The organism is Bacillus sp. JCM 19034, assembly GCF_001310635.1.
Classification (GTDB): Bacteria; Bacillota; Bacilli; order Bacillales; family Bacillaceae_D; genus Halalkalibacter.
In genome coordinates, this window is sequence record NZ_BAXR01000003.1 from 346,030 (window position 1) to 386,937 (window position 40,908).

At 36.9% G+C, this 40,908-nt stretch carries 39 protein-coding genes and 8 pseudogenes (1 of these 47 only partly in view); all 47 read left to right on the plus strand.

Going from position 1 to position 40,908, the window contains the following annotated elements; genetic code table 11:
- Positions 1–884 (plus strand): annotated as a pseudogene (gene fliF, locus JCM19034_RS07965) (flagellar basal-body MS-ring/collar protein FliF) (it extends 702 nt beyond the left edge of the window).
- A gap of 11 nt (positions 885–895) precedes the next feature.
- The gene (fliG, locus tag JCM19034_RS07970) at positions 896–1,909 is read left to right on the plus strand and encodes a flagellar motor switch protein FliG (RefSeq protein ID WP_062048709.1); all 1,014 of its coding nucleotides are present in this window, start codon (positions 896–898) and stop codon (positions 1,907–1,909) included.
- Entirely contained in the window at positions 1,902–2,336 is a 435-nt protein-coding gene (locus JCM19034_RS07975) for a hypothetical protein (protein WP_062048712.1), read from the plus strand. Before fliG ends, JCM19034_RS07975 begins: the two co-directional genes overlap by 8 nt.
- A gap of 8 nt (positions 2,337–2,344) precedes the next feature.
- Positions 2,345–2,686: a FliH/SctL family protein gene (locus JCM19034_RS07980; protein WP_269431677.1), complete on the plus strand. Its 342-nt coding sequence runs from the start codon at positions 2,345–2,347 to the stop codon at positions 2,684–2,686.
- Positions 2,683–4,004: pseudogene (gene fliI, locus JCM19034_RS07985) on the plus strand (flagellar protein export ATPase FliI). The gene JCM19034_RS07980 and the pseudogene fliI overlap by 4 nt, the downstream one beginning before the upstream one ends.
- Before the next feature lie 79 nt (positions 4,005–4,083).
- Positions 4,084–4,437 carry a flagellar export protein FliJ gene (gene fliJ / locus JCM19034_RS20915; RefSeq protein WP_231686874.1) on the plus strand — a complete coding sequence of 118 codons (354 nt, stop codon included), beginning with the start codon at positions 4,084–4,086 and terminating at the stop codon, positions 4,435–4,437.
- A 14-nt stretch (positions 4,438–4,451) separates the two neighbouring features.
- Positions 4,452–5,024: a MotE family protein gene (locus JCM19034_RS07995; protein ID WP_062048718.1), complete on the plus strand. Its 573-nt coding sequence runs from the start codon at positions 4,452–4,454 to the stop codon at positions 5,022–5,024.
- Positions 5,025–5,064: 40 nt separating this feature from the next.
- Positions 5,065–6,492, plus strand: a complete 1,428-nt coding sequence (locus JCM19034_RS08000) for a flagellar hook-length control protein FliK (RefSeq protein WP_231686875.1) — start codon at positions 5,065–5,067, stop codon at positions 6,490–6,492.
- Positions 6,493–6,504: 12 nt separating this feature from the next.
- Entirely contained in the window at positions 6,505–6,966 is a 462-nt protein-coding gene (flgD, locus tag JCM19034_RS08005; protein WP_062048721.1) for a flagellar hook assembly protein FlgD, read from the plus strand.
- A gap of 15 nt (positions 6,967–6,981) precedes the next feature.
- A complete protein-coding gene (locus tag JCM19034_RS08010; RefSeq protein ID WP_062048723.1) occupies positions 6,982–7,365 on the plus strand; it encodes a TIGR02530 family flagellar biosynthesis protein in 384 nt (127 codons plus the stop codon).
- 74 nt (positions 7,366–7,439) lie between these two features.
- On the plus strand, positions 7,440–8,237 hold the full coding sequence (gene flgG / locus JCM19034_RS08015) for a flagellar basal body rod protein FlgG (RefSeq protein ID WP_062048725.1): 798 nt from the start codon (positions 7,440–7,442) through the stop codon (positions 8,235–8,237).
- A gap of 72 nt (positions 8,238–8,309) precedes the next feature.
- Positions 8,310–8,522, plus strand: coding sequence for a flagellar FlbD family protein (locus tag JCM19034_RS08020; protein ID WP_062048727.1), 213 nt, complete (start codon positions 8,310–8,312; stop codon positions 8,520–8,522).
- The gene (fliL, locus tag JCM19034_RS08025) at positions 8,523–8,954 is read left to right on the plus strand and encodes a flagellar basal body-associated protein FliL (protein WP_062048729.1); all 432 of its coding nucleotides are present in this window, start codon (positions 8,523–8,525) and stop codon (positions 8,952–8,954) included.
- Between the two features lie 44 nt (positions 8,955–8,998).
- Complete coding sequence (gene fliM / locus JCM19034_RS08030; protein ID WP_062048731.1) at positions 8,999–9,991, plus strand: flagellar motor switch protein FliM; 993 nt, start codon at positions 8,999–9,001, stop codon at positions 9,989–9,991.
- Positions 9,984–11,198, plus strand: coding sequence for a flagellar motor switch phosphatase FliY (fliY, locus tag JCM19034_RS08035; RefSeq protein WP_062048733.1), 1,215 nt, complete (start codon positions 9,984–9,986; stop codon positions 11,196–11,198). Before fliM ends, fliY begins: the two co-directional genes overlap by 8 nt.
- A 13-nt stretch (positions 11,199–11,211) precedes the next feature.
- On the plus strand, positions 11,212–11,574 hold the full coding sequence (locus tag JCM19034_RS08040) for a response regulator (RefSeq protein WP_062048735.1): 363 nt from the start codon (positions 11,212–11,214) through the stop codon (positions 11,572–11,574).
- 22 nt (positions 11,575–11,596) lie between these two features.
- On the plus strand, positions 11,597–12,268 hold the full coding sequence (locus JCM19034_RS08045; RefSeq protein ID WP_062048737.1) for a flagellar biosynthetic protein FliO: 672 nt from the start codon (positions 11,597–11,599) through the stop codon (positions 12,266–12,268).
- The gene (gene fliP / locus JCM19034_RS08050; protein WP_370621847.1) at positions 12,265–12,972 is read left to right on the plus strand and encodes a flagellar type III secretion system pore protein FliP; all 708 of its coding nucleotides are present in this window, start codon (positions 12,265–12,267) and stop codon (positions 12,970–12,972) included. The genes JCM19034_RS08045 and fliP overlap by 4 nt, the downstream gene beginning before the upstream one ends.
- Before the next feature lie 14 nt (positions 12,973–12,986).
- On the plus strand, positions 12,987–13,256 hold the full coding sequence (gene fliQ, locus JCM19034_RS08055; protein ID WP_062048739.1) for a flagellar biosynthesis protein FliQ: 270 nt from the start codon (positions 12,987–12,989) through the stop codon (positions 13,254–13,256).
- Positions 13,256–14,032, plus strand: coding sequence for a flagellar biosynthetic protein FliR (gene fliR, locus JCM19034_RS08060; RefSeq protein WP_062048741.1), 777 nt, complete (start codon positions 13,256–13,258; stop codon positions 14,030–14,032). The genes fliQ and fliR overlap by 1 nt, the downstream gene beginning before the upstream one ends.
- A gap of 1 nt (position 14,033) precedes the next feature.
- Entirely contained in the window at positions 14,034–15,119 is a 1,086-nt protein-coding gene (gene flhB, locus JCM19034_RS08065) for a flagellar biosynthesis protein FlhB (RefSeq protein ID WP_062048742.1), read from the plus strand.
- Between the two features lie 33 nt (positions 15,120–15,152).
- Positions 15,153–17,189, plus strand: a complete 2,037-nt coding sequence (gene flhA / locus JCM19034_RS08070) for a flagellar biosynthesis protein FlhA (protein ID WP_062048744.1) — start codon at positions 15,153–15,155, stop codon at positions 17,187–17,189.
- On the plus strand, positions 17,186–18,313 hold the full coding sequence (gene flhF, locus JCM19034_RS08075; protein ID WP_062048746.1) for a flagellar biosynthesis protein FlhF: 1,128 nt from the start codon (positions 17,186–17,188) through the stop codon (positions 18,311–18,313). Before flhA ends, flhF begins: the two co-directional genes overlap by 4 nt.
- The gene (locus JCM19034_RS21660) at positions 18,306–18,461 is read left to right on the plus strand and encodes a P-loop NTPase (protein WP_156323915.1); all 156 of its coding nucleotides are present in this window, start codon (positions 18,306–18,308) and stop codon (positions 18,459–18,461) included. Before flhF ends, JCM19034_RS21660 begins: the two co-directional genes overlap by 8 nt.
- A 184-nt stretch (positions 18,462–18,645) precedes the next feature.
- Positions 18,646–19,158 (plus strand): P-loop NTPase, encoded by a 513-nt coding sequence (locus tag JCM19034_RS21665; protein WP_156323916.1) that lies wholly within the window; start codon positions 18,646–18,648, stop codon positions 19,156–19,158.
- A gap of 21 nt (positions 19,159–19,179) precedes the next feature.
- Positions 19,180–20,232, plus strand: a complete 1,053-nt coding sequence (locus tag JCM19034_RS08085; RefSeq protein WP_197276361.1) for a chemotaxis response regulator protein-glutamate methylesterase — start codon at positions 19,180–19,182, stop codon at positions 20,230–20,232.
- Between the two features lie 10 nt (positions 20,233–20,242).
- Complete coding sequence (locus JCM19034_RS08090; RefSeq protein ID WP_062048748.1) at positions 20,243–20,881, plus strand: chemotaxis protein CheC; 639 nt, start codon at positions 20,243–20,245, stop codon at positions 20,879–20,881.
- Positions 20,874–21,360: pseudogene (locus tag JCM19034_RS08095) on the plus strand (chemotaxis protein CheD). The gene JCM19034_RS08090 and the pseudogene JCM19034_RS08095 overlap by 8 nt, the downstream one beginning before the upstream one ends.
- Positions 21,361–21,378: 18 nt before the next feature.
- On the plus strand, positions 21,379–22,161 hold the full coding sequence (locus JCM19034_RS08100) for a FliA/WhiG family RNA polymerase sigma factor (RefSeq protein ID WP_062048750.1): 783 nt from the start codon (positions 21,379–21,381) through the stop codon (positions 22,159–22,161).
- Positions 22,155–23,537, plus strand: a complete 1,383-nt coding sequence (locus JCM19034_RS08105) for a DUF342 domain-containing protein (RefSeq protein WP_231686876.1) — start codon at positions 22,155–22,157, stop codon at positions 23,535–23,537. The genes JCM19034_RS08100 and JCM19034_RS08105 overlap by 7 nt, the downstream gene beginning before the upstream one ends.
- A 33-nt stretch (positions 23,538–23,570) precedes the next feature.
- Positions 23,571–23,801 (plus strand): hypothetical protein, encoded by a 231-nt coding sequence (locus JCM19034_RS08110; RefSeq protein WP_231686867.1) that lies wholly within the window; start codon positions 23,571–23,573, stop codon positions 23,799–23,801.
- A 90-nt stretch (positions 23,802–23,891) separates the two neighbouring features.
- Positions 23,892–24,356, plus strand: a complete 465-nt coding sequence (locus JCM19034_RS08115; protein WP_062048755.1) for a hypothetical protein — start codon at positions 23,892–23,894, stop codon at positions 24,354–24,356.
- 158 nt (positions 24,357–24,514) lie between these two features.
- Positions 24,515–25,249, plus strand: a complete 735-nt coding sequence (gene rpsB / locus JCM19034_RS08120; protein WP_062048757.1) for a 30S ribosomal protein S2 — start codon at positions 24,515–24,517, stop codon at positions 25,247–25,249.
- A 164-nt stretch (positions 25,250–25,413) separates the two neighbouring features.
- Positions 25,414–26,295 (plus strand): translation elongation factor Ts, encoded by an 882-nt coding sequence (gene tsf, locus JCM19034_RS08125; protein WP_062048759.1) that lies wholly within the window; start codon positions 25,414–25,416, stop codon positions 26,293–26,295.
- Positions 26,296–26,369: 74 nt separating this feature from the next.
- A pseudogene (pyrH, locus tag JCM19034_RS08130) lies at positions 26,370–27,088 on the plus strand (UMP kinase).
- Positions 27,088–27,646 (plus strand): annotated as a pseudogene (gene frr, locus JCM19034_RS08135) (ribosome recycling factor). The pseudogenes pyrH and frr overlap by 1 nt, the downstream one beginning before the upstream one ends.
- Before the next feature lie 143 nt (positions 27,647–27,789).
- A complete protein-coding gene (locus JCM19034_RS08140) occupies positions 27,790–28,554 on the plus strand; it encodes an isoprenyl transferase (RefSeq protein WP_062048761.1) in 765 nt (254 codons plus the stop codon).
- A gap of 14 nt (positions 28,555–28,568) precedes the next feature.
- Positions 28,569–29,366 (plus strand): phosphatidate cytidylyltransferase, encoded by a 798-nt coding sequence (locus JCM19034_RS08145; protein ID WP_062048763.1) that lies wholly within the window; start codon positions 28,569–28,571, stop codon positions 29,364–29,366.
- Positions 29,367–29,417: 51 nt separating this feature from the next.
- Positions 29,418–30,566 (plus strand): 1-deoxy-D-xylulose-5-phosphate reductoisomerase, encoded by a 1,149-nt coding sequence (locus tag JCM19034_RS08150; RefSeq protein ID WP_062048765.1) that lies wholly within the window; start codon positions 29,418–29,420, stop codon positions 30,564–30,566.
- Positions 30,567–30,594: 28 nt separating this feature from the next.
- Positions 30,595–31,851: an RIP metalloprotease RseP gene (gene rseP / locus JCM19034_RS08155; protein WP_062048810.1), complete on the plus strand. Its 1,257-nt coding sequence runs from the start codon at positions 30,595–30,597 to the stop codon at positions 31,849–31,851.
- 139 nt (positions 31,852–31,990) lie between these two features.
- A pseudogene (locus tag JCM19034_RS08160) lies at positions 31,991–33,699 on the plus strand (proline--tRNA ligase).
- A gap of 133 nt (positions 33,700–33,832) precedes the next feature.
- A pseudogene (locus JCM19034_RS08165) lies at positions 33,833–38,133 on the plus strand (PolC-type DNA polymerase III).
- Between the two features lie 266 nt (positions 38,134–38,399).
- Positions 38,400–38,870, plus strand: a complete 471-nt coding sequence (rimP, locus tag JCM19034_RS08170) for a ribosome maturation factor RimP (protein WP_062048767.1) — start codon at positions 38,400–38,402, stop codon at positions 38,868–38,870.
- A gap of 32 nt (positions 38,871–38,902) precedes the next feature.
- A complete protein-coding gene (nusA, locus tag JCM19034_RS08175) occupies positions 38,903–40,015 on the plus strand; it encodes a transcription termination factor NusA (protein WP_062048769.1) in 1,113 nt (370 codons plus the stop codon).
- Between the two features lie 18 nt (positions 40,016–40,033).
- Positions 40,034–40,305: pseudogene (gene rnpM / locus JCM19034_RS08180) on the plus strand (RNase P modulator RnpM).
- Positions 40,305–40,604, plus strand: coding sequence for a YlxQ family RNA-binding protein (locus JCM19034_RS08185; protein ID WP_062048771.1), 300 nt, complete (start codon positions 40,305–40,307; stop codon positions 40,602–40,604). The pseudogene rnpM and the gene JCM19034_RS08185 overlap by 1 nt, the downstream one beginning before the upstream one ends.
- Before the next feature lie 16 nt (positions 40,605–40,620).
- A partial coding sequence (locus JCM19034_RS08190; RefSeq protein WP_197276362.1) for a translation initiation factor IF-2 N-terminal domain-containing protein occupies positions 40,621–40,908 on the plus strand: 288 nt, incomplete at its 3' end.

Consider the following 40,908-nt stretch of genomic DNA (forward strand, 5'->3'; position numbering starts at 1 on the left):
CTGCTTTTGAACAGCAACGTGCGATTCAAAATGAAATCGAGCACGATTTAACACGAAACCTTCAACAAATGTTAGGAACGATAGTTGGTCAAGACAGCGTCATAGTATCCGTAACAACAGATATTGATTTTACACAAGAAAACCGTACGGAAGAATTAGTTGAACCTGTGAATATTGATAATATTGAGGGAATTGCAGTAAGTATTGAACGTATTGAGGAAACGTACAGTGGTGAAGGTATTGAAGAAGGTGGGATTGAAGGTACAGGAGATGGGATTATCAACTATCCCGGTCCATTAGGACAAGGCCCAGTTGATTTTGAACGTACCGAAGAACGAATTAATAACGAAGTAAACAGGATTAATCGTGATATCGTTGAAAGTCCATATAAAATTAGAGATCTTGGAATACAGGTAATGGTCGAACCTCCAGAAGGTTTTGATACACTACCACAAGATCAATTAAATGATATTCAGCAAATTTTAGGCACGATTGTTAGAACAAGTATTTCAAGTGTATATGCTGAAGAATTAACCCAGGAAGAAATAAGTGAGAAAATAGTTGTTAGTTCGCACCCATTTAACGGTAGAACTATCACAGAATTTGAACCTACAATGGGGATTCCAACATGGGTTTATGTAATTGGTGGCATATTAGTAGCACTGATTTTATTGCTGCTCTTTATCTTAATGAGAAATAGAAGAAAGAGAGCGGAAGAGGTACAAGGTGAAGTATCAGATGAGAGACGGCCTTATGATTTGCCTGATTTGCCAGATGAAGATTCATCAGAATCTGCTGCAAAAAAGAAACAACTTGAAAAGTTAGCAAAAGAAAAGCCAGAAGATTTTTCTAAGTTACTAAGAACTTGGTTATCTGAAGATTAGGAGGAGAGAAAATGGCTGTAACAAAAAGAGGAATTACTGGGAAACAAAAGGCTGCCATTCTTCTGATTTCTCTCGGACCAGATGTATCTGCTCAAGTTTATAAACATCTTTCAGAGGAAGAAATTGAAAAATTAACGCTTGAAATTGCTAATGTTCGTAAAGTTGATAGCGAACTAAAGGAAGAGATTTTGGAGCAATTTCATTCACTTGTATTAGCTCAAGATTATATTGCTCAAGGTGGTATTGGCTATGCTAAAAGCATATTAGAGAAGGCTTTAGGGGAAGATAATGCGATGGATATTATAAATCGTTTAACATCCACGTTGCAAGTAAGGCCATTTGATTTTGCTCGTAAAGCCGATGCCTCACAAATATTAAATTTTATTCAAAATGAACACCCACAAACAATTGCTCTGATTCTGTCGTATTTAGAGTCTGAACAGGCAGGGCAAATTTTATCTGCTCTTCCGCAGGAAGTACAAGCAGATGTGGCAAAAAGGATCGCGGTAATGGACAGTACGTCTCCAGAAATTATTAACCAAGTTGAAGCTATTCTTGAGCAAAAACTGTCATCAACCGTTACACAAGATTATACAGAAGCTGGTGGAATTGAATCAGTTGTTGAAGTTTTAAATAGTGTTGATCGAAGTACAGAGCGAACGATTCTTGATGCATTAGAAATACAAGACCCAGAATTAGCAGAAGAAATCAAGAAAAGGATGTTTGTATTTGAAGATATTGTTACACTCGATAATCGCAGCATTCAGAGGGTTATTCGAGATGTTGAAAATGAAGATTTACAATTATCATTAAAAGTTGCTAGTGATGAAGTGAAGGAAATTATCTTCAGTAATATGTCACAACGAATGGCAGAAGCATTTAAAGATGAAATGGAATTTATGGGGCCTGTTCGATTGAAGGATGTCGAAGAAGCACAATCTAGAATTGTTTCTGTAATCCGGAGCCTTGAAGAAGCGGGAGAGATTGTTATCGCCCGTGGCGGAGGAGACGATATTATTGTCTAAGATCATCAAGTCGAATTTTTCAAAGCGAAATGGATCACAAGCAAAAACGATTTCTATTTTAAAAAAGTTTCAACATGAGACATTTTTAGAGAATACAACATTACCTGAGGAACAGACTAGCAATGATTCGTCAATCGGTTTTGAAAGAGAGCTCAAAGAAAAGAAGTTAGAAGCAGAATTAATCGTTAAGAAGGCCCACGAAGAGGCGGAGACAATCAATAAGCAGATTCAAGAACAGCTTAAAAATGCGGAACAAAAACAACTTGAACTTTTTGAACAGGCACAGAAAAATGGTTTTGAAGAAGGGTACACTCAAGGGCAAAAGGAAGGATTACAATCTTATAACGAGTTAATTGACAAAGCGAGAAGCATTGTTGCGTTGTCAGAACAACAATTCAAACAGCAAATTGAAGAGGCAGAGCTTTAATTGTCGAAATAGCAGCTTCTTTAGCAAACCGGATTATAGGTGTTAAATTATCAGAAGACAATGAAACTTGGAAAAGTATGCTAAAGCAATTGATGAACGAAGTAAGAGAGCATGATCATATTAAGATTTATGTCCATCCAGAATCGTATGAGCTAACAATCCTACAAAAGGATGAGTTAGAACAATTGTTAAGCCATTGTGAGCACATATATATATATCCTGATGCGGGCTTGATGAAGAATGGATGTATCATTGAAACGAAACATGGTCGTATCGATGCAAGTATTGATCGTCAATTAAACGAACTAAAGGCACAATTATTAGCAATGCTTAAGGAGGATGCACCTTGAACATTCAGTCTTTACCAAGTCTAATTCCACAGTTATCTCCATTTAAGTGGTATGGTAAAGTGACACAGGTAATAGGACTTATGATTGAATCAAAAGGACCTCAAGCTTCTATTGGTGACCTTTGTTACATCACGACTGGAAAGAAACCATCGACAAAAGTTCGTGCTGAGGTTGTTGGTTTTCGTGATGAATTTGTTTTACTAATGCCATTAAATGGAACAACAGAAATCTCGCCAGGTAGTTTAGTAGAGGCTACCGGTAAACCTTTAGAAATAAAAGTGGGTACACAGTTAATTGGGTCTATTATCGATGGTTGTGGCGAATTATTATCAAAAGATTCACTACCGAAAGGACTTACTTCTTTTCAAACGGACAACCCCCCGCCAAATCCGATGAGTAGGCCGAGGATAACGGAATCGATGTCATTGGGAGTTCGAGCTATTGATGCGTTATTTACAGTTGGTAAAGGACAGAGAATTGGGATTTTTGCCGGAAGTGGTGTCGGAAAAAGTACTTTATTGTCAATGTTAGCTCGTAATTCTGCAGCAGATATTAATGTGATTGCTTTAATTGGTGAGCGTGGAAGAGAAGTGAAGGAATTTATCGAACGTGATTTAGGAACGGAAGGATTAAAACGATCAATTGTTGTTGTCGCAACCTCAGATCAACCAGCTTTGATGAGAATAAAGGGTGCCATGACAGCTACAGCAATTGCAGAGTATTTCCGTCAACAGGGGCTTGCTGTTAATTTAATGATGGATTCTGTTACCCGTGTAGCGATGGCTCAAAGGGAAATTGGATTAGCAATAGGTGAGCCGCCCACATCAAAGGGGTATACACCATCAGTATTTGCCTTATTACCACGTTTGTTAGAGAGGTCTGGTACCGACGAAAATGGTTCCATTACGGCCTTTTACACCGTTTTAGTTGATGGTGATGATTTAAATGAGCCAATTGCTGATACAGTTCGTGGAATATTAGACGGGCATTTAGTACTTGATCGGAAACTAGCACAAAAAGGCCAGTTCCCAGCAATTAATGTATTAAAAAGCGTAAGTAGGGTAATGGCAGATATAGTTTCAGAGGATCATAAAAAGCTGCTGATATCATTCGTTACTATTTATCGCTATTCGAAGATAACGAGGATTTAATAAATATCGGTGCTTATAAAAAAGGGAGTTCTTTAGAAATCGATCAAGCCATAAACATACAACCGCAAATTGTAGCTTTTTTAACGCAAGGAACGGATGAGAAATCAACAATCGATCAATCGGTAAAAGCTCTTATCAAACTAGTCGAAAATGGTGGTAAATCATGAATTTTCATTTCACATTACAAAAAGTACTAGAGCTAAAGGAAGCTAAAAAAATGAGCGTGAAGCGGAATATAAAGCTGCGATTGATCATTTTGAGGGAGTAGCAACAGAACTTTACCACCTACTGAAGAAAAAAGAAAGTTTAGAAGAAAAGGCAAGAACGGAATTGCAACAAGGCACTTCAATTAAGGCAATTCGATTTCAAGAAACAATTATTTCACGTTTAGAAAACGAGATCCTTATCTTACAACAGCAAACTCAACGAGCACGTACAATGATGCAAAGTAAACAACGGCAATTAATAGACGCATCAGTGGAGTTGAAAAAATATGAAAAGATGAAACAACGACAGCATGAGCAATTTCTTGAAGAGTCTAAACGATTAGAAATTATAGAAATGAATGAACTATCGATTCAGGCATTTGTGAATCGGTGAAAATAGGTGAGTATATGAGTAATAAAGAACGTTCTTATAGTAAGCTTCAATTATTCTTTTTAGTCATTTTTATTCCAATCATTTTTGGGTTAGTGCTATTTGGGTTCATATTTTCGTTAATAGGATTTGATATCACGAAACAATTACAAAAGGTTGGTTCGAATATTCCGATTGTTGCGAATTGGGTACCAGAAGAACAAGAGCAAGCAGACGGTATTTCTGAGGAATCCTATGAGCAGTTAGAAGAGGATTTATTGGAAAAGGATCAAGAGATTGCCAGACTCACTTCAGAAGTTGAATATAAACAGCTTGAAATATTGGAACTTCAAGATGAGATTGCTGAATTACAAGAGGAATTAGAGGATCAAGGTCAGGAAGAAGTCGTTATTCAAGAATCATTGCAAGAAATAGGAAAATTATATGAACTAATGTCGGAGGATAAGGCAGCAAGTTTGTTAAGTCAATTGGATCCCGACGAGGCTGTTATGCACTTGCGTTTTGTTTCAGTTGAACATAGAGCAGCCATTTTAGAAGAAATGGAAGACGAAAAAGCAGTTGAATATTTAAGAAGACAATTAAGTGACTAAATAGCGAACTAACTTATTGAAAGGAGGTGAAAAAGTGAATATGCTTATGATGCTGAAGACACATCAACAACCAGCTGTGCAAAATGAACCAATATCGTTTTCTTCAAGTGCGAATCAAAGTGATTTTGGATTATTGTTAGGGAGCATGCTTGATGAACAACACGTGAATCAAGATCAGGAAAGCGTCGAGGAGAATAAGCGGTCAGAAAATTCACCCATGACTTTGGAAAAGGAAGAACTAAGAGAGATATTTGCCGATCTTGGTGTAGACGAAGGCTGGAAGGAAATATTGGCTGAACTTGGAGAAAGTGAAGGTTGGAACGCACTTTTCGAATCATTTCATAATTTTCTTTCTGTTTTAAATCTATCGGAACTGATCGAGGAGATAGATCTTCAAAGCTGGCAAAATAACGATGAAATAAGAGAAATTTGGACTGAATTTCCTTCTGATGTGCAACAAACATTATATTTGTTTTTTATGGACGAAGAGTATCGTGACCTACAAAAGTTCACTAAAAATGAACAGTTCAACGTCATGTTATTTTTCGCACGTCTAAGTGATAATCACACTGCTTTAAGTCGTTTATTGACGCAAAGTGAAGACAATGCGACTGTACAAAATGCCATTAATTTTCTGTCTGAAATGAAAGTTCAAATTAGACAATTACTAAATACGTCTGGTTTTAACGAAACAGGATCTAGACAACATTTCATGCACGGAAATGTACTCGAAAATGGTTTATATAGCAGGAGTATAAAAGAAAAACGACTAAACAATAAAGTAGATGTCGGACAGGTAGTAGGTACAAATGATAGTTTAATCGGAACGAAGAATCAAGTTAAGAATGAGGAATTCTTAAGGGGCTTACTAGAATTGAATGCTTACAAAGGAAATGGAAATAAGCCATCAAGTGAAGGGAAGGTGGAAACACCAGCGTTAAAAGTGGAGCAGTCAAATCAGCTTTTACAAGTTCCTCACGAATTGCAAGCAGCTTCTAGGAAGAATGAGCAATTGACAATTCACTTAGGAGAGCAATTGCCACGAGAATTACAGCAAAAGCAGTTCTTAAGACAATTTCAAAACCTTTTGCATCATGCTCAATTATCCCAAACAAAAGATGGAGTTCAATCTTTAACGGTAAAGCTGCATCCTGAGCATTTAGGACGTCTAGAGGTACAATTAACTCAAATGAATGGCTTATTGTCAGCCAAAATCTTGGTCAGCCAAACTCTCACAAAAGAGCTGATAGAAAGTCAGATTTCACAATTGAGACAAGCATTCATCCAACAACAGCTACCTGTCGAGAAATTGGAAATTATGCAGCAGCAATCTCAATTTGAGAGAGAAAAGGAAGGCTCTACATCCGAACAGCAGCAACATGATTCAAATGAAGAAAAAAATGATGAATCAAAGGATTTTCACGATGAGCTACAAGACTTTTTATATTCAATAAATGAACAAGTTTAGGTGTGTGATCATATGCCAACAGTAAATGAAAGTTTATATTTACAAAATCAACAGTCACAGCAACTGAATAATAAACAAAATATTCTAGGTAAAGATGACTTTTTAAAGATTTTAATTGCTCAGTTACAAAATCAAGATCCTGCTAATCCAATGGATGATCGTGAGTTTATTGCACAAATGGCTCAGTTTTCATCTTTAGAACAGATGACTAATATGAACCAAGCTATTCAATCATTTGTTCAATTGCAACAAAGTCAAAGCTTAGTTCAGCATAGTGAACTGATTGGAAAAACGGTTCAATGGAAGCGAGAAGTTGAAATTGATGAGTACCGGACAGAAACGATATATGAAAATCATGTAGTGAAATCTGTTCGTCTTGAAAGTGATGGGAAAATCCGTGTGTTGTTAGAAAATGATCGCTGGATTCATAGTGATCAAATTGTTCAAATAAGCAATAAAAATAATGATGAATAGAGGAAGTGAATGTGTATGGATCCTCGGGTTCATTTGCGTTCGTTAGCACCACTTCCAAGCTCGCCAGTTAAAAATGTGAAAAACATTAATCGTGAAAAATCGAATTTTAAAAATGTTTTTCAATCAGAACTGGATAACTTTCAAAAATTAATAATAACGAAACATGCTAAAAGTCGGATTGAATCAAGAAATATTTTAATTGACGACAAAAAGTGGCTTGAAATAGAGCAGAAGATGACGGAGGCAAAAGAAAAAGGATTAAAAGAGTCGGTTGTAATAACCGATGAAGCAACATTACTAGTAAATGCACAAACACATACAGTGATTACAGCATTACTCCGATCCGAAGCAAAAGACCAAATATTTTCAAATATTAACGGTACGATACTAATTGATTAAGGCTGGACGAAAAGGGAAGTCTTTGACTACTGAATGACAGATGTAGTCAACAAAAAAAAGGAGGAACTGTAAAAATGTTAAGATCAATGTATTCTGGTATCTCAGGTTTGAAAAACATGCAAACCAAGTTAGACGTAATCGGAAATAACATTGCCAATGTTAATACATTTGGTTATAAAAAGGGAAGAGCAACGTTTAAAGATATGATCAGCCAGCAAATTGCTGGAGCATCAGCTCCGGGAGCAGGCCTAGGTGGAACAAATCCAAGACAGATCGGATTAGGCTCGATGATTTCATCTATCGATACAGTACATACTGGAGGAAGCCTACAAAATACAAATCGAGAGTTAGATTTAGGGATTTCTGGTGATGGATATTTTCGAGTGTCTGATGAGGATGGAGAGAATATTTTTTATACACGTGCTGGGAACTTTTACTTCGATGAAGAAGGTTACATCGTAAACGCGGACGGCTACTATCTACTTGCTGATGATGGCAGAATACAGCTTGAACCAGGTACATTTGCTAGCTTTAGCATTGGACAAACAGGTCAAGTTAACTACATCGATAACGACGGTGAACTTCAGGAAGCAGCTACAATCTCTCTGGCATATTTTGCAAACCCTGAAGGTTTACAAAAAGCAGGATCAAACCTCTACCAAATTAGTGCAAACTCAGGAGAAGAAAATGCTACTACGCCTGGGGAAGAAGGTACGGGTCTCCTTGTTGCGGGGACATTAGAAATGTCAAATGTAGATTTATCAGAGGAATTTACTGAGATGATTGTTGCCCAACGTGCTTTTCAAGCAAATACTCGTATTATTACGACATCGGATGAAATTTTGCAAGAATTAGTAAATCTGAAGCGTTAATGAAATAAATTGGATAGGAATGACTAAAGGAGGCTGGACTAGGATGCAATCTCCTAGTCCATTATATTATTTATGATTGAGCTAATACGAATGAACGGAAAAACGTTTTTGCTAAATGTTCTATTAATTGAACAAATAGAAGCATTTCCAGATACAACGATTACTCTTGTTAATGGAAAAAAATTAATTGTGCAAGATGATATTGAAGATGTTAAATTCGCTATCAATACTACGTTGAAAGAGATAGGACTTTTAGCAGTTTATAAAGATGTGGAGGGCACATGATTGTTTAAAAATAAATTAATTAATATTATGTTAATCATTTTAGCTGCTCTAACATTGCTTGGAGTCATTGTATTTGTTTTATTTAATCAATTTTTAGATTCTCCTGAAGAACAGACTGAACCATCAATTGATGAAATTATTAATTTATCATTTGATACAGAAGAAATAACGACAAATTTACTGTCAAATGATTTTATACGTGCTAGTTTTCGAATTCAAGTAGACAACAAAACAGCACTATCGGAAATAAAGAAGCGCGATTTTCAAATAAATAATATTATTTTACGTTCTTTATCAAATAAACGTTCTTCAGATTTATCAGGTAATGAAGGAATTATTGAATTTGAAAATGGTATTCGAGACGAAATTAATGCATTAATGCAAGACGGTGAAGTTATTCAAGTTTATACAACTAGTTGGGTTATCCAATAGCTCACTTATGCTTTACTGCTTAATTGGATGGAGAGGTGAGGCACTTGGCTGACGTGTTATCTCAAGGCGAAATAGATGCCTTGCTATCAGCTATTTCGACTGGAGAAATGGATGCTGATGAATTAAAAAAAGAGGGTAATGAGAAGAAGATAAAAGTCTACGATTTCAAAAGGGCACTAAGATTTTCAAAAGATCAAATTCGTAGTTTATCTCGAATTCATGAAAACTTCGCACGACTATTAACGACATATTTTTCAGCACAATTACGGACATATGTGCAAATTTCGGTGACATCAGTTGACCAGTTACCGTATGAAGAATTTATACGATCGATTCCGTCAATGACTATTTTAAATGTTTTTGAACCTTATCCGTTAGAAGGAAGGCTCATAATGGAAATTAATCCGAACATTGCTTATGCGATGCTTGACCGCTTACTTGGTGGACAAGGAGGAAGCATTAATAAAGTAGAATCATTGACAGAAATTGAAACGAAAATAATGTCGCAATTGTTTCAGCGTACACTTGATAGTTTTCAAGAAGCATGGAGTTCGGTTATCGAGTTAGATCCTGTTATGGAAGACATCGAGGTAAATCCGCAATTTTTACAAATGGTATCTCCTAACGAAACGGTTGTCGTCATTTCCTTACAAACAACGATTGCTGAAACATCAGGAATGATTAATATTTGTTTGCCACATGTTGTATTAGAAAGTATATTACCGAAGCTCTCAATGCATTACTGGATGCAAGAAAAGAAGAAAGAACGGAATGAAGGCGAACAAGAGCTAATTGAAAGAAATGTGAAACAAGCACCGTTACTAATTCAAGCAGAGCTTGGACGATCAGAAATGACCATTCACGAATTTTTGAGCTTAGCAAATGGTGATGTTATTGAATTAAATCAATCGATACATGAGCCTTTAACAGTACGTGTTGGGGGCGAGAATAAATATAATGCTCAGCCTGGCATATCTAAAAATCGTGTATCCATACAGATAACGGAAGTGATTGAGGAGGTTGAAGAAGATGAATGACGATATGCTATCCCAAGAAGAAATTAATGAGTTGTTGAAAGGTGTTTCTAGTAGTGAGGATGAGGATAGCTCACAGCCTAGTTCAAACAGCGAATTAAATATTTCTGATTATATCTCCGAAGTTGAACGTGACGCACTAGGTGAAATTGGAAATATTTCATTTGGAAGTGCATCGACTGCTTTATCAACATTATTGAACCAGAAGGTTGATATTACTACACCAACGTTGATCGTTATAAGTCGTGAAGATTTACAGCAAGAATTCCCTAAGCCGCATGTTGCAATTCATGTTGATTATACTGAAGGCTTTGAAGGGATGAATTTGTTTGTTATGAAAACGAGTGATGCGGCAATTATCGCTGATTTAATGTTAGGCGGAGATGGGACAAATCCAGATGAAGAGTTAAATGAAATGCACACTAGTGCTGTACAGGAAGCAATGAATCAAATGATGGGTTCTGCTTCGACATCAATGTCAACGATTTTTAATAAACGAGTTGATATATCACCACCGAGTATCGATTTAATGGATGTGAAAAACGGTAGAGGGACGAGTCATGTTCCAGATGAAGATATATTAATTCAAATTTCGTTTCGACTAACTGTAGGAAATCTAATTGATTCTAAAATTATGCAATTAGTGACCATTTCTTTTGCTAAAGACCTTGTAAATGAGTTAATGAATCCAAATGTTCCTGCTGCGGTTACAAATAGCGAGGATGAGAACAAGCAAATTCCTCCACCGCAAACAAATCCGCAACATGTTGAATCTAGTACACACGAAACTAGCACTAACTCTAGGGGGGAAGCAGAACCTCAAATACAGGGGAATTTTCCAAATCGAACTCAGCAACATTTAGGTAGTCAGTTTCATCAACGAGATGTTGATGTACAGCCTGCTGCATTTTCCCAGTTTGAAGATCCGCAGTTATCTCATGAAGAATCTAATAACTTAAACATGTTACTAGATATTCCTTTAGAGGTAACAGTTGAGTTAGGTAGAACGAATCGTTCAATAAAGGAAATATTAGGTTTCTCACAAGGATCAATTATTGAGCTAGATAAATTAGCGGGAGAACCAGTTGATATATTAGTTAATAGAAAGCTTATAGCTAAAGGTGAAGTCGTTGTTATTGATGAAAACTTCGGTGTAAGGGTAACGGATATCGTTAGCCAAGAAGCAAGACTTAATCAATTAAAAAGATAAGTAGGTGAATATTTTGGCTAGTAGTGTGTTAATAGTTGATGATGCTGCTTTTATGAGAATGATGATCAAAGATATTCTTACTAAAAATGGGTATGAAGTTGTAGGTGAGGCAGCAGATGGAAATCAAGCAGTAGAAAAGTATAAAGAACTATCCCCAGATTTAGTAACCTTAGATATTACAATGCCTGAAAAAGATGGCATAGCAGCATTAAAAGAAATCATGTCTTTTAATAATCAAGCAAAAGTAATCATGTGTTCTGCAATGGGTCAACAATCTATGGTTATTGAAGCTATACAATCTGGTGCGAAGGATTTCATCGTCAAACCTTTTCAAGCAGACCGTGTATTAGAAGCGGTAGAAAAAACTTTGGCGTAGATAGGTGAGATGGAGGGAAGTTGTGAACATAATTAAGGTCACGTCGGTTGGCATTTCATTTATCATTGTTTGGAGTATCTTTCCGCTCTTACTTTCTGCGAATGAGCCGATACCAATTGATGAGTGTAATGTCAGCCAATACATTAACGGTGAATGTCAAAATTCACAGGGAACTCTTTCTGAAGTTGAGACGAATGAAGTTGAACAAATTAACGAGGACGTATTTCCTAAACAAAATACGTTTCGTATTTTTATTCAAACAATCGCAGCATTAGCATTTGTCATTTTTTTATTATATATGTTTTTACGGTTTGTTGGAAAACGATCACAATCGTTTCGCTCAACTCAAATGCTCCAAAATATTGGAGGAGCTCAACTGGGCACAAATCGATCCATTCAAATAATACGTGTTAATGATCGGATATTCGTTGTTGGAGTGGGAGAGTCGATTCATTTATTGAAAGAAATTACGGATCCAGAAGAGGTTACTAAAATGATAGAACAGCACCAACAGAAAATCGAATCGTTCGATCAACCGCTCGATAAAGTAAAGAGCTGGTTTAAAAAGGAAAATAGAAATGAACCTCAAACGAGCCATGATGCATTTAAACAAATATTAACAAAGCAATTGAAGGATGTTCAGCAAACTCAAAAAAAGGTACATGATGAAGTAGAGGGGCGTGATAACAAATGATGATCGATTCATTCATCATTTCCGTTATCAATCCGTTGCCTGGATTAGAATTAGATTTTATAACAGACGAGCCAACAGGTGTTGTCACTACGATACAATTGCTGTTACTGCTAACCGTATTATCGTTAGCACCGGCGATATTAATTTTAATGACCAGTTTTACTAGAATTGTCATCGTGTTGTCATTTGTCCGTCAAGGATTAGCAACTCAGACAATGCCTCCAAATCAAGTAATTATAGGGCTTGCTTTATTTTTAACTTTTTTTATTATGGCTCCAATTTTTGCGGAGATAAATGATGTAGCGATCACGCCTTTGTCAAACGGAGAAATTAGTCAAGATGAAGCATTTGCACTTGCCGTTGTCCCAATAAAGGAATTTATGGCTTCGCACACGAGGGAAAGAGATTTAGCTTTATTTATGGGGTATGCAGGATTAGAGCAGCCAGAAACGTTAGATGACATACCATTAACAGCTCTAATACCAGCATTCGCGATTAGTGAGTTAAAAACGGCGTTTCAAATGGGATTTTTGATTTTCGTTCCTTTTCTTGTCATTGATATGATTGTAGCTAGTGTTTTAATGTCAATGGGGATGATGATGCTTCCGCCAATCATGATCGCTTTACCGTTTAAAATTTTATTGTTTGTTCTAGTTGATGGTTGGTATTTAATCGTTCAATCTTTACTAATTAGTTATAGTTAGCGGGTGGTGTCGTTTTGAGTTCTGAATTTATTATAAGTATAGCTGAAAATGCTGTTTGGGTAGTATTGTTTGTCGCAGGCCCCTTGTTATTAGTTGCATTAGGTTTAGGTCTTTTTGTTAGTATCTTTCAAGCGACCACACAAATCCAGGAACAAACGTTAGCTTTTATTCCTAAAATTGTAGGAGTATTTGTTGCACTCATTCTTTTTGGTCCGTGGATGCTATCGACTGTCACAAATTTTGCCTATCAAATATTTAATAATTTACATCGGTTTATCGGATAATGATTGATTTTGTCAATGTTTTACCGGCCTTTTTATTAATACTTGTTCGGGCTTTAGCGTTTTTTGCTGTATTACCTATATATTCACACCAATCATTGCCCAACATTTTTAAGATAGGGTTAGCATGTTTCTTAGCGTGGGTCATGGTCTTTACACTAGATACCCCGATCGTTGAAATCAATGGAGTATATTTTTTCCTTGTCATTAAAGAAGCATTAGTTGGTTTAATGGTTGGTTTGATTGCGGCAATTTTAATGTATGCTATTCAAACAGCTGGAGGCTTTATCGATTACAGTATGGGTTTTATGATTGCAAATGTAGTTGACCCACAGACTGGGGCACAAACACCGTTAACAGGAAGCTTTTTATATGCATTTGCAATATTATTTATGTTGTTAGTAAATGGCCATCATTTATTATTAGACGGGATTTTTTATAGTTATCAATTTGTACCTATTGACCAAGTCTTTTTACCACTGAGCCAAGAGAATATTATTCAATACGTTGTTACAACATTTAATTCGATGTTTATTGTCGCATTTCAAATGGCATTTCCGATCGTAGGTTCCTTATTTTTAGTCGATGTAGGCTTAGGAATGATTTCGCGGGCTGTGCCACAAATGAATGTATTTGTTGTTGGATTACCTTTAAAAATTACAGTGGGTTTATTATTACTTACCGTATATTTAAGTGTATTTTATTTACTAGTTCAACAACTTTTTGAACATATCATAATAGTGATGAGAACATTATTGCAGTTGTTAGGAGGGGCTTGACTTGAAGAAATATCCATTCAAACTTCAATTGCAATATTTTGCTGATGAAAAGACAGAAAAAGCAACTCCTAAAAAACGGCAGGATACACGAAAAAAAGGACAAGTCGCCAAAAGTACAGATGTGAACACTGCGATCATTTTATTACTCGTTTTTCTTTGTTTCTGGTTTTTTGGGAGTTATTTTGGAAACTCCTTAGCTAATATGATGAAACATACTTTTCAAACGTATTTATTATCATCAGTTAACGAGCCATTTATTGAAACCATGTTTACAGAATTATTATTGCAAGCTGCATTAACTTTTGCCCCGATCATGCTAGTTGCGATGGTTGCAGGAGTGTTTGCAAGTTACATTCAAGTAGGTCCTTTATTTGCCCCAGAAGCATTAAAGATGAAGCTTTCTAAGTTAAATCCGATTCAAGGGGCTAAGAGAATTTTCTCAATAAGAGCGATTGTAGAGCTACTAAAATCATTATTAAAAATTTCGTTAGCAGGTGTGACGGTATTCACAATTATTTGGTTCAATTTAGAAGATGTGATGCTACTATCGCAAAAAAGTGTAACGTCAGGATTAAATTTAATAGGGCAATTAACTGCCTTATTAGGAATAGCAGTTGCGATTTTATTACTTATTTTAGCTGTACCGGATTATATATACCAAAAGTATGATCATGAAAAACAAATCCGAATGTCGAAAAAAGATGTGAAAGATGAACATAAAAATATTGAAGGTGACCCAAGAATTAAATCAAAGCGAAAGCAGAAGCAAATGGAGATGGCGATGCAAAGAATGATGCAAGAAGTGCCAAAAGCGGATGTTGTCATTACGAACCCAACTCATTTTGCCATCGCACTTCGTTATGATGAGTCGGTATCTGATGCACCTATTGTGATTGCAAAAGGTGTCGATTATATAGCACAGAAAATAAAAGGAATTGCATTAGACCATGATGTAATTACTGTTGAAAATAAACCACTCGCTCGTGCTTTATATATGCAGACTGAAATTGGCGATCAAGTGCCAGAAGCATTATTTAAGTCGGTAGCAGAAGTATTAGCATATGTTTATCGATTAAAAACAAACTAGTCAATTAGAATGTGAAGTTGGGAGAGAAGTTTTGTGGGAGTAAGAGATTTATCGGTTTTACTAGGTGTTATTTTAATTATTGCAATGCTCGTTATACCTTTACCAACTATTATGTTAGATTTCCTCATTATCATAAATATTTCTCTTGCTCTTATTATTATTTTAGTAGCTATGAATACTCGTGAACCATTGCAATTTTCTATTTTTCCAACTTTATTGTTACTTGTTACATTGTTTCGTCTTGGACTCAATGTATCAACGACACGTTCCATACTAAGTGATGCTCAAGCAGGTAATGTCATTGATACGTTTGGAAATTTTGTTGTAAGCGGCAATGCCCTTGTCGGATTTGTTGTATTTTTAATCTTAGTTGTTATACAGTTTTTAGTCATTACAAAAGGGGCAGAACGCGTATCAGAAGTGGGTGCACGTTTTACATTAGATGCCATGCCTGGTAAACAAATGAGTATTGATGCAGATTTAAATGCTGGAATGATATCAGATGCAGAAGCAAAAGAAAGAAGAGAGAAAATTGAACAGGAAGCAGACTTTTATGGCTCAATGGATGGTGCTAGTAAATTTGTAAAAGGGGATGCGATTGCTGGGATTGTGATCGTCATCATTAATTTACTATTCGGATTTATCATTGGGATGATGCAACAAGGAATGACGTTTGGTGAATCTGTTTCCACGTTTACATTATTAACAGTTGGTGATGGATTAGTAAGTCAAATTCCTGCTCTATTAATATCAACAGCCACAGGGATCGTCGTGACACGAGCTGCCTCAGAAGGCAGTTTAGGATATGATGTGACGAAACAAATTTTTGCTTATCCGAAAATGCTTTACGTAGCTGGTGGGGCGATTGCGATGTTAGGGATTGTAACGCCGATTTACCCGATTGTGACCTTTCCAATTGCAGCGATTCTCATTATCGGTGGGTACATGCTTTCTCAAAATGAGCTTACAGTAAATGATGAGGTGGCTGAATCCGATGAGGAAGAAGGAGAAGAAGATCTAAAATCACCTGAGAGTGTTGTTAACTTATTGCAAATTGATCCGATTGAATTTGAATTTGGCTATGGCTTAATCCCGTTGGCAGATGCGAATCAAGGAGGAGATTTACTTGATCGTGTTGTTATGATCCGACGTCAAATGGCGTTGGAATTAGGGATGATTGTGCCTGTTATTCGTATTCGAGATAATATTCAATTACAACCTAATGAATATACAATTAAAATAAAGGGTAATGAAATAGCGAAGGGAGAACTTTTGTTAGATCACTATATGGCGATGAGTCCAGGTGTAGAAGATGAAACTATCGTTGGAATTGAAACAGTTGAACCTGCTTTTGGGATGCCAGCTCTCTGGATTGGGGAAGAAATGAAAGAGCAGGCAGAATTGTCTGGCTACACAGTAGTTGACCCACCATCAGTTGTATCGACTCACTTAACTGAAGTCGTAAAACGTCATGCACATGAACTTTTAGGTAGAGAAGAAACAAAGCAATTAGTAGACCATTTAAAAGAGACTTATCCTGCTTTAGTGGAAGAGGTCACCCCTAATGGACTAACAATTGGTGAAATTCAAAAAGTATTGACAAACTTACTTAAGGAAGGGATATCAATTCGGAATTTACCGACTATTTTTGAAACGTTGGCTGATTACGGTACGATGACGAAGGATATGGATCTTTTAACGGAATACGTTCGTCAATCTTTATCAAGGCAAATTTCAAAACAAGTCACTGTTCCAGGTGAACCATTATACGTTATAACAATTGGCGGTGCTGTTGAGAAGAAAATTGCCGATTCAATTCAACAAACGGAGCATGGTAACTTTTTAGCATTAGATCCCAATGATTCACAACGAATATTGGAATCAGCTGCAACGGAAACGGATCGATTGGCACAAATGGGTCAGACCGCTATTATCTTATGTTCACCTGCGGTTAGAATGTACGTTAAACAATTAATTGAACGTTATTTACCTCAAGTCCCTGTGCTGTCTTATAATGAATTAGAAGCAGATGTAGAGGTTCAAAGTGTAGGGGTGGTGAACGTAGATTGAAAGTAAAAAAAGTAACTGCTGCAAATATGACGGAAGCGATGCACCTAATTCGTACTGAATTAGGTGAGGACGCTGTTATCCTTCATTCCAAACGTATTGATACTGGCGGAATATTTGGTCTATTTAAAAAGCAACAGATTCAAGTTATCGCTGCAGTGGATCAGCTAGAGGAGCTTCCTAAAAGAAGAAATACTGTGAAAACGACACAAGCGAAGGTAGTGAATCAAGCTCCTTCTGATAATCAGTTGACGTTAACGAATGAAATTGAACAATTAAAATCGCTTATACGTGAAATGCAACCTAGAAAGACTGTCGATGAGTTGAATTATCCTCAGCCGTTTCAAAGTTTTGATGATCATTTTAGACAACATGGTGTGATAGAAGGTGCAAGATTAGTTATAGTAAAGCAACTGATGAAAAATTGGTATGGAGCTGAGCGAGATCAAATAGAAATAAACTCTGCTCAAATAAATGTGGCGGAAGTTTTTCAGAGCCTCTTTTCAGACCTTTCCTTTGGACAAGCGTTACAAAAGAAAGTAGTAAATGTAGTTGGTCCTACTGGTGTAGGGAAAACAACAACAATTGCAAAGCTCGCTGCTATTGCCACATTGCAACAAAAAAGAAAGGTTGCTTTTATTACGACAGATACATTCCGAATATCTGCTGTGGACCAATTGAAAACATATGCGAAAATATTGAACATTCCAGTAAAAGTAGCGTATTCAATAGATGACTTTAAAAATGCCATCAGTCAATTCTCGCATTATGATCTAATTTTAGTAGATTCAGCAGGGAGAAACTTTAGAAATGCACTTTATGTAAAAGAGTTAGCAAAAGTGATCGATTTTGAACAAGATACAGAAACGCATTTAGTATTATCCCTTACTTCCAAATATGAAGATATGAAGGAAATTATTGAGCAGTTTAAGCATCTAACGATTCAATCGATTATCGTTACTAAACATGATGAGACGAGTACTTATGGTGCACTCGTTAATATTCCTTTTGAATATAATTTGCCCATTTCTTATGTGACAACAGGGCAAAATGTTCCTGACGATATAACTATAGCCTCTATTGAGTACATATCCTCAATTATGAATGAGGTGAATATCGATGAATGATCAAGCTTCAAATTTGCGGAAAATGCTCGATGCCACGGCTAATAATGAAGCTAAAGTCATTGCAGTAGTAAGTGGTAAAGGGGGAGTCGGCAAATCAAATGTATGCTTGAACTTCTCATTGTCGCTAACACAATTAGGTAAGAAGTAGCAATTATAGATCTTGATATTGGGATGGCTAACCTAGATATTTTAATGGGAGTGTCCTCGGCACATACGATTATGGATGTTCTGGAGAACGATCTATCCATTTGGGATATCATTGAAAAAATGATGATGGATTATCTTATATTGCTGGAGGCTCAGGTTTTACAAATTTCGTTGATTTTAATTCTATGAAAATACAACGCTTCTTCGATCAAATTGAAATGATAGGTAGACATTTTGATTATATTTTTCTAGATATGGGTGCAGGAGCGACAAAATCAAGTATGCAGTTTATTACGGCGGCTAATGAAATTTTTGTTGTGACAACTCCTGAACCAACATCAATTACTGATGCATATGCAATGGTTAAATATATTCACTTAAATGATAAGAATGTTCCAATACATTTAATTGTTAATCGTGCTGAATCTGGGCAAGAGGCAAAAGAAACTCAAGTAAATTTTAGAAGGGTTACAGTTCAATTTTTAAAAAAGGATTTAACATCACTTGGCTATATTCCTTATGATGCGAGAGTAACTAAGTCAGTAAAAGCTCAAAAGCCTTTTTTGTTATTATATCCACAAACGAAAGCCAGTAGATCAATGATGCAAATGGCGACAACTTATTTAGGTTTGGAGGATGCTTCACCAACAAAATTTGGACACTTCTTAAAAAAAATGAAGTTATTGATTAAAAAGTAAACGTGGAAGGTTGTGGATAACGTGAGCACATCCATTCGTGTATTAGTTGTAGACGACTCGGCCTTTATGAGAAAGGTAATCTCCGACATTATTAATGAAGATCCGCGTATGGAAGTAGTAGGAGTTGGTCGTCATGGTGAAGACGCAATAAAAAAAGTGGAAGCACTTGACCCAGATGTTATTACATTGGATGTTGAAATGCCAATCATGAGTGGACTTGAAGCATTGAAGATTATTATGAATATGAAGCCGCGTCCCGTTGTGATGATTAGCAGTAAAACAAAAATAGGTGCAGAAACGACATTACAAGCAATCGAGGCGGGTGCAGTTGATTTCATTACGAAACCTTCTGGAGCTATTTCTCTAGATATTAATAAAGTTGCTAATGAAATAAGGGAAAAAGTTTTTCATTCTGTTAAAGCTAATTTAACAGCTTTGAAACAACATGAGCAAAAGCCTGTTCATATTACTAAGCAATTGCCAGCATCTAAAACCAATGTACAGAAAGTTATCGCAATCGGAACGTCAACAGGTGGACCAAAGGCATTGAAGGCTGTAATCACGCAATTACCGGCTTCATTACCTGCACCGATAATAATTGTGCAGCATATGCCAGCAGGATTTACAAAATCGTTGGCGGAAAGGCTAGACCGACTCTCAGAGTTAACGGTTAAAGAAGCTAAGTCAGGTGATATCTTACAAGATGGACATGTTTATATTGCACCAGGTGGGTATCATTTAGAATTAAAAGTGAAATCAAGGGAATTAACGATTGAAACGACATTAGAGGCTCCAAGAAAAGGGCATCGTCCATCTGTAGATACAATGTTTGAATCTTTAGCTAGTATTAGCCAGATTGAAGTAATCGCGGTTGTCATGACGGGAATGGGAACAGATGGAACATTAGGGTTAAAAGAATTGAAAAAAGGTCCAAATTGTTATTCGATTGCTGAAGCGGAAGAATCATGTGTTGTTTTTGGAATGCCCAAATCAGTCATTCAACATGAGTTAGCTGATGAAGTTGTTCGTTTAGAAAATATTAGTCAATACCTTTTACAATACTGCCAGGGATAGAGGTTTGAAAATGGATGATTTAAAAAAGCTACAACCAATTCATTTAGATGTATTAAAAGAAATTGGAAACATTGGAGCCGGGAATGCCGCAACGAGCTTATCTGTTTTATTAAACATGACGATTGATATGAGTGTTCCAGATGTTCGCGTTGTCCCCTTGCAGGAAATCCATGAGCAAATTGGTGGTGCAGATACAGAAGTTGCAGCAATCTTTCTACGCATTGAAGGGCAAGTCACCGGGAGCATGTATTTCATTACTAATATAGATGATATTGAAAAAATGATTCGTAGACTAACCAAAAATGATCAGTTTCAATTGAAGGATCCACCGTATGATGAAATGGGTATTTCGGCATTTTTAGAAGTAGGGAATATATTGGCAGGGTCCTATCTTTCTTCTTTCTCAGATTTTACTAAAATAGATTTACAGCCATCAGTCCCTGGAGTAAGTATTGATATGGCTGGTGCAATCTTAAGCTATGGATTAATTCCTTTATCTGAGGTCGGCGATTTGGCAATTGTAATAGACACTGAAATTGTTGAAGTCGATAAAGAACGTCAAAAAGTGTCGGGTCATTTCTTTCTATTGCCTGATCCAGGTTCGTTCCAAACCATTTTCAATGCACTAGGAGTGCACTTAAATGAGTGACGTTATTAAGGTCGGGATGGCGGATTTAAATACCGTCATTCCACCCAATACGATACGTACTTCAGGGCTTGGGTCGTGCGTTGGACTTATTTTGTTTGATCAGCAAAAAAGATAGCTGGTATGGCACACATTATGTTACCTAGCTCAGAACTTTGTAAGCAGGATTCCCCTAACTTAGCGAAGTATGCGGATACAGCGATTCCAACTCTTATTAATGATTTGAAGAGGTTGGGAGCTTGTACGTTGACTTTAAAGGCCAAAATGGCGGGTGGAGCCAAATGTTTTCCTTTTCTACTGGTAATGAAATGATGAGAATTGGACCGCGAAATGTTCAAGCAATTAGAGATCTGTTACATACATTAAATATACCGATTGTTGCTGAGGATGTTGGTGGCAAAAGCGGACGAACCATTGAGTTTAATCCAGTAACAACTATATTGAATATTCGTACGGTTAATAAAGGTACAAAAGAAATTTAAATTGATAGAGGTGATGAGATGGCACAGGTAGCAGCAGATCAGCAAGCGTGGGAGAAATGGATACAAGAACGTTCAAAAGAAGCTTGTGACGAATTGATACAGCGTTACATGCCTCTCGTTCATTATCATGTTCAACGGATTTCAGTTGGTTTACCCAAAAATGTTCAAAAGGAAGATTTAATTAGTCATGGTATGTTTGGTTTATATGATGCACTTGAAAAATTTAATCATGAACGCGATTTAAAATTTGATACATATGCATCATTTCGTGTAAGAGGAGCAATCATTGACGGCCTACGTAAAGAAGATTGGTTGCCTCGTTCAGTAAGAGACAAAATAAAAAAAGTAGAGACAACAATTGAAAAGTTAGAACAATCCTTAGGTCGCTTTATTACTAGTGAAGAGGTCGCAAAGGAGTTAAAAATGGAGCGTACAGAAGTAGAGCAAATAATGACAGAGTACTATACTGCCTCATTATTATCAATTGATGAGCTCCCCCAAGACCAGCAAAAGAATGAACCATATGCGACAACGTTAGAAGATAAGCGAACACAAAAACCTGAGGAAAAGGTTGTTGAGGATGCAATAAAAGAAGAGATTACTGAAGTGATAGAAGAACTCTCTGAAAAAGAACAACTCGTCATAACTCTTTTTTATTATGAAGAAATGACTCTAACGGAAATTGCACAAATTCTAAGTCTTTCTACATCACGGATATCGCAAATTCATTCAAAAGCATTGTTTCGAATGCAACAAGTAATGAAAAAACGAAAGAAGGAGGGAGACAAGTGGGGATGGTAGAAGTAGAGGAATGCTATCAAGTGATCATATCAAAGGATAAATTACAGGCTTCTATTAAACAAATCAGTAAAAGAAATGAAGAAATGAAGATTACACTTGACGATTTGAAACGCTTATTACATGATCATAATGTAATATACGGGATTGATGAGTCTGCGTTAAACATTTTTGTAAGTACTCCGATTATTAGTAAAGAGGTTGTAGTCGCCAAAGGGAAAAAGCCTGAAAACGGCCAGGATGCCTACCTAAAGCCGATTTTACATGAGTTAGAAGAAAAAGACTTTGATAGTTACGAGAATGTGGATATGAGGAAAGTAACCGAAATTCCAGTCGTTAAGACTGGAGAGAAAGTGGCTGAAAAAATCGAAGCAACTAGCGGTGAAGATGGAACCGACGTTCATAATGAGCCAATTCCAGCTAAGCCCGGACGTGATTTTAAGCTATTAAAAGGTAAGAATACAGAGGTAAGCAAAAACGAATTAGAGCTCTATTCTTTAATTAGCGGTCAAATAAGTATTGATAAAAATACCGTCCATGTCCATCCTACTTATGAGATTAAAGGCGACCTATCGATGAAAACTGGAAATATCGATTTCGTAGGGAATGTGATTATTAACGGAAATGTTCCAGCTGGTTATACAGTTAAAGCAGGTGGGGATATACGAATAAAAGGAACTGTAGAGGCTGCTACTATCTTTTCGGGAGGATCGATCTTTATCGGTTCAGGCGTAGTTGGTCAAAATAAATGCTTATTGGAAGCAAAGAACGATATAAAAGCTTCTTTTATAAATGAAGGAGTTGTGAAAGCAGGGGGAACAATAGAAGTAACACAAACGATTTTACACAGTACCGTTACGACAGAAAAAATGATTATTTGTAAACGTGGTAGAGGATTGATTGTGGGAGGTGCCATTTCAGCAGTTGAAGCTATTATAGCAAAAGAAATCGGCAATGAGATGCAAACGGAAACGTCGTTATTTATAGGGGTGAGCAAAAAGAATTTAGATGAACATCGCCAAATAGAAAAAGAATTAAATCAAATCAATGACTCGTTGAAAAAGCTATCGCAGCTTTTACGAACATATCTATTAAAAGAGAAAAATGAAGGAACTCTTGTTGGTAAAGAAAAGCATATTAAAATGAAGGTATTAAACTCTTACCAGGAGAGTCAAGAAAAGAAACAATCCTTAGAAGTGAAGTTTAAAAAATTAAACGAATTAACCCAAAAAAATGGAACCGGTTACGTTACTGCGGAGAGGAAAATGTATTCAAACGTTGTATTGAACTTTGGAAAATATCAACGCCGAGTTAGATCGAACTACTTAGGAACAACAGCTCGGCTAGATAAAGGTGAAATTACAATTACAACACATTAACCGGTAACAAGCCGTATTAGGAGGTGTAACAGAATGAGTATTCGTCCAATTGAGGTTCAAGGATCTTTCCCACAATCACAAAAAACAGGTAAAATTCAAGAACAACTACAGCAAAGAGGACAAGTTTCTCAAGAAGTTATAGCTCAACAGGAAAAAGAAGAGGCCAAAAAGCTGTCTCAGCAAGTAAATAAGTCAGATGAAACGGAGCAAATGCGGTTTCATCAAGAACGAAACAAAGAGCAGCAAGAACAGCAAGCAAAATGAAAAAAAGAAAAAGAAAAAAGAGAATAAAGGGAACAATAAACACCCTTTTAAAGGGAGTTTCATTGACTTCTCCGGATAGAAAGGAAAAGTATGTTTGAACTATTACTAGTTGTTAGTTTGTTAATGCATGGCTTTGTTATTTTCTGGATCATTATCTTAATTCAACGTATTCGCAATACAGAAAATCGAGTAGATGAAATGAATCAATTAAAAAGCGAGATCGAGGATGTTTTAGTTGCATATACGACTGAAATGAAGGAAGAAAATGAGCGACTTATCCAAAGGTTACGAAAAAATAACGAACAAACGGTAACGAAATTACAACAGAAAACTCCTCATACACCCCCTATTAAGCAACAGTCTGTAAACGAGATAGTGGAGCAATCACTTGAATATAAGCCACCTATAGAACTTCCTGAACAAGAAACGTATGAGAAATCATATCATGCAAAGGTGTTAGAATTGTTTGATTTAGGACATTCTTATGAAGAGATTGCCAAAACGCTTGATATGGGAAAAGGGGAAGTGGAATTAATATTAAAATTTCGGCAATAACACTTTTCATGCTTGCGTCTGTTATACCAATATGGTATATTAATTTTCGGTGTTAATCACACACGCTATTTGATTTATGAAATGGTGCTGAATTCAGTCTTTCATAAAAATGAAGATAGCGGAGGAGAAAAAAAACCAATATGAAGGAGGTGTTGGATGTGGCAGTTATTTCCATGAAACAACTATTAGAAGCAGGTGTTCACTTCGGTCATCAGACTCGTCGTTGGAACCCTAAAATGGATCGCTACATCTTCACAGAAAGAAACGGAATTTACATTATTGATTTACAAAAGACGGTAAAGAAAGTAGAGGAAGCTTATCAGTTTGTACGTGATTTAGCAGCTGATGGTGGAAAAGTTCTTTTCGTTGGTACGAAAAAGCAAGCACAAGACTCGGTCAAAGAAGAAGCTGAGCGTTGTGGAATGTACTATATTAACCAACGTTGGTTAGGTGGTACTCTTACAAATTTTGAAACGATTCAAAAGCGTATTACTCGCCTGAAAAACCTTGAGAAAATGCAAGAAGACGGTACTTTTGATGTCCTTCCTAAGAAGGAAGTTATCCTTCTTAAAAAGGAAATGGATCGTCTAGAGAAGTTCTTAGGCGGTATTAAAGATATGCAAGACATTCCTGATGCATTGTTTGTTATTGATCCTCGTAAAGAGCGTATTGCTATTGCGGAAGCTCACAAGTTAAACATCCCAATCGTATCAATTGTAGATACAAACTGTGATCCGGATGAGATTGATTATGTGATTCCTGGTAATGATGACGCTATTCGTGCTGTTAAACTATTAACTGGTAAAATGGCAGACGCAGTAATTGAAGCAACTTCTGCTGAAGAAGACGTGGCTCTAGAGGAGCAAGAAGAGGAAGAAACAACAACAGCTTAATTGATGAACTCAGGTGGGGTGGTAAAGGGGATTACCCTTTACCACTTTTTTGGAAGTGAGATCTGTTAGACTATACGATTTCTCACTAATTTTTTACTTTTTTTTTTAAAAGAAAGCTACAACTAGTGTTAAAATACATATATAGAATAAAGGAGGCGTTATTCATGGCAGTAACTGCAAGTATGGTTAAAGAATTACGTGAAAAAACTGGTGCTGGAATGATGGATTGTAAAAAGGCATTAACAGAAACAGGTGGCGATATGGAAAAGGCGGTTGACTTCCTTCGTGAAAAAGGAATTGCCAAAGCTGCTAAAAAGGCAGACCGTGTTGCTGCAGAAGGTTTAACGACTGTCAAGTCTAAAGGTAATAAGGCTGTCATCACTGAAGTGAACTCTGAAACAGATTTTGTCGCGAAAAATGAAAACTTCCAAAATTTAGTAAGTGAACTAGCTGATTTTATCTTAGAAAATGAGCCTAAATCAGTAGAAGAGGCACTTAGCAAAGAGTATTCAGTAGGACAAACTGTTGAAGAGTACATTAATTCTTCTATTGCGAAGATTGGTGAGAAAATTTCATTACGTCGCTTCGAGGTTGTCACGAAAGCTGATGGTGACACGTTTGGGGAATACTTACATATGGGTGGACGTATTGGGGTATTAACGATTTTAGAAGGAACATCTGATGGCGAACTAGCAAAGGATATTGCGATGCATATTGCTGCGATTAATCCGAAGTATGTTTCTCGAGATCAAGTAGCTCAAGATGAAGTTGAACGTGAGCGTGAAGTATTAAAGCAGCAAGCACTTAATGAAGGAAAGCCTGAAAACATCGTTGAGAAAATGGTTGAAGGCCGCTTAGGTAAATTCTTCGAGCAAGTGTGCCTAAATGATCAGCCTTTTGTAAAAGATGGAGATCAAAAAGTTGGTAAATATGTAAAATCAAAAGGTGCTGAAGTAAAAGCCTTCGTTCGATATGAAGTCGGAGAAGGAATCGAAAAGCGTGAAGATAACTTCGCTGAGGAAGTTATGTCTCAAGTGAAAAAATAATGAGTAGAGGGACACGTAAGTGTGTCCCTTTTTCACAAGAAGATAGGAAAACTTCAGGTTAAGCGGAGGTTGTTATGAAATCATATAATCGAGTTGTACTAAAATTAAGTGGTGAAGCTTTAGCGGGAGATCAAGGTTTTGGAATTGACCCTATCGTCATTCAATCGATCGCTAAGCAAATTAAGGAAATTGTAGAACTAAATGTAGAAGTTGCTGTTGTTGTCGGTGGTGGGAACATTTGGCGAGGAATGGCTGGAAGTGCAAAAGGAATGGATCGGGCAACAGCTGATTACATGGGGATGCTTGCAACTGTAATGAATTCGTTAGCTTTACAAGACGGTCTTGAAGATCTTGGTGTTGAAACTAGAGTTCAAACGTCAATTGAGATGCGTCAAGTGGCTGAGCCTATATTAGACGCCGAGCAATTCGCCATCTAGAGAAAAAACGAGTTGTCATTTTTGCTGCGGGAACTGGTAATCCATACTTCTCTACTGATACAACAGCAGCTCTACGTGCAGCTGAAATTGAGGCAGAAGTTATTTTAATGGCTAAAAATAAAGTAGATGGTGTATATAGTGCGGATCCATCTATTGATTCGACAGCTAAGAAGTATACAAGCTTGTCCTTTATGGATGTTATAAAGGAAGGTTTAGCAGTAATGGATTCTACGGCATCATCTCTTTGTATGGACAATGATATCCCATTAATTGTATTTTCAATAATGGAAGAAGGAAATATTAAAAAAGCCGTTACAGGTGAATCGATAGGAACAATTGTCAGGGGGAATGAATAATGTCGAAAGAAATTATTAATGACGCGAAATCGCGAATGGAAAAAGCAGTTGAAGCCTTAAATCGTGACTTGGCAAAACTACGTGCTGGACGAGCAAACCCAGCTTTATTAGATCGTGTTACTGTTGAATATTATGGAGCGGAAACACCATTAAATCAACTTGCAACCATTTCTGTTCCAGAAGCACGTTTACTAACGATTCAACCATTTGATAAATCTTCAATCGGTGATATTGAACGTGCCATTTTAAAATCCGAGCTTGGATTAACACCAGCTAATGATGGAGCAGTGATCCGTATCACCATCCCTCCATTAACTGAGGAGAGACGTAAAGAACTGGTTAAAAATTGTAAAAAAATCAGCTGAAGAGGCGAAAGTCGCTGTTCGTAATGTAAGGCGAGATGCTAACGACTCATTAAAGAAAGATCAAAAAGAAGGCGACTTAACTGAAGATGATTTACGTCGCTATACAGAAGAAGTTCAAAAGCTAACAGACAACTATATTGCTAAAGTAGATGATGTTGCTGACAACAAAGAAAAAGAAATCATGGAAGTGTAAGTATGTTCCATGTAAAATAGAGATTAGAGACCCTCTTTTTTTATAGGGGGTTTTTCCACTTTTCATTCTGTACATTTCTGAAAGTAAAGTGTACAGTAATGTAAGATGTTGAACCTGCTGTAACTAGATGGAGGGCGCTTAACATGCTTGAGAAATTAACAAAATGGAAACAAAGTCGTGAACTTGATGCTAAGGAAGAAAAAATAGGCTCTAACATTCCTAAGCATATTGCAATTATTATGGATGGAAATGGCCGTTGGGCTAAAAATAGGGGATTACCACGAATTGCCGGGCACCGCGAAGGTATGAAGGTAATTAATAAAGTTGTTCGCAAAGCAAATGAATTAGGTGTTGAGGTTCTTACATTATACGCATTTTCAACTGAAAATTGGAAACGTCCTAAAACGGAAGTTGATTTCTTAATGAAGCTCCCAGAACGTTTTTTAGGTACGGAGCTACCACAACTAATTAAAGAAAATGTGAAAGTGCGTTTAATGGGTAGTATTGAGGATTTACCTGAACATACGAAAAGAGCCGTCAATAAAGCCGTTGAACAAACGTCAAACAACACGGGGCTTATCTTAAACTTTGCATTAAATTATGGAAGTAGATACGAAATCGTACATGCCGTCAAGAGAATTTCCGAACAAGTAGAGCAAGGAATGATTAAGTCAAATGAAATAAGTGAACAATTAATCAATGACTACTTAATGACAACGGAATTACGTGATCCCGATTTGCTTATCCGTACGAGTGGAGAGATCCGACTAAGTAATTTTATGCTCTGGCAAGTGGCTTATAGTGAGTTTTGGTTCACAGATGTACTTTGGCCCGACTTCAGTGAACATCATTTACTTGAAGCGATTTTCGTCTATCAGAAGCGTGCACGAAGATATGGCGGTGTATAGAAAGGAGAAAGAATTTGAAGCAGCGAATTATTACAGGAATAATTGGTGGAGTAATATTTATAAGTTTTGTTATCGTTGGAGGATGGCTCTTTTCTCTTTTTATAACCATTGTCGCTTCTATAGCCATTTTCGAATTATTAAAAATGAAAAAAATATCACCCATTTCTTTAATGGGATTTGTCAGCCTGTTATCCATGTGGCTACTGCTTGTACCTACTGCATGGTATGATCAAGTCATTCCTTTTTCATTCTCAAAAGTTGAAATATTTCTTTTTTTAATATTAGCATTACTCATGTTTACGGTTATTACTAAGAATACCTTTACCTTTGATGAGGTTGGTTTTGTCATTTTATCGTCAGTGTACGTTGGATTTGGTTTCCATTACCTTATTGTAACAAGGGAATTACCTGAGATTGGAATGATATTAGTATTCTTTGTTTTATTAATAATATGGACTACTGACTCTGTTGCTTATTTCGTTGGTCGTTCATTAGGCAAACATAAGTTGTGGCCGGATATAAGTCCTAAAAAAACGATTGAAGGATCCATTGGTGGTGTCGTAGGTGCAATCGTTATAGGGACAATCTTTTACGTTTTTTATCCGATCTTTCCCAATTACGTTATAACAATTATTATTATTTTAATTACTTCTATATTTGGCCAATTAGGAGATTTAGTAGAATCTGCATTAAAGCGCCATTATGCTGTAAAGGATTCAGGGAATGTCTTACCTGGCCATGGTGGCATATTAGATCGGTTTGATAGTTTAATCTATGTTATGCCAATTTTACATTTGCTTTTGCTTATATAAACTTTAGGCGAAGAAAAGTCAGGATTATTATAAATTGTGTAGGTGAATAGATTGAAGCATATTAGTTTATTAGGTGCTACAGGCTCGATTGGCACACAAACATTAGATGTGATTAGACAATATCCTGAGCAATTTTCTCTAGTTTCAATGTCCGCTGGGCGTAATATTGATTTAGCTATTAAGCAAATCAATGAATTTCAACCATCAGTCGTTTCAGTTATGTCAAAGGTTGAACATGATCAGCTAAGGAACAATATTCCAGCCGGGATAAAAGTTGTATGGGGAAATGAAGGACTTGTTGAAGTAGCAACAAACCCAAAAGCAAACATAGTAGTAAATGCAGTGATAGGGAGCGTCGGTTTAGGTCCTACATTAGCTGCGATACGTGAGGGCAAATCGATTGCAATTGCTAATAAGGAAACGCTCGTAACAGCAGGACATATTGTCACGAATGAAGCGAAACGTGCAAATGTACCATTGCTTCCGGTTGACAGCGAGCATTCGGCTATCTTTCAAGCTCTACAAGGTCAAAATATACTTGAAGTCGATAAATTAATTTTAACAGCTTCTGGAGGAAGCTTCCGAGATCGCTCGCGTTTAGACTTGCAAAATGTAACAGTTGATGAAGCATTGAAGCATCCAAATTGGTCTATGGGTGCTAAAATCACGATCGATTCAGCGACGATGATGAATAAAGGCTTAGAAATTATTGAAGCACATTGGTTATTTGATATACCATATGAAAAAATAGATGTGTTATTACATAAAGAAAGTATTATTCATTCAATGGTTGAATACATTGATGGAAGTGTTATTGCTCAGTTGGGAACACCAGATATGCGAGTACCCATTCAGTATGCACTTACGTATCCACACCGCCTATCAAATAAAGCAAACGACCGATTAAAGTTATCTGAAATCGGACAACTACATTTTAAGGAGCTGGATGTTGACCGATATCGATGTGTAGCTTTTGCTTATGAGGCTGGTCGGATAGGTGGAACGATGCCTACAGTATTAAATGCAGCAAATGAAGTGGCTGTTTCTTATTTTCTGCAAAATCGTTTGTCTTTTCTTGAGATTGAATCGGTTATAGAACAAGCGATGGCTCAACACAATCCAACACAAAATCCTTCACTTGAAGAAATTGTTGCTGTTGATTTAGAAACTCGTCAAATTATCCACTCATTAATTAAATAAGAAAGGTGGACGTTACTAGATGCAATCAATTCAAACCATTTTAGCGGTTGTTGTTATTTTCGGACTTCTTGTATCAATTCATGAATGGGGTCATCTTTATTTTGCGAAACGGGCAGGGATCCTTTGTCGAGAATTTGCGATTGGCTTTGGTCCGAAAATTTATTCTTTCAAGAAAAATGAAACAGTTTATACGATCCGTCTACTGCCGCTTGGTGGATTTGTTCGTATGGCTGGTGAAGACCCCGAGATGATTAATATAAAACCAGGTTATGAAATTGGTTTAGTATTTAACGAAATGAATAAAGTTTCGCGAATCATCATTAACAATAAATCTAAGCATCCTGAAGCTCATGTTGTCCAAGTCGAACGAATTGATCTTGAAAAGGAGTTATTTATTGAAGCCTACAATCAAGACGGTGAATTAATTCGATATGAAATCGATGATAGAGCGCATTTTATCCAGGACGAAGAAGCAACACAAATAGCACCATGGAATCGTCAATTTGGATCAAAATCAGTAGGACAACGGGCTATGGCTATCTTTGCTGGACCATTAATGAACTTTGTTCTAGCAATCGTTATTTTAATTGCTTATGCTTTAATGCAAGGTATGCCTGTTGATGAAGCAAGAATAGGTGATGTAACGGAAGATGGTGTCGCACTATCAGCAGGGCTGCAAAAAGACGATGTTGTTTTATCAATAAATAATCAACCATTGTCGACATGGGAAGAGATGACATCTCTCATTCAGCAACATCCGAACGAAGAACTTATATTTGAGATTGAGCGTGACGGTCAGACATTGGCGATTCCCGTCGTACCAGAAGCAAGAGAAGGCCAGTTTGGTGAAGAAGAAGGATTTGTTGGAATTCGAGGTCCAACGGAATTTTCTTTAATAGGTGCTGTACAATTTGGATTTACTCAAACATATTTATTTGCTTCAATGATATTTGAAGTGTTAGGGATGCTATTTACAGGTGAGTTTAAATTAGATTATGTTTCGGGGCCAGTCGGTATCTACAACTATACAGGAGAGGCTGCCGCGATGGGGATTTATGTTTTAATGCATTGGACTGCAGCCTTAAGTGTAAACTTAGGCATCATTAACTTATTGCCGCTGCCAGCCATGGATGGTGGACGTTTAACTTTCATTGGTTTAGAGGCTTTAAGAGGAAAACCAATTGATCCACATAAGGAAGGCTTTGTGCATTTTATCGGTTTTGTTTTGTTAATGCTGTTAGTTATTGTTGTAACTTGGAATGATATAACGACCTTTTTTATGTAGAAGTAAGAAGACTACATTCTGACATCGTTTGATTAGACTATTATTAGAGCTTTATAGAAGAAGCTTGGCTCAATCTAGCTCAAAATCAACGACGTTTTACTTAACAAACTCAGTAATGATATAGAAAGGAATATGTAGGATGCGACAACGTACTTATTTATCGCCAACTTTACGTGATTTACCAGCTGACGCCGAAATTAAAAGTCATCAATTAATGTTAAGAGCCGGTCTTATTAGACAAACAGCTTCGGGGATTTATTCATACCTTCCATTAGGAAAAAGAGTGCTAAAAAAAGTCGAGGAAATCATTCGGGAAGAAATGGATGAAAAAGGTGCTCAGGAGGTTTTAATGCCAGCTATTCAACCAGCTGAGCTATGGGAAGAATCTGGTCGATTAAGTGCTTATGGACCTGAGCTCATGAGATTAAAAGATCGACATGAACGTGATTTTGTACTAGGTGCAACTCATGAGGAAGTGATTACTTCTCTTATTCGTGACGATGTTAAATCCTATAAAAAACTTCCTATTAACGTTTACCAAATTCAAACGAAATATCGTGATGAGAGACGTCCACGTTTCGGTGTATTGCGTTCACGTGAATTTATGATGAAGGATGCCTATTCATTTGATACGAATTATGAAGGTCTAGATGAGAGTTACAAAGCGATGTATGAGGCCTATCAACGTATTTTCACAAGATGTGGACTTGATTTCAGGGCAGTTGAGGCTGATTCTGGTACAATAGGTGGAACGGATACACATGAATTTATGGTATTAAGTGAAATTGGTGAGGATACAATTGCATACTCCGATCGATCTGATTTTGCGGCTAATATTGAAATTGCACCAGTTCAAGTGCCAGAATTGAATAAAGACAAAGAAGCATTACGCACGCTAGAAAAGAGAGAGACACCAAATGTTAAATCAATTCAAGAAGTTTGCTCATTTTTCGAAGTTGAGCCACAAATAACGATTAAATCTTTGCTATTTATCATAGATGATGAGCCTGTGCTAATTCTTGTTCGGGGCGATCATGAGGTGAATGAAATAAAAGTTGGTCATCTTTATCCAAAGGCGAAGTCGATCGAGCTAGCAACTGAGGAGCAAACAGTGAAAGTAATTGGCTGTCAGCTGGATTTGTTGGCCCTATAAACACAGAAAACAACGTAACGATTATTGCCGATCATTCAGTGAAAACAGTCGTTAATGGTATATGTGGTGCAAATGAAAAGGATTACCATTATGTGAACGTAAATATTGAGCGAGATTTTACGGTCCAACAATATGCAGATTTACGTTTTATCCAAGAAGGGGACCCATCGCCCGATGGTAATGGTACGATTCGCTTCGCACGTGGAATTGAGGTAGGGCATGTATTTAAGCTAGGGACTAAGTATAGTGAAGCGTTAGGAGCTACATTTTTAAATGAACAAGGTAAATCTGAGCCGATGATCATGGGCTGTTACGGTATAGGTGTTTCGCGAACTGTTGCGGCTATTGTCGAACAAAATCATGATGAAATGGAATTGTCTGGCCTCGTGAAGTAGCACCATTTGATCTACATCTTGTTACAATTAATGTAAAAGAAGAAGCCCAGCGAGAACTCGGTGAAAAGCTATACAGTCAGTTAAAATCTAAAAATGGGATGTCTTATTTGATGATCGTCCAGAACGAGCAGGGGTAAAGTTTAAGGATTCTGATTTGTTTGGTCTTCCGATTCGTATCGCAGTAGGGAAAAAGGCTGCAGATCATATCGTAGAAGTGAAGGTTAGAAAACAGGAGAAATGCTAGAGGTCTCTGTCGATCAACTAGAAACAACGATACAAAAGTTGCTTAGTAGTTATTAGATTTTAATGGCAATGCCGTCTAAAGCCCTGCTATAATGACATCTTATAGCAGGGCTTTGTTAAATTTACGAATAGACTTTCTTAATTGAAATAGCTTCTGTATACACCATTTAAGAAAAGCAAGGAGGGGGAAATGGTGCCTGACGAACAGCTGCGCAAAGAAAGATTACAATTATTATTACAACAAATCCAGTTACCAAAACAGATCGTTGAACAGCATTTTGCGGAAGGCCTAATTCGTAAACTGCAAATTGACAAACAGAAACGATCCTGGCATTTTCAAATAGAGCTTAAGACGATTGTACCCTCAGCGGTGTACGAGCTGTTTTCAGTTCATTTAAAGCAAGCATTTGAACATATTGCAAAGGTTCAATTTACGTTTATTTATGAACAAAAGTCCTTATCTGCTGATGAATGGCAGGATTATTGGCCTATTATCGTAACAAAACTTCAATCAATCTCAGATGGTATTCGTCAATTACTATCTAAGCAAGTTCCGAAATATGATGGTCGACGTCTGATCATAAATGTTCGTAATGAGACTGAAGCTGTGGCATTAAAACGTAAAGTAACGGAATCGTTACAAAATACTTTAATAGAATTGAGTCTACCTAATGTACAACTAGATACGAATATTCAAGAGTCAAAGCAAGAGTATGAGCAATTTGTAGAAAATCGCAAAAAAGAAGATCAATCGAAAGTGGTTGAAGCGATTTTAGAGAAGAAGAAGCAAGAGGAACAAGCTGAAAAGAAAGTAAATGATAAAAACCTTGTTATTGGTTATCCAATTAAAGATGAGCCAGTCATGCTCGAATCAATACAAGACGAGGAACGAAGAATAACCGTTCAAGGTTATGTATTTGCTTCGGAAACAAGGGAGCTTCGTAGTGGCCGAACATTATTAACGTTTAAAATTACTGATTATACAGATTCAATCCTAGTAAAAATGTTTTCTCGTGATAAAGAAGATGTCCCAATGTTACAAGCAATCAAAAAAGGTATGTGGGTGAAAGTACGTGGTGGCGTACAAAATGATACGTTTGTACGTGATCTCGTCATGATCGGAAATGATGTTAATCAAATTACGCCGAAAGAAAGACAAGACACAGCTACTGAAGAAGAAAAGCGTGTCGAACTGCATCTTCATACGACGATGAGTCAAATGGACGGTATTGTTTCAGCAGGTCGCTATATCGAGCAAGCGGCAAAATGGGGACATAAAGCAATTGCAATTACGGATCACGGCGTTGTCCAAGCTTTTCCTGAAGCCTATTCAGCAGGTAAAAAGAACGGCGTTAAAGTATTATTTGGAATTGAAGCGAATTTAGTCGATGATGGCGTCCCAATTGCCTATAATGAGGCTGATCGCAATTTGATTGAAGATGAATTCGTTGTATTTGATGTAGAGACGACGGGCTTATCAGCTGTTTACAACACAATAATTGAATTAGCTGCCGTAAAAATTAAAGATGGAGAAATCGTTGACCGATTTGAGTCTTTTGCTGATCCACATGAACCACTTTCTAATACAATAATTGAATTAACAGGTATCACCGATGATATGGTAAAAGGTCAACCAGAAGTCGACGAAGTGTTAAGGAATTTTAAGGAGTTTGTAGGTGATGCGATATTAGTTGCCCATAATGCTAGCTTTGATATGGGTTTTTAAATGTAGGGTATCAAAAAATGGGCTTAGGAGAAGTACCGAATCCTGTCATTGATACGTTAGAATTAGGGCGTTTTTTATATCCTGAATTAAAAAATCACCGTTTAAATACTTTATGTAAAAGGTTTGATATCGAATTAGTAAGTCACCATCGTGCTATTTATGACGCTGAGGCAACAGGCTATTTATTATGGAAAATGATTAAGGATGCTTTTGAGAGGAACATAAAGCATCATCGTCAATTAAATGATCATATGGGGCAAGGAAATGTGCATCGACAAAGACCGTTTCATTGTACGATTTTAGCGCAAACACAAGAGGGGCTGAAAAATTTATACCGTCTCGTATCAATGTCACACGTTGATTATTTCTTCCGGACACCTAGAATTCCTAGATCCCTGCTGAAAAAGTTAAGAAATGGCTTATTGATTGGTTCTGCTTGTGATAAAGGAGAAGTTTTTGAAGGGATGATGCAAAAATCTCCGCAAGAAGTTGAGGAGATAGCTCATTTTTATGATTATTTAGAAATTCAGCCGTTATCGAACTATGCTCATCTAATCGAAAAGGAGCTAGTTAAAAACGACTCTTCTTTAAAAGAGATTGTCACAAATATTGTCAAGCTCGGTGAAAAATTAAATAAGCCAGTTGTTGCAACTGGAAATGTCCATTATCTTGAGGAAAGAGACTATATTCATCGTAAAATTCTAATCACATCACAAGGTGGGGCTAACCCTTTAAATAAACAAACACTTCCGCCAGTTCATTTCCGAACAACAAATGAAATGCTAGAAGAGTTCAGGTTTCTTGGCGAGAATATGGCAAAGAAAGTCGTTGTCGAATCAACGCAACATATTGCTGATTTAGTGGATGATATCCAACCGATTCCAGATGATTTGTATACACCGAAGATTGAAGGTGCAGATCAGGAAATCCGTGATATGAGTTATAATCGTGCTCGTAGTATTTACGGAGAGCAATTACCCGAGTTAGTCGAAGCTAGACTTGAAAAAGAACTAAAAAGTATAATCGGTCATGGATTCGCCGTTATATATTTAATTTCACAAAAACTTGTTAAGAAATCACTAAATGATGGCTATCTCGTTGGATCGCGTGGGTCTGTCGGTTCCTCTTTTGTAGCGACGATGACCGAAATTACGGAAGTAAATCCTTTGCCTCCTCATTATGTGTGTCCTAAATGTCATCACTCTCACTTCTTTGATGATGGATCTGTCGGCTCCGGTTTTGATTTGCCTGATAAAGATTGTCCAGAGTGTGGAACAGCTTATGTTAAAGATGGACAAGATATACCTTTTGAAACATTTTTAGGTTTTAAAGGAGATAAAGTACCAGATATTGATTTAAACTTTTCAGGTGAATATCAGCCCCGTGCACACCATTACACGAAAGAGTTGTTTGGTGAAGAATATGTCTATCGTGCTGGAACGATCGGTACCGTTGCTGAAAAAACCGCCTATGGTTATGTGAAAGGGTACCAAAGTGATTATAATTTAATGATGCGAGGAGCAGAGATTGATCGGCTCGTTTCCGGTTGTACTGGCGTGAAGAGAACGACTGGACAACATCCAGGGGGAATTATCGTAGTTCCTGATTATATGGATATACACGATTTTTGCCCAATTCAATATCCAGCAGATGATAAAAACGCTGAATGGAAGACGACGCATTTTGATTTCCATTCCATTCACGATAACCTATTAAAGCTTGATATACTTGGTCACGATGATCCGACTGTTATTCGTATGTTGCAAGATTTAAGTGGGATTGACCCGAAAACCATACCGACCGATGATCCTGAAGTAATGAAAATTTTTAGTGGTCCCGAGGTACTAGGAGTTACTGAAGAACAAATAATGTGTAAGACAGGAACGTTAGGAATACCAGAGTTTGGGACAAGGTTTGTTAGACAAATGCTTGAAGAGACAAAACCGAGTACATTTTCTGAACTCGTTCAGATTTCAGGTTTATCTCATGGAACTGACGTATGGTTGAACAATGCAAATGAACTGATCTATGAAGGGATTTGTGAATTAAAAGATGTTATTGGTTGTCGTGATGACATTATGGTCTATTTAATTTATAAAGGATTGGAACCGTCTCTTGCTTTTAAAATCATGGAATTTGTTCGTAAAGGAAAAGGTCTCCAGCCTGAATGGATTGACGAGATGAAGAAACATGATGTACCTGATTGGTATATCGGCTCGTGTCAAAAGATTAAATATATGTTCCCGAAAGCACATGCTGCTGCCTACGTTTTAATGGCTGTTAGAATTGCTTATTTTAAAGTGCATCATCCGATACTTTATTATGCTTCTTACTTTACAGTTCGTGCGGATGACTTTGATTTAGATACAATGATTAAAGGTTCTAGTGCGATTAAAGCAAAAATTGAAGAAATAAATGCGAAAGGACTAGATGCAGCACCAAAGGAAAAGGCTGTGTTAACGGTACTAGAATTAGCACTTGAAATGTGTGAACGAGGCTTCTCGTTTCAAAAGGTTGATTTGTATCGCTCAAGTGCTACAGAATTCCAAGTAGAAGGTACAACGTTGCTACCTCCTTTTAACGCAATGTCTGGTGTAGGGACAAACGCAGCTCTTAATATTGAAAAAGCACGGGAAAATGGGGAATTCCTATCTAAGGAAGACTTGCAACAACGGGCTAAATTAACAAAAACAGTTCTTGAGCATTTAGATGATCACGGCTGCTTAAGTGGTTTACCAGACTCCAATCAATTATCGTTATTTTAATTGCTCACTCGTATATAAGCTTGATTATGTTAATGATTGCATTGGCTTTTAGAGTATGGTATTGTATTTATGGTAATACTTAGAATACTTTCACGCGAAAGAGTGGGGAAACCCACTCTTTCCTTTGTTCAAAGATAAGAATTAGATTCTATGTTTTTCTAATTGATAATTCTAAATGATGAAATAACTGGTTATGACCTGTATGAAAGAATCATTTAAAGAGAAAATAAATAAAAAGTATTCTTGTTGAGCAAGGAGGGTTACTCATGAGTACAAAAACAACTGAAATTACGACTGAATTAGTAACACCAATTCTTGAAGAATTGCAATTAGAATTAGTCGATGTTGAATTTAAAAAAGAAGGACCAAATTGGTATCTTCGTGTCTTTATTGATTCTGATAAAGGTATTGATTTAGAAGATTGTAGCCAAGTTAGTGAACGCTTAAGTGAAAAATTAGATGAAACAGATCCCATCGACCAGGCATATTTTTTAGAGGTATCTTCACCAGGTGCAGAGCGCCCATTGAAAAATGATAAAGACTTTACGAAGGCAATCGGGAAACATGTATTTGTGAAAACATATGAGCCAATAGAAGGGCAAAAAGAATTTGAAGGTCAATTACAATCGTTTGAGAATAGACAGCTAACAATAGAGTACAAAGTAAAAACTCGTACAAAGTCGATCGACATTCCAATAGAAAAAGTGGCGAACGCTAGATTAGCGATTGTTTTATAATTTTTATATTTTGAAAGGGGGAAATGAGTTCCATGAATAGTGAATTTATGGATGCATTAGTGACGTTAGAAAAAGAAAAAGGGATTAAAAAGGATGTCATAATCGAAGCGATCGAAGCAGCACTTATTTCAGGCTATAAACGAAATTTTAATCAAGTACAAAATGTCCGTGTTGATGTTAACAGAGAAAATGGGAGCATTCGTGTTTTTGCAAGAAAGACTGTCGTAGAAGAAGTATTTGACGCACGTCTAGAGATTTCTTTAGAAGAAGCTCAAAAGGTTAATCCAAACTACGAGGTTGATGATGTTGTAGAAATTGAAGTAACACCTAAGGACTTTGGTCGTATTGCTGCACAAACAGCAAAACAAGTTGTTACTCAACGTGTTCGTGAGGCTGAAAGAGGAATTATTTATGCTGATTTTATTGATCGTGAAGAAGACATTATGACGGGGATCGTTCAAAGACAAGATCACCGCTTTATTTATGTCGATTTAGGGAAGGTTGAAGCACTTCTTCCATTAAATGAACAGATGCCGAATGAAAAGTATCGTCATAATGATCGCATTAAGGCTTTTATTACGAAAGTGGAAAAGACTACAAAAGGACCACAAATTTTAATTTCACGAACTCATCCTGGCCTTTTAAAACGTTTATTTGAATTAGAAGTACCAGAAATTTATGATGGTACTGTTGAAATCAAATCTGTCTCTAGGGAGGCGGGCGATCGTTCGAAGATTGCTGTTCATGCTGATAATCCTGAAGTAGATCCGGTAGGCTCTTGTGTCGGCCCGAAAGGCCAACGTGTTCAAACGATTGTCAACGAGTTAAAAGGGGAGAAAATTGACATTGTACGTTGGTCAGATGATCCAGTAGAATATGTCGCTAACGCGTTAAGCCCATCTAAAGTGCTGAAGGTTAAGGTAAATGAGGAAGAGAAAATGACTCAAGTGATTGTCCCTGACTACCAGCTGTCCTTAGCAATTGGAAAACGAGGACAAAATGCCCGTTTAGCAGCTAAATTGACTGGCTGGAAAGTGGATATAAAAAGTGAATCCGACGCGAAAGAACTAGGTTTGTTTGATGATGAAGGCTTTGTAAAGGTAGTACAAGATGAAGATGTATATAGTACTGACCAACCATTCTAATAGGGGAGATGGTGGAGTATGAAGAAACGTAAAGTGCCACTTCGCAAGTGTGTTGTGACTAACGAAATGAAGCCAAAGCAAGAGCTCATTCGTATTGTTCGTTCACCTGAAGGAGAGGTTTCCGTTGATCCGACTGGTAAAAAAATGGTCGTGGTGCTTATATAACAAATAGTGATGAATGTTTCGAGCTTGCTAAGAAAAAGGATGTTTTATCACGTCATTTACAAGTACAAGTTGATAATGAAGTGTACGACCAGTTAAAGCAGGCAAGTAAGAAAGGAAGAAAATAATGGCGAAATGGCTTTCGCTTTTAGGATTAGCTGCAAGAGCACGTAAACTTGTAACGGGAGAAGAACTTGTTCTTACCGAAGTAAGAAAACAATCAGCCAAACTCGTTATAATTGCTGAGGATGGCTCTGACCAAACGATGAAAAAAGTGAAGAGTAAATGTGAATATTATAATATTCCTGTTCGAGTTGTTTCAAATCGCTACGAATTAGGTCATTCTATCGGGAAAGCGGAAAGAGTAATAATAGCCGTGATGGATGGTGGTTTTGCGAAAAAGTTATTAGCTCAAATAGATGAATGATGTTGGAGGGAAGTACATGAAGAAAATGCGAATATATGAATATGCTAAAGAGAAGAATGTACCAAGTAAAGAAGTTATAACGAAATTAAAAGAAAAAGGGTTTGAAGTTTCAAATCATATGTCTGTGTTAGATGCTTCAATGATTGAGGCAATTGAGGGGAAAAACAATCGTAGTGAATCAGTGAACAATAATGCTGATCAAAATACGAAGAAACAGGAAAAGCCAAATAAACCAGCACACCAAAGAAATACTAATCAAAACCAGCAGCAAAAAAAAGGGAATAAAAATAAGAAGAACCAAAAG

Bases quoted from the DNA above. Each gene is read 5' to 3' on its own strand.
- JCM19034_RS21665 (WP_156323916.1), top strand. From the start codon at position 18,646: ATGAAAATACAACGCTTCTTCGATCAAATTGAAATGATAGGTAGACAT.
- JCM19034_RS08185 (WP_062048771.1), top strand. From the start codon at position 40,305: ATGGCGAAATGGCTTTCGCTTTTAGGATTAGCTGCAAGAGCACGTAAA.
- JCM19034_RS08000 (WP_231686875.1), top strand. From the start codon at position 5,065: ATGCTTATGATGCTGAAGACACATCAACAACCAGCTGTGCAAAATGAA.
- flgD (WP_062048721.1), top strand. From the start codon at position 6,505: ATGCCAACAGTAAATGAAAGTTTATATTTACAAAATCAACAGTCACAG.
- JCM19034_RS08010 (WP_062048723.1), top strand. From the start codon at position 6,982: ATGGATCCTCGGGTTCATTTGCGTTCGTTAGCACCACTTCCAAGCTCG.
- tsf (WP_062048759.1), top strand. From the start codon at position 25,414: ATGGCAGTAACTGCAAGTATGGTTAAAGAATTACGTGAAAAAACTGGT.
- JCM19034_RS08020 (WP_062048727.1), top strand. From the start codon at position 8,310: ATGATTGAGCTAATACGAATGAACGGAAAAACGTTTTTGCTAAATGTT.
- nusA (WP_062048769.1), top strand. From the start codon at position 38,903: ATGAATAGTGAATTTATGGATGCATTAGTGACGTTAGAAAAAGAAAAA.
- flgG (WP_062048725.1), top strand. From the start codon at position 7,440: ATGTTAAGATCAATGTATTCTGGTATCTCAGGTTTGAAAAACATGCAA.
- JCM19034_RS21660 (WP_156323915.1), top strand. From the start codon at position 18,306: ATGAATGATCAAGCTTCAAATTTGCGGAAAATGCTCGATGCCACGGCT.
- JCM19034_RS08110 (WP_231686867.1), top strand. From the start codon at position 23,571: ATGAGTATTCGTCCAATTGAGGTTCAAGGATCTTTCCCACAATCACAA.
- rimP (WP_062048767.1), top strand. From the start codon at position 38,400: ATGAGTACAAAAACAACTGAAATTACGACTGAATTAGTAACACCAATT.
- JCM19034_RS07995 (WP_062048718.1), top strand. From the start codon at position 4,452: ATGAGTAATAAAGAACGTTCTTATAGTAAGCTTCAATTATTCTTTTTA.
- JCM19034_RS08100 (WP_062048750.1), top strand. From the start codon at position 21,379: ATGGCACAGGTAGCAGCAGATCAGCAAGCGTGGGAGAAATGGATACAA.
- fliR (WP_062048741.1), top strand. From the start codon at position 13,256: ATGATTGATTTTGTCAATGTTTTACCGGCCTTTTTATTAATACTTGTT.
- JCM19034_RS08105 (WP_231686876.1), top strand. From the start codon at position 22,155: ATGGTAGAAGTAGAGGAATGCTATCAAGTGATCATATCAAAGGATAAA.
- fliG (WP_062048709.1), top strand. From the start codon at position 896: ATGGCTGTAACAAAAAGAGGAATTACTGGGAAACAAAAGGCTGCCATT.
- fliP (WP_370621847.1), top strand. From the start codon at position 12,265: ATGATGATCGATTCATTCATCATTTCCGTTATCAATCCGTTGCCTGGA.
- fliY (WP_062048733.1), top strand. From the start codon at position 9,984: ATGAATGACGATATGCTATCCCAAGAAGAAATTAATGAGTTGTTGAAA.
- JCM19034_RS08090 (WP_062048748.1), top strand. From the start codon at position 20,243: ATGGATGATTTAAAAAAGCTACAACCAATTCATTTAGATGTATTAAAA.
- JCM19034_RS08115 (WP_062048755.1), top strand. From the start codon at position 23,892: ATGTTTGAACTATTACTAGTTGTTAGTTTGTTAATGCATGGCTTTGTT.
- JCM19034_RS08140 (WP_062048761.1), top strand. From the start codon at position 27,790: ATGCTTGAGAAATTAACAAAATGGAAACAAAGTCGTGAACTTGATGCT.